This is a genomic window from Williamsia sp. 1135 (assembly GCF_002095395.1).
Classification (GTDB): domain Bacteria; phylum Actinomycetota; class Actinomycetes; order Mycobacteriales; family Mycobacteriaceae; genus Williamsia.
On sequence record NZ_MJEI01000100.1, the window covers coordinates 113,429 to 170,715 of the forward strand.

The 57,287-nt window shown below is 64.9% G+C and carries 58 protein-coding genes (2 of these 58 running past the window's edge); 37 read left to right on the forward strand and 21 right to left on the reverse strand.

Annotated features, from left to right (window positions below; genetic code table 11):
- Positions 1–460, reverse strand: partial view of an indolepyruvate ferredoxin oxidoreductase family protein gene (locus BFL43_RS19295; RefSeq protein WP_084894095.1) — the beginning only. The gene continues 3,092 nt to the left of window position 1, outside the view; only the first 460 of its 3,552 coding nucleotides appear in the window; its start codon is at positions 458–460; the stop codon falls past the left edge of the window.
- Between the two features lie 394 nt (positions 461–854).
- Here BFL43_RS19295 and BFL43_RS19300 point away from each other — a divergent pair, with 394 nt between their 5' ends.
- The 7 genes from BFL43_RS19300 to BFL43_RS19330 are packed head-to-tail and all read left to right on the forward strand — an operon-like array spanning position 855 to position 10,624.
- Positions 855–2,441 (forward strand): carboxyl transferase domain-containing protein, encoded by a 1,587-nt coding sequence (locus BFL43_RS19300; RefSeq protein WP_143695420.1) that lies wholly within the window; start codon positions 855–857, stop codon positions 2,439–2,441.
- Positions 2,442–2,446: 5 nt separating this feature from the next.
- Positions 2,447–4,477 (forward strand): acetyl/propionyl/methylcrotonyl-CoA carboxylase subunit alpha, encoded by a 2,031-nt coding sequence (locus tag BFL43_RS19305; RefSeq protein WP_084894156.1) that lies wholly within the window; start codon positions 2,447–2,449, stop codon positions 4,475–4,477.
- The gene (locus BFL43_RS19310; RefSeq protein WP_084894097.1) at positions 4,474–5,643 is read left to right on the forward strand and encodes an acyl-CoA dehydrogenase family protein; all 1,170 of its coding nucleotides are present in this window, start codon (positions 4,474–4,476) and stop codon (positions 5,641–5,643) included. The genes BFL43_RS19305 and BFL43_RS19310 overlap by 4 nt, the downstream gene beginning before the upstream one ends.
- The gene (locus BFL43_RS19315) at positions 5,643–6,143 is read left to right on the forward strand and encodes a MaoC family dehydratase (RefSeq protein ID WP_084894098.1); all 501 of its coding nucleotides are present in this window, start codon (positions 5,643–5,645) and stop codon (positions 6,141–6,143) included. The genes BFL43_RS19310 and BFL43_RS19315 overlap by 1 nt, the downstream gene beginning before the upstream one ends.
- A 22-nt stretch (positions 6,144–6,165) precedes the next feature.
- Positions 6,166–7,002, forward strand: coding sequence for a CoA ester lyase (locus BFL43_RS19320; RefSeq protein WP_168176682.1), 837 nt, complete (start codon positions 6,166–6,168; stop codon positions 7,000–7,002).
- Positions 7,003–7,022: 20 nt separating this feature from the next.
- On the forward strand, positions 7,023–8,642 hold the full coding sequence (locus tag BFL43_RS19325; protein ID WP_084894099.1) for an AMP-binding protein: 1,620 nt from the start codon (positions 7,023–7,025) through the stop codon (positions 8,640–8,642).
- Positions 8,639–10,624, forward strand: coding sequence for an acetoacetate--CoA ligase (locus BFL43_RS19330; protein ID WP_084894100.1), 1,986 nt, complete (start codon positions 8,639–8,641; stop codon positions 10,622–10,624). Before BFL43_RS19325 ends, BFL43_RS19330 begins: the two co-directional genes overlap by 4 nt.
- A 115-nt stretch (positions 10,625–10,739) precedes the next feature.
- Here the strand turns inward: BFL43_RS19330 and BFL43_RS19335 are convergent, their stop codons facing one another.
- Complete coding sequence (locus BFL43_RS19335; protein ID WP_206186712.1) at positions 10,740–11,165, reverse strand: MmcQ/YjbR family DNA-binding protein; 426 nt, start codon at positions 11,163–11,165, stop codon at positions 10,740–10,742.
- 163 nt (positions 11,166–11,328) lie between these two features.
- Between BFL43_RS19335 and BFL43_RS28690 the strand changes: the two genes are divergently transcribed.
- The 7 genes from BFL43_RS28690 to BFL43_RS19375 all read left to right on the forward strand — a co-directional run bounded on the left by BFL43_RS28690 (position 11,329) and on the right by BFL43_RS19375 (position 20,056).
- On the forward strand, positions 11,329–12,606 hold the full coding sequence (locus BFL43_RS28690; protein WP_143695421.1) for a DUF5336 domain-containing protein: 1,278 nt from the start codon (positions 11,329–11,331) through the stop codon (positions 12,604–12,606).
- Between the two features lie 167 nt (positions 12,607–12,773).
- Positions 12,774–14,330, forward strand: a complete 1,557-nt coding sequence (locus tag BFL43_RS19350) for a DUF6350 family protein (RefSeq protein WP_143695422.1) — start codon at positions 12,774–12,776, stop codon at positions 14,328–14,330.
- Positions 14,331–14,401: 71 nt separating this feature from the next.
- Entirely contained in the window at positions 14,402–15,019 is a 618-nt protein-coding gene (gene purN, locus BFL43_RS19355) for a phosphoribosylglycinamide formyltransferase (protein WP_240498366.1), read from the forward strand.
- Positions 15,016–16,593 (forward strand): bifunctional phosphoribosylaminoimidazolecarboxamide formyltransferase/IMP cyclohydrolase, encoded by a 1,578-nt coding sequence (gene purH, locus BFL43_RS19360; RefSeq protein ID WP_084894106.1) that lies wholly within the window; start codon positions 15,016–15,018, stop codon positions 16,591–16,593. The genes purN and purH overlap by 4 nt, the downstream gene beginning before the upstream one ends.
- Before the next feature lie 193 nt (positions 16,594–16,786).
- Entirely contained in the window at positions 16,787–17,350 is a 564-nt protein-coding gene (locus tag BFL43_RS19365) for a GNAT family N-acetyltransferase (protein ID WP_240498362.1), read from the forward strand.
- A gap of 55 nt (positions 17,351–17,405) precedes the next feature.
- Positions 17,406–19,235 (forward strand): long-chain-acyl-CoA synthetase, encoded by a 1,830-nt coding sequence (locus tag BFL43_RS19370; RefSeq protein WP_084894108.1) that lies wholly within the window; start codon positions 17,406–17,408, stop codon positions 19,233–19,235.
- A gap of 92 nt (positions 19,236–19,327) precedes the next feature.
- Positions 19,328–20,056, forward strand: coding sequence for a sulfite exporter TauE/SafE family protein (locus BFL43_RS19375; protein WP_084894109.1), 729 nt, complete (start codon positions 19,328–19,330; stop codon positions 20,054–20,056).
- A gap of 99 nt (positions 20,057–20,155) precedes the next feature.
- Here BFL43_RS19375 and BFL43_RS19380 read toward each other — a convergent pair whose 3' ends face one another.
- Positions 20,156–21,358 carry a CoA transferase gene (locus BFL43_RS19380; protein WP_084894158.1) on the reverse strand — a complete coding sequence of 401 codons (1,203 nt, stop codon included), beginning with the start codon at positions 21,356–21,358 and terminating at the stop codon, positions 20,156–20,158.
- Between the two features lie 139 nt (positions 21,359–21,497).
- Between BFL43_RS19380 and BFL43_RS19385 the strand changes: the two genes are divergently transcribed.
- The 3 genes from BFL43_RS19385 (at position 21,498) to BFL43_RS19395 (ending at position 26,105) form a co-directional block, all read left to right on the forward strand.
- Positions 21,498–22,922 carry a sigma 54-interacting transcriptional regulator gene (locus BFL43_RS19385; protein ID WP_084894110.1) on the forward strand — a complete coding sequence of 475 codons (1,425 nt, stop codon included), beginning with the start codon at positions 21,498–21,500 and terminating at the stop codon, positions 22,920–22,922.
- A gap of 30 nt (positions 22,923–22,952) precedes the next feature.
- Positions 22,953–24,956 carry a VWA domain-containing protein gene (locus tag BFL43_RS19390; protein ID WP_084894111.1) on the forward strand — a complete coding sequence of 668 codons (2,004 nt, stop codon included), beginning with the start codon at positions 22,953–22,955 and terminating at the stop codon, positions 24,954–24,956.
- Positions 24,957–25,058: 102 nt separating this feature from the next.
- Positions 25,059–26,105, forward strand: a complete 1,047-nt coding sequence (locus BFL43_RS19395) for an acyl-CoA desaturase (RefSeq protein ID WP_084894112.1) — start codon at positions 25,059–25,061, stop codon at positions 26,103–26,105.
- Positions 26,106–26,143: 38 nt separating this feature from the next.
- On the opposite strand, the gene BFL43_RS19400 is transcribed toward BFL43_RS19395, so the two are convergent.
- On the reverse strand, positions 26,144–26,785 hold the full coding sequence (locus tag BFL43_RS19400) for a DUF1707 domain-containing protein (protein ID WP_143695433.1): 642 nt from the start codon (positions 26,783–26,785) through the stop codon (positions 26,144–26,146).
- Between the two features lie 157 nt (positions 26,786–26,942).
- Here BFL43_RS19400 and BFL43_RS19405 point away from each other — a divergent pair, with 157 nt between their 5' ends.
- Positions 26,943–28,109, forward strand: a complete 1,167-nt coding sequence (locus tag BFL43_RS19405) for a serine hydrolase domain-containing protein (protein WP_084894114.1) — start codon at positions 26,943–26,945, stop codon at positions 28,107–28,109.
- 3 nt (positions 28,110–28,112) lie between these two features.
- On the opposite strand, the gene BFL43_RS19410 is transcribed toward BFL43_RS19405, so the two are convergent.
- The 7 genes from BFL43_RS19410 to rpmB form a co-directional block, all read right to left on the reverse strand.
- Positions 28,113–29,063, reverse strand: coding sequence for an AEC family transporter (locus BFL43_RS19410; RefSeq protein WP_084894115.1), 951 nt, complete (start codon positions 29,061–29,063; stop codon positions 28,113–28,115).
- A gap of 77 nt (positions 29,064–29,140) precedes the next feature.
- Positions 29,141–29,428, reverse strand: coding sequence for a transcriptional regulator (locus BFL43_RS19415; protein WP_084894116.1), 288 nt, complete (start codon positions 29,426–29,428; stop codon positions 29,141–29,143).
- The gene (locus tag BFL43_RS19420; protein ID WP_084894159.1) at positions 29,425–29,889 is read right to left on the reverse strand and encodes a hypothetical protein; all 465 of its coding nucleotides are present in this window, start codon (positions 29,887–29,889) and stop codon (positions 29,425–29,427) included. Before BFL43_RS19420 ends, BFL43_RS19415 begins: the two co-directional genes overlap by 4 nt.
- A 51-nt stretch (positions 29,890–29,940) precedes the next feature.
- Positions 29,941–30,186, reverse strand: a complete 246-nt coding sequence (gene rpsR, locus BFL43_RS19425; RefSeq protein WP_084894117.1) for a 30S ribosomal protein S18 — start codon at positions 30,184–30,186, stop codon at positions 29,941–29,943.
- Positions 30,187–30,237: 51 nt separating this feature from the next.
- A complete protein-coding gene (rpsN, locus tag BFL43_RS19430; RefSeq protein WP_084894118.1) occupies positions 30,238–30,543 on the reverse strand; it encodes a 30S ribosomal protein S14 in 306 nt (101 codons plus the stop codon).
- Positions 30,543–30,707 (reverse strand): 50S ribosomal protein L33, encoded by a 165-nt coding sequence (rpmG, locus tag BFL43_RS19435; RefSeq protein ID WP_084894119.1) that lies wholly within the window; start codon positions 30,705–30,707, stop codon positions 30,543–30,545. The genes rpsN and rpmG overlap by 1 nt, the downstream gene beginning before the upstream one ends.
- Positions 30,708–30,944 (reverse strand): 50S ribosomal protein L28, encoded by a 237-nt coding sequence (rpmB, locus tag BFL43_RS19440; protein ID WP_084894120.1) that lies wholly within the window; start codon positions 30,942–30,944, stop codon positions 30,708–30,710. It lies immediately after the preceding gene.
- A 107-nt stretch (positions 30,945–31,051) separates the two neighbouring features.
- Here rpmB and BFL43_RS19445 point away from each other — a divergent pair, with 107 nt between their 5' ends.
- From BFL43_RS19445 to bluB, 5 genes are all read left to right on the forward strand, one after another.
- Positions 31,052–32,416 carry a GTP-binding protein gene (locus tag BFL43_RS19445; RefSeq protein WP_240498363.1) on the forward strand — a complete coding sequence of 455 codons (1,365 nt, stop codon included), beginning with the start codon at positions 31,052–31,054 and terminating at the stop codon, positions 32,414–32,416.
- On the forward strand, positions 32,413–32,679 hold the full coding sequence (locus BFL43_RS19450; protein ID WP_084838961.1) for a type B 50S ribosomal protein L31: 267 nt from the start codon (positions 32,413–32,415) through the stop codon (positions 32,677–32,679). Before BFL43_RS19445 ends, BFL43_RS19450 begins: the two co-directional genes overlap by 4 nt.
- A 24-nt stretch (positions 32,680–32,703) precedes the next feature.
- Positions 32,704–32,877, forward strand: a complete 174-nt coding sequence (rpmF, locus tag BFL43_RS19455; RefSeq protein WP_023962752.1) for a 50S ribosomal protein L32 — start codon at positions 32,704–32,706, stop codon at positions 32,875–32,877.
- 101 nt (positions 32,878–32,978) lie between these two features.
- On the forward strand, positions 32,979–33,602 hold the full coding sequence (locus tag BFL43_RS19460) for a trimeric intracellular cation channel family protein (protein ID WP_084894161.1): 624 nt from the start codon (positions 32,979–32,981) through the stop codon (positions 33,600–33,602).
- Between the two features lie 20 nt (positions 33,603–33,622).
- A complete protein-coding gene (gene bluB, locus BFL43_RS19465) occupies positions 33,623–34,246 on the forward strand; it encodes a 5,6-dimethylbenzimidazole synthase (RefSeq protein WP_084894121.1) in 624 nt (207 codons plus the stop codon).
- 9 nt (positions 34,247–34,255) lie between these two features.
- On the opposite strand, the gene BFL43_RS19470 is transcribed toward bluB, so the two are convergent.
- Entirely contained in the window at positions 34,256–35,170 is a 915-nt protein-coding gene (locus tag BFL43_RS19470; RefSeq protein ID WP_346425983.1) for a mycofactocin-coupled SDR family oxidoreductase, read from the reverse strand.
- Between the two features lie 55 nt (positions 35,171–35,225).
- On the opposite strand from BFL43_RS19470, the gene BFL43_RS19475 reads away from it, so the two are divergent.
- The 9 genes from BFL43_RS19475 (at position 35,226) to BFL43_RS19515 (ending at position 45,864) form a co-directional block, all read left to right on the forward strand.
- Positions 35,226–35,912, forward strand: coding sequence for a response regulator transcription factor (locus BFL43_RS19475; RefSeq protein ID WP_084838963.1), 687 nt, complete (start codon positions 35,226–35,228; stop codon positions 35,910–35,912).
- 114 nt (positions 35,913–36,026) lie between these two features.
- On the forward strand, positions 36,027–37,430 hold the full coding sequence (locus BFL43_RS19480; protein ID WP_084894122.1) for a HAMP domain-containing sensor histidine kinase: 1,404 nt from the start codon (positions 36,027–36,029) through the stop codon (positions 37,428–37,430).
- Between the two features lie 205 nt (positions 37,431–37,635).
- Positions 37,636–39,276, forward strand: a complete 1,641-nt coding sequence (locus tag BFL43_RS19485; RefSeq protein WP_084894123.1) for a trypsin-like peptidase domain-containing protein — start codon at positions 37,636–37,638, stop codon at positions 39,274–39,276.
- A gap of 60 nt (positions 39,277–39,336) precedes the next feature.
- Positions 39,337–39,984 carry a MogA/MoaB family molybdenum cofactor biosynthesis protein gene (locus BFL43_RS19490; protein ID WP_240498368.1) on the forward strand — a complete coding sequence of 216 codons (648 nt, stop codon included), beginning with the start codon at positions 39,337–39,339 and terminating at the stop codon, positions 39,982–39,984.
- A gap of 7 nt (positions 39,985–39,991) precedes the next feature.
- The gene (locus BFL43_RS19495; protein ID WP_084894124.1) at positions 39,992–40,177 is read left to right on the forward strand and encodes a hypothetical protein; all 186 of its coding nucleotides are present in this window, start codon (positions 39,992–39,994) and stop codon (positions 40,175–40,177) included.
- Between the two features lie 383 nt (positions 40,178–40,560).
- Positions 40,561–41,166 (forward strand): MspA family porin, encoded by a 606-nt coding sequence (locus tag BFL43_RS19500; RefSeq protein ID WP_084894125.1) that lies wholly within the window; start codon positions 40,561–40,563, stop codon positions 41,164–41,166.
- A gap of 77 nt (positions 41,167–41,243) precedes the next feature.
- Positions 41,244–41,966 carry an MspA family porin gene (locus BFL43_RS19505; protein WP_084894126.1) on the forward strand — a complete coding sequence of 241 codons (723 nt, stop codon included), beginning with the start codon at positions 41,244–41,246 and terminating at the stop codon, positions 41,964–41,966.
- Positions 41,967–42,254: 288 nt separating this feature from the next.
- A complete protein-coding gene (locus BFL43_RS19510) occupies positions 42,255–44,000 on the forward strand; it encodes an HNH endonuclease signature motif containing protein (RefSeq protein ID WP_084894127.1) in 1,746 nt (581 codons plus the stop codon).
- Between the two features lie 37 nt (positions 44,001–44,037).
- Positions 44,038–45,864: a helix-turn-helix domain-containing protein gene (locus BFL43_RS19515; protein WP_143695425.1), complete on the forward strand. Its 1,827-nt coding sequence runs from the start codon at positions 44,038–44,040 to the stop codon at positions 45,862–45,864.
- A gap of 129 nt (positions 45,865–45,993) precedes the next feature.
- On the opposite strand, the gene BFL43_RS19520 is transcribed toward BFL43_RS19515, so the two are convergent.
- Positions 45,994–47,040 (reverse strand): zinc-dependent alcohol dehydrogenase family protein, encoded by a 1,047-nt coding sequence (locus BFL43_RS19520; protein ID WP_084894163.1) that lies wholly within the window; start codon positions 47,038–47,040, stop codon positions 45,994–45,996.
- Positions 47,041–47,305: 265 nt separating this feature from the next.
- Here BFL43_RS19520 and BFL43_RS19525 point away from each other — a divergent pair, with 265 nt between their 5' ends.
- On the forward strand, positions 47,306–47,551 hold the full coding sequence (locus BFL43_RS19525) for a hypothetical protein (protein WP_084894129.1): 246 nt from the start codon (positions 47,306–47,308) through the stop codon (positions 47,549–47,551).
- On the opposite strand, the gene BFL43_RS19530 is transcribed toward BFL43_RS19525, so the two are convergent.
- The 5 genes from BFL43_RS19530 to BFL43_RS19550 form a co-directional block, all read right to left on the reverse strand.
- The gene (locus BFL43_RS19530; protein ID WP_084894130.1) at positions 47,548–48,414 is read right to left on the reverse strand and encodes an alpha/beta hydrolase; all 867 of its coding nucleotides are present in this window, start codon (positions 48,412–48,414) and stop codon (positions 47,548–47,550) included. The genes BFL43_RS19525 and BFL43_RS19530 overlap by 4 nt on opposite strands.
- Positions 48,415–48,465: 51 nt before the next feature.
- Positions 48,466–49,425: a large-conductance mechanosensitive channel protein MscL gene (gene mscL / locus BFL43_RS19535; protein ID WP_084894131.1), complete on the reverse strand. Its 960-nt coding sequence runs from the start codon at positions 49,423–49,425 to the stop codon at positions 48,466–48,468.
- 99 nt (positions 49,426–49,524) lie between these two features.
- Complete coding sequence (locus BFL43_RS19540; protein WP_084894132.1) at positions 49,525–50,196, reverse strand: SAF domain-containing protein; 672 nt, start codon at positions 50,194–50,196, stop codon at positions 49,525–49,527.
- A 94-nt stretch (positions 50,197–50,290) separates the two neighbouring features.
- On the reverse strand, positions 50,291–50,653 hold the full coding sequence (locus tag BFL43_RS19545; protein ID WP_084894133.1) for an FmdB family zinc ribbon protein: 363 nt from the start codon (positions 50,651–50,653) through the stop codon (positions 50,291–50,293).
- An 80-nt stretch (positions 50,654–50,733) separates the two neighbouring features.
- Entirely contained in the window at positions 50,734–51,333 is a 600-nt protein-coding gene (locus BFL43_RS19550; RefSeq protein WP_084894164.1) for a 5-formyltetrahydrofolate cyclo-ligase, read from the reverse strand.
- Positions 51,334–51,410: 77 nt separating this feature from the next.
- On the opposite strand from BFL43_RS19550, the gene BFL43_RS19555 reads away from it, so the two are divergent.
- From BFL43_RS19555 to BFL43_RS19565, 3 genes are all read left to right on the forward strand, one after another.
- Positions 51,411–52,358: a UTP--glucose-1-phosphate uridylyltransferase gene (locus BFL43_RS19555; protein WP_084835563.1), complete on the forward strand. Its 948-nt coding sequence runs from the start codon at positions 51,411–51,413 to the stop codon at positions 52,356–52,358.
- 181 nt (positions 52,359–52,539) lie between these two features.
- Positions 52,540–53,805, forward strand: coding sequence for a gephyrin-like molybdotransferase Glp (gene glp / locus BFL43_RS19560; protein ID WP_084894134.1), 1,266 nt, complete (start codon positions 52,540–52,542; stop codon positions 53,803–53,805).
- A gap of 9 nt (positions 53,806–53,814) precedes the next feature.
- Positions 53,815–54,468 carry a GNAT family protein gene (locus BFL43_RS19565; protein ID WP_084835561.1) on the forward strand — a complete coding sequence of 218 codons (654 nt, stop codon included), beginning with the start codon at positions 53,815–53,817 and terminating at the stop codon, positions 54,466–54,468.
- 139 nt (positions 54,469–54,607) lie between these two features.
- On the opposite strand, the gene BFL43_RS19570 is transcribed toward BFL43_RS19565, so the two are convergent.
- The 3 genes from BFL43_RS19570 to BFL43_RS19580 are packed head-to-tail and all read right to left on the reverse strand — an operon-like array spanning position 54,608 to position 56,892.
- Positions 54,608–55,180 carry a dihydrofolate reductase gene (locus tag BFL43_RS19570; protein ID WP_084894165.1) on the reverse strand — a complete coding sequence of 191 codons (573 nt, stop codon included), beginning with the start codon at positions 55,178–55,180 and terminating at the stop codon, positions 54,608–54,610.
- Between the two features lie 45 nt (positions 55,181–55,225).
- On the reverse strand, positions 55,226–56,296 hold the full coding sequence (locus BFL43_RS19575; protein ID WP_084894135.1) for a serine hydrolase domain-containing protein: 1,071 nt from the start codon (positions 56,294–56,296) through the stop codon (positions 55,226–55,228).
- Positions 56,297–56,334: 38 nt separating this feature from the next.
- Positions 56,335–56,892: a hypothetical protein gene (locus BFL43_RS19580; RefSeq protein ID WP_084894136.1), complete on the reverse strand. Its 558-nt coding sequence runs from the start codon at positions 56,890–56,892 to the stop codon at positions 56,335–56,337.
- A gap of 209 nt (positions 56,893–57,101) precedes the next feature.
- Between BFL43_RS19580 and glpR the strand changes: the two genes are divergently transcribed.
- A protein-coding gene (glpR, locus tag BFL43_RS19585; protein WP_084894137.1) for a gephyrin-like molybdotransferase receptor GlpR crosses the window boundary here: on the forward strand, positions 57,102–57,287 show its beginning. Its footprint extends 990 nt past the window's final position; only the first 186 of its 1,176 coding nucleotides appear in the window; it begins with the start codon at positions 57,102–57,104; its stop codon lies off the right edge, out of view.

Below are 57,287 nucleotides of genomic sequence, written 5' to 3' on the forward strand. Positions count from 1 at the left end.
TGGCGTGCCGCAGGGCGTCGGTGGCGCGGTCGAGACCCGGAGCTTTTCCATACCAGTAGCCGACGATGCCCTGGGTGGTCCCGGCGAGCGTGCCGACCTGGGCAGCGACCTGTGAGCCCATCACCGACGTGGCGGCGATCTCCTCGTTGAGGCCGGGGCGGTGAACGATGTCGAAGGGAGCGAGGTACTGCGCTCGGCGGGCGATCTCGAGGTCATAGCCCGCCAACGGCGAACCCTCGTAGCCCGAGATGAACGAGGCGGTGTCGAGGTTCTGGCGGCGATCGAGTCTTGCGCGGTCACGGACCATACGGACCAGGGCCTGGATACCGGTGAGGTACACGGTTCCGGTCTCTCTGGTGTACCGGTCATCGAGCGAGAAGGACTCCACGGGCGAGGCGTTGCCGCCGAGTGGGTCGCGATCGTGATCGCCTTCGTTGTGGTGCTGCGTTGCGAGGGTCATGGGTGTTTCCCGGCTCTCTATGTTGTTGTTCCGTCCCGGGGGTGGTGGGACGAAGACGTGCATGTGGGTAGTGCCGATCGTACTGCACGGTTGTGACGGTGGTCACGGGAGTGGTGGTCGGGTCGTGAGTGGGTCGGGTTTGTTTCTTCGTCTCACCAGCTGTGTTTTTTCGCTCCGCTTCGCTACGCGGGGCGTGTGGCCCTTTATCGCGTGCTCTTCCTCAGTCGACTCAGTCGCTGCGCTCCCTCGCTCCCTCGTCCAGAGCACGCGGGCCACACGCGGGCGGGGCGAGTTCGCTCGTCCCGGCCAATCAATCTGGTGAACTGCGTGACAATTGTCAGGCCAGGACTTATGGTGATTTCAGTTAATCGCTCCTAACTGAAAGGGGTGGACATTGGTGTCCACGACGGCAGCCACGGCCCAGTGGCGGCAGGCGCACGAGAGCAATCTCGTCGAACTGCGGCGCCGACTCGATCGCGTTGCCCTGGGTGGGGGCGACAAGGCGCGTGACCGCCACCTCAGCCGCGGCAAGCTGCTCCCGCGGGACCGCGTCGACACGCTGCTCGATGCCGGTAGCCCATTCCTCGAGATCGCACCGCTCGCAGCCGAGGACATGTATGGCGGAAAGGCGCCTGCCGCCGGTGTGATCGCCGGGATCGGCCGCGTCGCAGGCCGCGAATGCCTGATCATCGCCAATGACGCCACCGTGTCCGGGGGCACCTACTACCCGGTGACGGTCAAGAAGCATCTGCGTGCACAGGAGATCGCTGCTGCCAACAGGTTGCCCTGCATCTACCTCGTCGATTCCGGCGGTGCGATGCTGCTCCAGCAAGACGAGGTGTTCCCGGACCGCGATCACTTCGGTCGGATCTTCTTCAACCAGGCCAACATGAGTGCCGCAGGTATCCCGCAGATCTCCGCTGTCCTCGGATCGTCGACCGCGGGCGGCGCATACGTGCCCGCGATGAGCGACGAGACGGTGATCGTCCGCGATCAGGGCACGATTTTCCTGGCGGGTCCACCGTTGGTGAAGGCAGCCACCGGTGAAGATGTCACCGCCGAGGACCTGGGTGGGGGACTGATGCATTCGACCGTCTCCGGCGTCACCGATCACCTCGCCGACAACGACGAGGACGCCCTCGAGCGGGTCCGGGGTATCGTCGCCACGCTCGGTCCGGTGGAACCGGCGCAGTGGGATGTCGAGCCGATCCGCGAGCCACGCGCGCCGCAGACCGACCTCTACGACGTGGTCCCCACGGACGCACGAACACCGTACGACGTGCGCGCGGTCATCCAGATCATCGCCGACGGAGGCGAATACAACGAGTTCAAGGCCGGGTACGGCACCTCGCTGGTGACCGCCTTCGCCCACATCCATGGTCACCCGGTTGGCATCATCGCCAACAACGGCGTCCTGTTCAGCGAGAGTGCGCTCAAGGGAGCGCATTTCATAGAACTGTGCGACAAACGCAAGATCCCGCTCGTGTTCCTGCAGAACATCACCGGATTCATGGTGGGCAAAGAGTACGAGCAGGGTGGTATCGCGAAGAACGGCGCCAAGATGGTGACCGCGGTGGCCTGCGCGCGGGTGCCCAAGTTCACCGTGATGATCGGCGGATCTTTCGGGGCGGGTAACTATTCGATGTGTGGCAGGTCGTACTCGCCGCGTTTCTTGTGGATGTGGCCGAACGCCCGCATCTCGGTGATGGGGGGCCCACAGGCCGCCGATACCTTGGCCACCGTGCGTCGCAATCAGATCGAGCGAGGCGGGGACGAATGGTCGAGCGAGGACGAAGAACAGTTCAAATCGCCGATTCGCGAACAGTTCGAACGCCAATCCGACGCCTACTATTCGACCGCACGACTCTGGGATGACGGCGTGATCGATCCCGCCGACACCCGGACCGTCCTCGGACTGGCACTCGCTGCAGCGCGTCACGCGCCGCTTGCGCCGGTCTCCTACGGCGTCTTCCGGATGTGAGTGAGATGACATCGATCAAGAAGGTCCTCATCGCCAACCGCGGCGAGATCGCGTGCCGGGTGATCCGCACGCTCAAGGCGTCCGGAATCCGCAGTGTCGCCGTCTATTCCGACGCCGATTCCGATGCGCTGCACGTCAGTCTCGCCGACGAAGCGGTACGGATCGGTCCTGCTGCCGCGACCGAGAGCTATCTGAGCGTCGACGCGGTGATCGGTGCGGCCCAGCGGGTGGGTGCCGACGCGGTCCATCCCGGCTACGGATTCCTCTCCGAGAACTCCGCTTTCGCCAAGGCGCTGGCGGAGGCGTCGATCATCTTCCTGGGGCCGCCTGCGACGGCCATCGAGGTGATGGGCGACAAGATCGCGGCGCGTGCCGCGGTGTCCGAGCGTGATGTTCCCGTGGTTCCCGGGATCTCACGGCCGGGGCTCACCGACGACGAATTGATCGGTGCCGCATCCGATATCGGTTTCCCCGTGCTGATCAAGCCCAGCGCCGGCGGTGGCGGCAAAGGTATGCACCGGGTCGCAGATCCGGCCGAACTGCCTGCCGCATTGCGCACCGCACGACGGGAGGCCGCTGCCGCGTTCGGCGACGACACGCTCTTCATGGAGCGGTTCGTCGACACCCCGCGGCACATCGAGGTCCAGGTCCTCGCGGACACCCACGGTAACGTGGTCCACCTGGGTGAACGCGAGTGTTCGCTGCAACGCCGCCATCAAAAGGTCATCGAAGAGGCGCCGTCGGTCTTGCTGGACGAGGTCACCCGGGCGCGGATAGGGGCCGCTGCGTGCGATGCCGCGCGATCGGTCGGTTACACCGGCGCCGGGACCGTGGAGTTCATCGTCTCCGCGCACAAACCCGACGAGTTCTTCTTCATGGAGATGAACACCCGTCTGCAGGTGGAACATCCGGTCACCGAGCTGGTCACGGGCATCGATCTGGTCGAGTGGCAATTGCGGGTTGCGGCCGGTGAGAAGCTCGACTTCGGGCAGGACGACGTCTCGATGACCGGGCACGCGATCGAAGCCAGGGTGTACGCGGAAGATCCGGCAGCAGGCTTTCTCCCCACGGGTGGACCGCTGCTGTTGGTCGACGAACCGTCCGGGCCCGGCATCCGTGTCGATTCGGGCATGGTCACCGGTGGTGTGGTCGGCAGCGACTACGACCCCATGCTCGCAAAGGTGATCGTCCACGGGACGGACCGGGACGATGCCATCGATCGACTCCGGGCCGCTCTTGCCGACACGCACGTGCTGGGCCTGCAGACGAACATCGACTTCTGTGATTTCGTCCTCGATCAGCCGAAGGTGCGCGCCGGCGACCTCGATACCGAGCTCCTCGACCGATTGATCGTGGACTACCGGCCTGCGCCGGTACCTCCGGAAGCGTTGGCACTCATCGGACTGCACCGTGTTAGGCAGGCCCGCCACGGTGATTCACCGTGGACCTCCCAGGTCGGCTGGCGGATCGGCGGGGCGGCACCGACTCGCACCCGACTGCAGGTGGGCAATGACGTGGTGACCGTGAACGTCACCGGACCCGAGACCGACGCCCACGTGAGCGTCGGGGGCTGGACCGCCAAGGCATCGCTGGTCGGGGAGCGACTGACGATCGACGGTGCGGGCGGGCGCTGGCTGATCGCCGAGACGAAGCCGACCTCGCAGCTCGAACATGTCACCGACACCGATCACACCTACTGGGTCAGCGGAACGGTCGCAGGGGTAACCGGCACGTGGGAAGTCGGCAAGGCGCGGATTCTCAAGACGTCCGACGCCACCGAAGCCCTGGGCGTGATCACCAGTCCGATGCCGGGAACCGTTGTCGCCGTGATCAATGCCGGTGGCGACGCGGTCGAGGCCGGCGAACCGGTGCTGGTGGTCGAGGCGATGAAGATGGAACACACCCTGACCGCCCCGCGCTCCGGTGATCTCACCGTGAACGTGGGCGTCGGCGACAAAGTCACGTCCGGCCACGTGCTGGCAACGGTCGTGGACAAGCCGGCGATCGTAGACAATTCGGAAGGAACCCCCGCATGAGCGTGACCGATGATCTGACAACGGAATACGACGAACTCCGCAAAACCGTTGCCGATTTCGCGAAGTCCGTGGTGGCGCCGGTGTCGGCGAAGCACGATGCAGAACACAGCTTCCCCTACGACGTGGTGCGCCAGATGGGTGAGATGGGCCTGTTCGGGCTGCCTTTCCCGGAAGAGTACGGCGGCATGGGCGGCGACTACTTCGCACTGTCCCTCGCTCTGGAGGAACTCGGGAAGGTCGATCAGTCGGTGGCCATCACCCTGGAGGCCGGGGTAGGGCTGGGCGCGATGCCCATCTACCGATTCGGCAGTGAAGAGCAGAAGCAGACCTGGCTTCCCGATCTGACCGCGGGCCGTGCGTTGGCCGGCTTCGGATTGACCGAGCCCGGGGCGGGTTCGGACGCCGGAGCGACGGCCACAACGGCGAAAGAAGACGGTGATCACTGGATCATCAACGGCGCCAAGCAGTTCATCACCAACTCCGGTACCGACATCACCTCGCTGGTGACGGTCACCGCAGTCACCGGCGACCGGGCACCCGGGCCGGACGGACGGCCGCGCAAGGAGCTCTCCACGATCATCGTGCCGAGCGGCACAACCGGATTCGTGGCGGAACCTGCCTACAACAAGGTCGGCTGGAACGCCTCCGACACGCACCCGCTGAGCTTCTCGGACGCCAGGGTTCCCATGGAGAATCTGCTCGGCGAGCGTGGCCGTGGGTACGCGAACTTCTTGTCGATCCTCGATGAGGGCCGGATCGCGATCGCGGCGTTGGCGACGGGCGTGGCACAGGGTTGCGTCGATGAAAGCGTGAAGTACGCCAAGGAGCGCCAATCGTTCGGTAAGGCGATCGGCGAATACCAGTCGGTGGCATTCACCATCGCCCGGATGGAGGCGAGGGCACACACCGCGCGGACCGCGTATTACCACGCTGCCTCGAAAATGCTGGCCGGCAAGCCCTTCAAGAAGGAAGCGGCCATCGCCAAAATGGTCTCCAGTGAGTCCGCGATGGACAATGCCCGTGCGGCCGCCCAGATTCACGGTGGTTACGGATTCATGAACGAGTACCCGGTTGCGCGCCACTACCGGGATTCGAAGATCCTCGAGATCGGTGAGGGAACCACCGAGGTGCAACTCATGCTGATCGCGCGGGAACTGGGGTTCTGATGAGCGAGCTCCATCAGACATCCGCGCAGCCCAGACGGGTGACCCAGCGTGGCTTGTGGTTCGACGAGTTCGAGATCGACACGGTGTACGAGCACCGACCCGGGCGCACGGTCACCGAGGCCGACAACGTACTGTTCACCACACTGACCATGAACTCCCAAGCGCTGCACCTCGATGCTGCTTTCGCCGGAACCCAACCGGGATTCGGCGGGGAGCGCCTTGTGAACTCGATGTTCACGCTCTCGACGATCGTCGGTCTGTCGGTGAGTCAGCTGACGCAGGGAACGCTGGTGGCGAACCTGGGTTTTTCGGAGATCGCCTTTCCCAAACCGATGTTCCACGGCGACACCTTGTACGCCGAAACGGTCTGCACGGGAAAACGGGAAAGCAAATCGCGGCCCGGCGAAGGCGTGGTGTCATTGCGACATATCGGAAAGAACCAGCACGGCGATGTTGTGGCCATCGCGCAGCGTTCGACTTTGATACGCAAGGAACCGTAACAACACCACAGGAGGAACCACGGTGACGAACTGGAGCCCACCCGGTCCGGCGATTTTGTTCTGCCCGGCCGATCGTCCGGAGCGATACGCCAAGGCCGCCGAGCGGGCGGATGCCGTCATCATCGATCTCGAGGACGCTGTTCGCGCCGAGGCCCGTGATGAGGCGCGCGAGGCGCTGATCAGCACGCCGATCGATCCGAACATCACCATCGTGCGGATCAACTCGGCAGGCACGGGCGATCATTTCAGAGACATCAAAGCGCTCGCTCAGACCGACTACCGCGTGGTGATGCTGGCCAAGGCGGAGAGTGCCGAGGAAGTCGCCGGCGTCGGGTATCAGGTGATCGCGCTGATCGAGACGCCGACCGGTGCCATGCACGCCGACGAGATCGCGGCGGCGCCCAATTGCATCGGACTCATGTGGGGCGCCGAAGACCTGGTCGCCTCCATGGGTGGTCGCTCGAGTCGTTTCACCGCCGCCGAGGACAACACCGGGCGCTATCGCGATGTGGTGCGTCAGGTCCGGGCGATGGTTCGGTTGGCGTGCGCGACGCATGGCCGCTTCGCCATCGACTCGGTGCACATCGAGATCGCCGACACCGCCGGTCTGCACGCCGAGGCGCTGGACGCGGTGAATCTGGGTTACGAGGCCACCGCGTGTATCCATCCGTCGCAGGTGGAGATCGTGCGCGCCGCGTATCGCCCGACCGAGGACGAGGTCAGTTGGGCCAGGGAAGTTCTCGAAGCCGCGGAGAACAACCCCGGGGGTGTTTTCAGGGTGGGGAATCAGATGATTGATTCGCCGTTGCTCGGTCAGGCAGAGGCGATCATGCGCCGAGCCGAGTCCATCGGCACCTAGAACAACCAGGAGCGTCGAAGATGAGCGAGTTGTCGTACACCCAGGGCGAGGCCACCCCGCCGCTGTTGACCGTCACCATCGGAGAATCGCTGCGGAAGACCGCGGAGACGTTCGCCGGCAACGACGCCGTCGTCGACGCGGCGACGGGACAGCGCTGGACATACCGAGAGTTCCGGGAGCGGGTACGCGCGCTCGCCGCCGGGTTCGCCCGCAGTGGACTCGTCCCGGGAGACCGGGTGGGGTTGTGGGCTCCCAACTGCGTCGAATGGGTGCTGACCCAGTACGCCACCGCCGAACTCGGATTGATCCTGGTCAATCTGAACCCGGCATACCGGCAGACCGAGATCGAGTTCGCCCTGAACCAGTCCGGCGCCCGCACCGTGATCGCTGCCCCCGAGTTCCGTGGCGCCGATTACGCCGGAATGCTCGCCGCCGCGCTCGAGAAGTGCCCGCAGTTCGAGGCCGCGGTGCTCCTCGGTTCGCCGGAATGGGCCGAACTGACCTCCGCACCAGACGAATCGGAGCTCTCGGAGCTCGATGCCGCGGGGGCTGCATTGTCGCCGGAGGATCCGATCAACATCCAGTACACCTCTGGCACGACCGGAAACCCCAAGGGCGCCACTCTGTCCCACCGAAACATCCTGAACAACGGCTACCTCGTCGGTGAACTCTGTAACTACACCGACGCCGACCGTATCTGCATCCCGGTGCCGTTCTACCACTGCTTCGGCATGGTGATGGGCAACCTCGCGGCCACCACCCACGGTGCCGCAATCGTGATCCCGGCGCCGGGATTCGATCCGGCACTCACACTCAAAGCTGTTGCGGCGGAAAAATGTACGAGTCTGTACGGCGTGCCGACGATGTTCATCGCCGAACTCGCGCTCAGTGATTTCGGTGACTACGACCTGAGCAGTCTGCGCACCGGGATCATGGCGGGCTCACCGTGTCCGGCCGAGGTCATGCGGCAGGTCATCAACAAGATGCACATGTCCGAGGTGTCGATCTGCTACGGCATGACCGAGACGTCGCCGGTCTCGACGCAGACCCGAGCCGACGACACGTTCGAGCGACGGGTGGGGACGGTCGGCCGGGTGGGTCCGCACCTGGAGATCAAGGTCGTCGATCCGATCACCGGCGAGACCGCACCACGGGGCGAGACGGGCGAGTTCTGCACCCGCGGTTACAGCGTGATGATCGGTTACTGGAACCAGCCGGACAAGACCGCGGAGGCACTCGACACCGACGGCTGGATGCACACCGGTGATCTCGCGGTGATGGACGCGGATGGGTACGTTCAGATCACCGGACGGATCAAGGACATGGTCATCCGGGGCGGGGAGAACATCTACCCCCGCGAGATCGAGGAGTTCCTCTACACGCACCCCGACATTCTCGACGCCCAGGTGATCGGAGTCCCCGATGAGAAGTACGGCGAAGAGCTGATGGCCTGGATCAGGCTCCGTGATGGCGTCACCGGCTTCACGGTCGAAGATCTCCGAGAGTTCGCCGACGGCAAGGTGGCCCGGCACAAGATCCCGAAATACGTGCACGTCGTCGACGAGTTCCCGATGACGGTCACCGGCAAGGTCCGGAAAGTGCAGATGCGAGAGCAGGCTATCGGCATACTCGAGGGGTGACGACAAGCGCAATCGAAGATTTTGCCGCCAGCGTCGGCGCCGAGCGTGGCCTCGACCTCGCCGGCTATGAGGCGTTGTGGCAGTGGTCGATCGAGCGCCCCGAGCAGTTCTGGCGTGACCTGTGGAACCGGTATGCGCTCACCCCGTCCGGTGGCACGGCGTTGGGGGAGTCCGACGAGCATGTCCTCGCTGACCCGGTCATGCCGGGTGCTCGCTGGTTCCCGGGAGTGTCGCTCAACTATGTGGACCAGATTCTGAGGCACACCGGCCTCCCGGGTGCTGCCATCATCGGGCTGACGGAGGACGGCGGTCGAACCGAGATCGCCTGGTCAGAACTCGCGTCGCAGGTGGCCGGGGTCGCGGCGACGTTGCGGGAGTTCGGGGTCGGGCGCGGTGACCGGGTCGTCGCCTATCTGCCGCACGTGCCGGAAGCCGTGATCGCGTTCCTCGCGACGGCGTCGCTCGGTGCTGTGTTCTCCGGTTGCGGGCAGGACTATGCGCCTGAGGGGGCCGCCGGCCGTCTCGCCCAGCTCAGGCCCAAGGTGCTGGTGTGGGCTGACGGCTACCGGTACGGCGGAAAGTGGATCGACAAGCGCAGTGACAGTGCCGAGTTGGCAGCGCTGCTCCCCACGCTCGCGGGTCAGTTGGTGGTGAGGATCGGCGATCAGCAGGCGCAGCCGAGCGGCGATCGACCCTCGGGCGGTGAACTCTCTGCCGCCGCAATCGAGTTCACCGCGGCGGCGGGCCGGCAGGCGGATCTGATCACCGAACCGGTGCCCTTCGACCATCCGCTGTGGGTCCTGTTCAGCTCCGGCACGACCGGTAAACCCAAGGGCATCATGCACGGCCACGGTGGAGTACTGCTCGAGCACCTCAAAGCCGTCGGCCTGCAAGGTGATATGGACTCCGGTGACGTGTTCTTCTGGCAGACCGCGTTGAGCTGGATGATGTGGAACTATCAGGTCGCGGGACTTCTCGTCGGGGCCCGGATCGTCTGTTACAGCGGACATCCCCTCTACCCCGATGCCGATCGGCTCTGGCAGGTCGTCGAGTCGGAGAAGGTCAGCTACTTCGGGACGAGCCCAGGGCAACTGCAGGCGTCTCGCAAAGCGAACCTGAATCCGGGTTCCGATCATGAGCTCGGTGCGCTCCGAACGATCGGCAGTACCGGTTCGACCTTGGCTGCCGACCTGTTCGTGTGGATCGACGAGCATGTGCGGCAGGGAATCCCGGTGTCGTCGATCAGTGGTGGTACCGATGTGGTCACCGCGTTCGCCGGCGGATCGCCGGGCATCGCGGTCGTTGCGGGAGAATTGTCGGTCCGCTACCTCGGGGTGGAGTTGGAGAGCTGGAGTCCGGATTGCACACCTCTGGTGGGAGAGGTGGGCGAGATGGTGATCACCACTGCGATGCCGTCGATGCCGGTGGGATTCTGGGACGACCCGGACGGCGAGCGCTACCGCGCGGCCTACTTCGACCATGAGTGGTCTGACGGACCGAGGCCTCATGTGTGGCGCCACGGGGATTGGGTGACGCTCACCGAGCGGGGTTCGATCGTCATCCACGGACGGAGCGACGCGACCTTGAATCGTAACGGGATCCGGATGGGGTCCGCGGACATCTATGAGGTCGTCGAGGGGATCGACCAGGTCTCGGAGGGCTTTGTGCTCGGTGTCGACGGCCCCGGCGGTGCCTACTGGATGCCGCTGTTCGTCACGCTGACACCGGGGTCGAACCTCGACGACGCGCTGATCGCCCAGATCCGGTCCGAGATCCGGGCCCGGCTGTCACCGCGCCATGTGCCCGACGAGGTGATCGTCGCGCCCGGCATCCCTCACACGCGAACCGGGAAGAAGCTGGAGGTGCCGGTGACAGCCATCCTCGCCGGACGATCTGATGTCGCGGTCGATCCACGCTCGGTCGACGACCCTGATCTGCTGGGGTGGTTCCGCGAGCGCGGTGCCGAACACAGCTGGATCTGAGTCCCGCGGGTGGTTGCGTTCAGTGCGCGTCAAATCGTTCACGTGGTGCCTGCGCACGTGATCCGATGGCTCGATGAGCATCGAGACCCGGCGCCGGGCCCCGGCGAGCGGGGGCCTACAGGCGGGCGCCCAGAGTCGGCGGCGCGAGCAACCGATAACTCTCCGTGACGAGTTCGGTGATCTCGGTCCAGTCGGTGTCCGATGCGATCAGCAGTCCGACCTCATCCCGTCGCCACGGCGTCGGGAAGTACGGGGCCCCGGCGTGACGCAGGGCCTCCAATTCATCGCCGGTGGAACGGAACATCAGAACGATCGCGGGCCCGGCGGTGCTCGCGGCCTTCGAGTAAGACGGGGGATGGGAGTCGATGATGTCGAGGACGTGCGCGAACGTGCGTCCGCGAACACGCCAGCGGACACCGACCCATGCCGCTTCGGAGTACGCCTCCGGGAGCGCGAGGGCGCGACCGTGGAGCAGCTCCACGACCTCGTCGAAGGCCGGTTGGCTGCGATCGTCAGTGCCGGTGTCACCTGCATCGTCCACGCCACCAACCGTAGTTCCGACAGATGACATGAGGACCTGGGACGGACGACGTCGCGGCGAAATCGGACCTTGTCGCCACCGGAGCATGTACTAGCGTGGTGCCCGACGAACAACAGGTCCGTGAATATCGAATGGGACTACACCCTCGAACGCAGGAGTGAACATGAGCTATCAACCCGGCGGGTCCGGCTACGGTTCGCAGCAGCCTTACCAGGGCGGCCAGTACCCCGGCGCAGGACAACCCGAAGCAGGCGGTCAGACGTACAACCAGGGATACGGCCAGCAGGGCTACGGCCAGCAACCGGCCGCGGGCCAGCAGGGCTACGGCCAGCAACCCGCAGGCGGCCAGCAGGGATATGGCGAGCAGCCGGCCCAGGGCTACGGACAGCAGGGCTATGGCCAGCAGGGCTACGGTCAGCAGCCCGCCGCCGGGCAGCAGGGGTACGGCCAGCAGCCGGCCCAGGGCTACGGACAGCAGGGCTACGGCCAGCAGCCCGCTCAGGGTTACGGACAGCAGGGCTACGGCCAGCCCGCCGCCCGCGCGCCTCAGGGTCTGCCCGCGGCGTTCGGGACCTACCTCATCTACGCACTCGGTGGGCTCGGGCTCATCAACTTCTTCCTCGGCTTCGCACCCGCTCTCGACGGTGACGACGCGCCGAACAACTTCGGCTGGTTCCCGGGAATCGGCCTGGTCGCACTGGCCATCGCCGGCCTGACCGCCGCGACGACATTGCTGCCGAACCAGACGGCAAAGGTCAGCGGAGCAGTAGCGGTGACCTCCGTGGTCGCGGCGCTGTTCCTGCTCTTCCACCTGATCACCGGTGTGGACATCTTCGGCGACTCCGCCATCGGGTTCATCCTGCTGCTCGTCTTCGGCTTCATCCAGGCCGCAGTCGCCGTGGTGTGGCTGCTGGTCGATTCCGGGATCATCAAGACCGGTCCGTCGGCCGCCGCGAATTCCGCGGTGAGCACCGACACGGGGGCGCTCAACACGGGAGCTCAGCAGACCGGGCACAGCCAGGGTGCGGAGCAGAGCACGAGCTACGGCCAGGCCGGCGGATACGGCGCCGCGTACGGTCAGTCCGCGACGGGCCAGTCCGCGCAGTCCGAACACAGCGGTGGCCACCAGGCTGCTGCACCCGGTCAGAGCAGCCCTGCCCAGAGCAACCCGTACGCGCAGGCGTCTTATGGCCAGAGCAACACCCCGGATTCACCTGCGGTGGGCCTGGGCAAGGCATCGGATTCAAATGCGTCCGATGCCACGACCGCGGTGCCTTCGAGCACTCCGAGCAGCCCCAGCACCCCGTCCACATCGAGCACCCCGGGCTACGGCGCGCAGCCGAGCACACCGAGTCCCTACAAGACCCCTGCCGCGGGCAGCAGTGCCGAGCAGAACCCGTACGGAGACCAGACGACGCAGTTCAAGTCGCCTGAGCACTGAGAACAGCTGATGCGGTTCTGACCCGCACACACGATCCGGGCATCGTCCCCGAGGAAACTCGGGCGACGGTGCCCGTTCTCGTGTGATTGCAGTTACGTTGCGGTGGATCGCGAATCGACCGGCGCGCCTGCAGTGCCGTTCGCCGGGCGAATGACACCCTGACAAGGGTGGCCAGCTCTACAGCGGAAAATCCTTCTGGGGACAATCTCGCTGCGCGTCTGAGGGAGATGCGCCGATCGCGGCGCGCTGCCGAAGCCGGCGCGGCGGATTCGGCCCGCGCCCTGGTCCGGCTGGCATTCGGGACCACCGCCGCCACGTTGCTGGTGCTGGTGATCGTGGTTTCCATCTTCTTGCTCGCCGTCGGAGACGGTCTCGGCAGCGTTCCCGCGACCGTCGCATCGATGTGGCTGGGCATCCATCAGGTCCCACTGACCGTCGGCGACGTGACACTCGGTGTGCTGCCACTTGCCCCCACCTTTGTGATCGTCGGGTTCACCGCCCGGGCGACCGCGCGCGCCACCGACATCGACCGCCCGCAATCGGAGGTCACGGCGGTGGTGCTGTCTGCTGTCGGTGGGCCACTGCTCGCCACAATTCTCTCGCTCGCCGTCCTGATGGATGCATCCACCGTGATGACCGTCCAGAGTCCTGATGCGCTCCTGGCGTTCGCTTGCACGTTCGTTGTCCAGCTGACCGGCGCGGTGATCGGCGTCGGATACAAGTGGTGGTCGACGATCGTGGTGCGGCTCGGGGTGCCGGCATGGGTGCTCAAGGGTGTGCGTTGCGGCGTCATCGCCGTGGTCGCGCTGCTGAGCATCGCAGCGATGCTCGTAGCCGTTCGGCTGGTGATCAACTGGTCTGTGGCCGGTGAATTGTTCGAGGCCGGTAACGGCTGGATCGGCGCAATCGGCCTGACCCTGCTCTCGGTGCTCTACCTGCCCAACGTCCTGATCGGCACGGCGGCCGCGCTGATCGGGGCGCCGGTGCAGGTGGGCGGCGCCCTGGTGGATCTCTTCGGCTCGCACGGCGGACAGGTGCCACCGCTTCCCGTGCTGGCGGTCTTGCCCGACGGTGGCGCCGGCCGTTGGAGTGCGCTGCTGCTGGTCTTCGTCGCGATGGTGTCCTTCGGCGTCGCGCGGCTGTGTCTCGACCTTTCCCTGCTGCGCAACATCCGGACGGTTGCCGTCGCCGCTGCGACATCGTCGCTGCTGGTCGTCGGGCTGGCGACGCTCGCCGGCGGGGATCTCGGTGTGCTGGGTGCGGTGGGAGTGAACCTTCCCGTGGTCGGCGTGTTCACCTTCGGCTGGGTCGCGGTGGTAGGTGCCGTCACGGCGCTCGGGTACAGCGCGTTGCCGGGGACCAGGCGTGCGAGGGCTGCCCTGGTCGGCAACCTCCATTTCGACGATGACCACGTCTCGGACGACGCATTCGAGGACGAGCCCGATCACGACGAGGTGGATCTGCCGCCGGCGGAACCCGAGATCGAATACCGGCACACCGCAGGCGACATCCGCGACGCCGCCGGTGAGGCGGATTCTGCTCCCGTCATCGACGGCTGGGACGCCGACGACTGGGTTGTCGATCTCGAGTGGGATGGGGCAGCTGAGGATTCGGTCGAGGACTTCGCCGACTGGAGCAGCGCCGGCAGCGCCCCGATCGCGCCTGCGGTCGACGGGGAGGAACTGGTGTCCACCGACGACTTCGGTACCCGGCGAACTCGCTGAAGTCGGGGCCATTAGGCTCGAATCTGCCTCACCGGCACTTCATCTCCGACCCGAGTTCGAGGAGCCCAGTCCTGGACGCCATCCCGTCTGCCGAATCGCTGACCGTCGTGATCCTCGCGTCGGGCACCGGGTCGTTGGCCTCTGCGCTGCTCGATGCCGTCGAAGACGACGAGTATCCGGCGACCGTGGCGGCCGTCGTATCCGATCGTGAATGCGCAGCGCTGAAATCGGCGGAGCGCCGCGGAGTGCCCACGACCGTCGTGCCCATGACCGACGACCGGGCAGAATGGGACCGCGCCCTGGCCGACACCGTCGCCGGTCATCAGCCTGATCTGGTGGTCTCCGCAGGTTTCATGAGAATTCTCGGTGCTGATTTCCTGGCCCGATTCGGTGGCCGCATCATCAACGCGCACCCGGCGCTGCTGCCGTCTTTTCCCGGTGCTCACGCGGTGCCGGCCGCTTTGGCGCACGGCGTCAAGGTCACCGGCTCCACCATCCATCTGGTGGACGAGGGCGTCGATACCGGACCGATACTTGCACAGGCGCCCGTCGCGGTGAATCCCGCCGACGACGAGATCACACTGCACGAGCGAATCAAGATGGTCGAACGGGTGCTGCTCGTCGCAGTGGTGCGTTCGATCGCCATCAAAGGTGTTGTCATCGAAGGACGAAAGGCTTACATCCCGTGAGTAATGACCTGCAGCGCAAGCCCTTTCGTCGTGCACTGGTGAGTGCGTACGACAAGACCGGGCTCGCCGAGCTGGCGAAGGGGCTGCACGCCGGTGGCGTCGAGATCGTGTCGACCGGGTCGACGGCGAAGAAGATCGCCGAAGCCGGGGTTCCCGTGATCGAGGTCTCCGACCTCACCGGATTCCCCGAGATCCTCGAGGGCCGGGTGAAGACACTGCACCCCACCGTCCACGCCGGAATCCTGGCCGACACCCGCAAGCCGGAGCATGTCGAAAAGCTCGCCGATCTCGGTGTCGCGGCCTTCGAGCTGGTCATCGTTAACCTCTACCCGTTCTCCGAGACCGTCGCGTCAGGCGCGACCCCGGACGAGTGCGTCGAGCAGATCGACATCGGTGGTCCGTCGATGGTCCGAGGCGCCGCGAAGAACCACCCCTCGGTGGGTGTGGTTGTCGACTCAGGCGACTACCAGGCTGTGCTCGCTGCCGTCGAGTCCGGCGGGTTCACGTTGGACGAACGCAAAGCATTGGCCGCGAAGGCTTTCCGCCACACCGCCGACTACGACACCGCCGTGGCGACGTGGATGGGTTCGGTGGCTGCACCCGAGGCCGACGGTGACACGATCTCGGCCTTCCCGGTCTGGATGGGCAAGACGTGGGAGCGGTCGTCGGTACTTCGGTACGGCGAGAACCCGCACCAGAGTGCGGCGCTGTATGTCAGCACCTCCGATGCACCCGGGCTCGCGCAGGCACAGCAGCTGCACGGCAAGGAGATGAGCTACAACAACTACACCGACGCCGACGCCGCATGGCGCGCCGCCTACGACTTCACAGATCCGGCCGTCGCGATCATCAAGCACGCCAACCCGTGCGGCATCGCAGTGGCTGACGATGTCGCCGCCGCGCACCGCAGCGCACACGCCTGCGACCCGGTGAGCGCCTACGGAGGAGTGATCGCCGCCAACCGTCCGGTCAGTACCGAGATGGCTGAGCAGGTGGCCGAGATCTTCACCGAGGTGATCGTGGCGCCGGGGTTCGAGGACGGCGCCCTGTCGGTACTCACTCGTAAGAAGAACGTCCGGGTGCTGCTCGCGCAGCCGCCGCAGCGCGCCGGGGTCGAGTTCAAGCCGGTGTCGGGCGGCCTGCTCGTGCAGCAACGCGACATCTTGGACGCGGCCGGCGACGACCCGGCGAACTGGCAACTCGTCGCCGGTGATCCGGCAGACGACGCCACCCTTGCCGACCTCGTATTCGCATGGCGGGCTTGTCGTTCGGTGAAGTCGAACGCGATTCTGCTGGCCTCCGACCGCGCCTCTGTCGGAGTGGGCATGGGCCAGGTCAACCGCGTCGACTCGGCCCATCTGGCCGTGACCCGGGCAGGGAAGCGGGCAATGAACAGTGTGGGCGCGTCCGATGCGTTCTTCCCGTTCCCCGACGGTCTGCAGGTCCTCATCGATGGTGGCGTGAAAGCCGTTGTGCAGCCTGGCGGTTCGATTCGCGACAACGAGGTCATCGGTGCCGCACATGACGCCGGCATCACCCTGTACCTCACCGGCGCGCGCCACTTCGCCCACTGACCCGAACCCGGAAGTGGTGGGTTCCGGCGAGTAAAACCCCAGGTGGGCCTCGCCACAAGCCACCACTTCCGGTGGTGCCCGCCGCCGCTTCGCCCAGCAACGTGGTCGGATCCTGCATTACCGACCCGACGTTGCGCGGTTCATCGGCTATCCGGCAGACCCAGATGCTCAGGACTGGCACGATCTGGCTGAATTGGTCGGTCCGGGCGTCGAGTTCACGCTGCGCAACTACACCGACGATCCGACGGATCCGGTCCACCTGGTGCGCAGGTTCGAGGTCGTGCAGATGACCGGCGAGGACATCAGGGCCGCCGCCGCCGACCCCGCCGCCGGTGTCGAGGTCCTGGGTGACGCTGACGTGCCGCAGATGCTGGACCTCGTCGAGCGGACTCGGCCCGGACCCTTCTTCGCGTGCACCATCGACATGGGCACCTATCTCGGAATCCGACAAGGCGGCAGACTCGTCGCGATGGCGGGTGAGCGGATGCATCCGGCGGGCTGGACGGAGATCAGCGCTGTGTGCGTCGATTCGGGCTATAGGAAACGCGGGCTCGCGACGACGCTTGTCGGTGCCGTGGCCGAAACCATCCGCGCTCGTAGGGATGTGCCGTTCCTCCATGCGTCATCGATCAACCACGACGCGATCGCGTTGTACGAGTCGATCGGCTTTCGCCACCGCGCGGCCGGTGCTGTCGGTCATGCGGTTCGGCGATCCCACCTGACTGAAGTGAACCCGACGTCATTTCTTCTGCGTTAGGGTTGCTCCACGGTGCGGATGGGCTCGGTAGTCGCCGGACACAGGGGAGCGCAGAGTGGTCAGCAAGGCAACGGGCGGGGTCGGCGAACACGGCGCCGAGAAATCGGTTCGCGAGGAATCCAGCCACACCATCGGACTGCGCGAACTGCTGGCCGGGATCGCGGAGATGCGACACGATCTTCCGTCGATCGCGCGAAGTCTGCCCGCTCTGGCCGATCACCGGCGATCGCGGAAGATGACCATCGGCAAGCGGTTTCAGCAGGTCGCGGCCACACACTCCGAACGGCCGTTCCTGCGGTTCGAAGGCGAATCCATCTCGTATGCGGAGGCCAACCGCACGGTCAACCGGTACGCGGCGTTGCTCACGGCCCGTGGGGTCGGGGCCGGCGATGTGGTCGCAATCTGCTCACAGAACAAGCCCGGCATCGTGCTTGCGATGCTTGCCACCGTCAAGCTGGGTGCGACGGCGGGCATGCTCAACTACAACCAGCGCGGCGAGGTGCTGACGCACAGTCTCGGGTTGCTGAAGGCGACGATCTTGCTCGTGGACTCCGACGTCTGCGATGCATTCGATGCGGTGCCCGAGGCTGCGTTGCCGGCGACGACCCTGAGTTTTCTCGACCTTCACGAGGAATCACTCGGTCTGTCCGATCGCAACCCGTCGATCACGGCGAAGCTGCCTGCCTCGACCACAGCGTTCTACATCTTCACCTCAGGTACCACCGGGATGCCGAAGGCGAGCGTGATGTCCCATTCACGGTGGCTTGCCGCGATGTCCGGAATCGGCGGTGTGGGAATACGTTTGAGAAAAGACGACACGATGTACGCATCGCTGCCGTTCTATCACAACAACGCGCTGACGGTGTCCCTCGCGTCGGTGCTGACCAGTGGCGCCTGTCTGGCCATCGGAAAACGCTTCTCTGCCTCCACCTTTTGGGACGACATCGCACTCAACAAGGCGACCGCATTCTGTTACATCGGTGAACTGTGCCGGTATCTGCTCGCGCAGCCGCCGTCGCCCGCGGACCGTGAGCACTCTGTCCGCCTGGTGGTGGGCAACGGTCTACGTCCGGGCATCTGGGATGAGTTCACGCAGCGGTTCGGGATCTCGCGGGTGGTGGAGTTCTACTCGGCCAGTGAGGCGAACATCGGGTTCATCAACCTGTTCAATGCGGCGAAGACGGTCGGATTCTGTCCGCTGCCCTACGAGATCGTCGACTACGACCCTGATACCGGTGAGCCGCTGCGAGGGGGCGACGGCCGGTTGATCAAGCTACCCAAAGATGCTGCGGGACTTCTGGTGTCGCAGATCAGCAAGCGGGTTCCGTTCGACGGGTACACCGACCCCGAGGCGTCGTCGAAGAAAGTCGTCACCAACGCGTTCAAAGACGGGGACCAGTGGTTCAACACCGGCGACCTCGTTCGTGGGCAGGGGTTTTCGCACATCCTCTTCGTCGACCGGCTCGGTGACACCTTCCGGTGGAAAGGTGAGAACGTCGCCACCACGGAGGTCGAGAGCGTGCTCGACGGATCCGGGCAGGTGGCGCAGTCGGTGGTGTTCGGTGTCGAGGTGCCCGGGACCGATGGAAGAGCGGGCATGGCGGCCATCATTCTCACCGGCGGCGAGGCGCTCGATACCCGGGCACTGGCCGACCACCTCAGCCGGCAGTTGCCCGCCTACGCCACGCCACTGTTCGTGCGAGTGGTCGACGAGCTGGCACACACCTCCACCTTCAAGAGCGTCAAGGTCGCGTTGCGGGACGAGGGCTATTCCGAGACCGGCGACGACGAGGTCTATGTGTTCGTCGGCGGTACAGACGGCTACGTGCCGTTCTACGACGGATACGCGGGTGAGGTCGCGGCCGGCACCCTGCCGCGCAAGTAGTCATTCGCCTGACCGTTTCGCCGAGGCGTGAGGCATTCGGTCCGCACCGCCGGTGCACGACCCATCCCACGGGTGGGGTAGGTTTCGGCGTTGTGGCAGAAGTGGCGTTCCTCGTTGTCGCCGGCTTCTTCTCCGGCGTGGTGGGTTACGTGACCGGTATCGCCTCACTCGTGAGCTATCCGGCTCTGTTGCTGGTGGGTCTGCCGCCCATCACGGCCAATGTCACCAACACGGTTGCGTTGATCCCGGTCGGCATCGGGAGTGCGACACAGGCTCGTGCGTCGATCACGTTCGACCGCAGACTCGGTCTCCTTCTCGGCGCGGCCGCAGCGGGTGGTCTCGTCGGCTCGGTGGTCCTGCTGCTCACCCCGGCGACCACGTTCGAGGCCCTCGTCCCGTATCTCGTTGCGTTCGCAGCGCTTGCGGTGTTGTGTCAACCGCTGATCAGGCGGCTTTCGGGCCACCGCGAGGCTCCGACGGTGTTCGGGATCGGTGTCTTCGTCATCGGGATATACGGCGGCTACTTCGGCGCCGGTGCCGGGATCATCTTCATGGCCCTGGCGTTACTGGCCACCGGACAGACGATGTTCCAGGCGACGCTGCTCAAGTCGCTATTGTTGTGCGCGTCGAATCTCGTTGCGTCGGTGGCGTTCGCGTTCTTCTTCTCGATCGATTGGGTGGCGGCGGCGAGCATGGGCATCGGCTGCCTCGCGGGTGGGTGGATCGGACCACCCGTCGTCGCCCGGTTACCGGTCTCCGTGCTGCGCACCGCCATCGCGTTCAGCGGCTTCGGGCTCGCGATCTGGCTGGCATTCCGTTAGTGGGCCGACTTTCGCCCTGAGATCGGCCCCGATTCGGACATGGGACGGCAATAAATACGCCATCCGCCCTCCCATACGGGGCAGATCCCAGGGCGCCGCTCAGATGACCCCGTCTTCGGCCAGCGCGCCGAGTTCGTCCTCACTCAAGTGCAGAAGTGAGCCATAGACTTCCGAATTGTGCTGGCCAGGGGTGGCCGACCCAGCGTTCCGGATCCGGCCAGGGGTACCCGTCAACTGCGGCACGATCCCGGGGCCGCGCACGTTCTCGCCGATCCGTTCGTCGAAGTGGTCGGCGATCATGCCCCGGGCGATCAGCTGGGGATCGTTGATCACCTCGGCAACGGTATTGATCGGCCCCACAACGACTCCGGCATCGCTGAGCCGTTCGATCAAATCGTCGTGCGGTTGTTCGGCGGTCCAGGCTGCGATGAGCTCGTCGAGTTCGTCCTGATTCTCGCCCCGCGCGCTGTGGGTGGCGAAGCGGGGATCGCTGCTCAACTCCGGCTGTCCCATCACCGCGCACAACCGCGCGAAGACGGTGTCCTGGTTGGCGCCGATCACCACCATCCGGCCCTCTGCGGTGGGGTAGATGTTCGATGGGGCGATGCCCGCGAGCCGGGTGCCGGAAGGGCCACGGACGATGCCGCCCTGGTCGTAATCGGGGATGGTGGATTCCTGGATCGCCAGGCAGGATTCGTTCAGCGCGGTGTCGACGATCTGACCTTCTCCGGTGATCGTGCGCCGGTAGAGGGCTGCCAGTGCCCCGTGCACTGCGAACATGCCCGCCAACGTGTCGCCGAGCGACAGCGCGAGTCGAGGCGGAGGCTGATCGGGATAGCCGTTGAGATGGCGCAGGCCACTGACGGCTTCGGCGACCGACGCGTAACCGGCTCGACCCGCGTCTGGTCCGGTCTGTCCATATCCCGACACCCGCACCAGGATGATGCCCCGATTGCGTTCGCGGAGCACGTCGTAACCGAGTTCGAGCTTTTCGAGCGTCCCTGGTCGGAAGTTCTCCACGATGATGTCCGACGAGTCGACGAGTTGGAGGAAGATCTCGCGGCCACGGTCGCTGCGCAGGTCCAGCGTGACCGCGCGTTTGTTGCGGGCGTAGACGGTCCACAGGAAACGATGTCCGTCGCGCTCGGCCTGACCCCAGCCCCGCAGTGGGTCGGGCTTGCCTGGTGCCTCGATCTTGATGACGTCGGCACCCAGGTCACCCATGAGGCGGGCGCCGAACGGGCCGGCGATCAGTGAGCCCAATTCCAGCACCCGAACTCCGTCGAGTGCGCCCGTCGGCAACTGTGTGTTCTGCACCGTGTTCTCCACCATCGATCCAGTCTCACCCATCGACTCGCCGGGTCCATCGACACCCCTGGAACGACGTCCGCGGTTCCTCTGCAGGCGTAAAGGAGTGCGTTTCTGCGGTAGTGCTCGTAGCGTGGAAGGGGTGAGCACACCCCACACCGCGAATATCACCACTGCCCACCCCTCGCCGCGCACCCTCGGGGAGCTGCGCGCGTCGGGTCATGTGCAGCGCAGCGTCAAGGACGAGATCCGCAACAACCTGCTGACGAAGCTCCGCGCGGGCGACGATCCGTGGCCCGGGATCCTCGGGTTCGAGGCCACCGTCATCCCGCAGCTCGAACGCGCCTTGCTGGCCGGGCACGACGTCGTCATGCTCGGTGAGCGCGGCCAGGGCAAGACCCGATTGCTGCGCACCATCTCCGGGCTCCTCGACGAGTGGACCCCCGTCATCGACGGCTCCGAACTCGCCGAGCATCCCTTCGAGCCCATCACCCCGGCATCGATCCGCAAGGCCGCGAACCTGCAGGAAGACCTGCCCATCAGCTGGTTGCACCGTAGTGAGCGGTACAGCGAGAAGCTTGCGACCCCGGATACCTCGGTGGGCGATCTCGTCGGCGACGTCGACCCGATGAAGGTGGCCGAGGGGCGCAGTCTCGGCGACCCCGAGACCATCCACTTCGGACTGATCCCTCGGGCACATCGCGGCATTGTCGCCATCAACGAGCTGCCCGATCTCGCCGAGCGGATCCAGGTCGCGATGCTCAACGTGATGGAGGAACGCGACATCCAGGTCCGCGGTTACAGCCTGCGGCTGCCGCTCGACGTGGTCCTGATGGCCAGCGCGAACCCCGAGGACTACACCAACCGCGGACGGATCATCACCCCGCTCAAGGACCGTTTCGGCGCCGAGATCCGCACTCACTACCCGATCGAACTGGACGACGAGATCGCGGTCATCGAGCAGGAAGCCGACCTGATGGCGACTGTGCCGACGTTCCTGATCGAGATCATCGCCCGGTTCACCCGGCACGTGCGCGATCATCCGGCGATCGATCAGCGCTCAGGTGTCTCGGCGCGTTTCGCCATCGCAGGTGCGGAGACCGTCGCGGCTGCGGCGCTGCACCGGTCGGCGGTCCTCGGCGAGGAGTTCCCGGTGGCGCGGATCGTCGACCTCTCCTCGGTCATCGAGGTGCTGCGTGGCAAGGTCGAGTTCGAATCCGGCGAAGAGGGTCGTGAACTCGAGATCCTCGAGCATCTCCTTCGAAAGTCGACGGCGGACACCGTTCGAGCACACCTCGGCGGGGTCGACCTGGCCACACTCGTCACCGCGCTCGAGGCCAGCGACCCGATCGTCACCGGTGATCGTGTCTCGGCGTCGCAGCTGCTCAGTTCGATGCCCGAGGGCACGGAGCCGGTGGTCAACAAGATCGCCGAACGCTTCGACATCACCGACGAAGGTGAGCGGGCCAGTGCGTTGGAGCTCGCCCTCGAAGGGCTGTTCCTGGCGCGGCGGATCGGCAAAGAGGCCGATGAAGAAGGCCAGACCATTTATGGCTAGACACCATTAAATCTTTCGACGGGAAACAACATGGCCCGCAGTAATTTTCATCGCGCACGGTATCTGCGCTACACCGGCGGACCCGACCCGCTCGCGCCGCCGGTCGATCTGCGTGAGGCACTCGACGCCATCGGCGACGACGTGATGGCCGGTGGGTCCCCGCAAGCGGCGATGCGGGAGTACCTGCGCCGCGGCAGTGACAACATGCGGGGGCTCGACGAGCTCCGGGAGATGGTGAACAAGCGGCGCGAGGAAATCCTCAAGTCGCGCAACCTGAACGGGACCTTCGAGGAGATCCGTCAGCTTCTCGACGACGCTGTTCTCGACGAGCGCAAGCAGTTGGCGCGCGACCTGGACGACGAGGCCAGGTTCGCCGAGATGCAGATCCAGAACCTCCCGACCTCGACCGCGCAGGCGGTACAGGATCTCGCGAACTACGACTGGCGCAGCCCCGAGGCCAAGGAGAAGTACGACAAGATCAAAGATCTCCTGGGTCGGGAACTGCTCGACCAGCGCTTCGCCGGGATGAAGGAAGCCCTCGAAGGGGCGACCGAGGAAGACAAGCAACGCATCACCGACATGCTCAGGGACCTCAACGAGCTGCTGGCCGCGCACAATCGCGGCGAGGACACCAGCGAGCAGTTCGGCGAGTTCATGGACAAGCACGGTGAGTTCTTTCCGGAGAACCCGAAGAACACCGACGAGTTGATCGATTCACTCGCCGCCCGTGCCGCTGCCGCGCAGCAGTTCTACAACTCGTTGTCCGATGAGCAGCGCGCCGAGCTGGATCAGTTGTCGCAGCAGGCCTTCGGCTCGCCGGATCTGATGAACCAGCTCGCGCAGATGGATTCGCAACTGCAGCAGGCCCGTCCGGGAATGGGCTGGGGTGAAGGCCAGGACTTCGAGGGCGGCCAGGGGATGGGTATGGGCGAAGGTGCCGGTGCCCTGCAAGATCTCGCCGAGTTGGAATCGCTGTCAGAGCAACTCTCGCAACAGTATTCGGGCGCCCATCTCGATGACGTCGACCTCGACGCGCTGGCCCGCCAGCTCGGTGCCGATGCAGCAGTGGACGCCAGGACCCTGTCCGAGCTGGAAAAGGCACTCAAAGAGCAGGGGCTGCTCGAAAAGGGCAGCGACGGCCAATTGCGGCTGTCGCCCAAGGCGATGCGGCAGCTGGGGCAGTCGATTTTCAAGGATGTGGCAGAGCAGCTCTCTGGTCGTGGCGGCGATCGTCAGACACGACGGTCGGGACAGGCGGGGGAGCCGACGGGCTCTTCTCGTGAGTGGGAGTTCGGCGACACCGAACCGTGGGATGTCACCCGAACGGTCTCGAATGCGGTGTTGCGCACCATTTCCGAAGATCCGGACAAGCTGCACGCCGGCAACGGGATGCTCCGCGACGGCGTGCGAATCAACGTTCGCGACGTGGAGGTCGGGGAGACCGAGGCCAGGAGCCAGGCGGCGGTCGCCCTGCTGGTGGACACCTCGTTCTCGATGTGGCTGGAGAATCGCTGGACGCCGATGAAGCGAACGGCGATGGCGCTCAACCACCTGATCTCCACCCGGTTCCGGTCCGATGAGCTCGAACTGATCTCGTTCGGGCACTACGCCCGCACCCTGGAGATGAGTGAGCTGATCGGCCTCGACGGCATGCGGCAACAGGGCACCAACCTGCATCACGCACTGCTGCTGGCGCAGCGGCATTTTCGGAAACACCCGAACGCCCAACCGGTGGTGCTGATCGTCACCGACGGCGAGCCAACCGCTCATTTGCTGCCGGGTGGTGAGCCGTTCTTCTACTACCCGCCGCATCCGGCGACGCTCGGAGCGACCGTCCGGGAGTTGGACAACGTGGCCAGGATGGGCGCTCAGGTCAGTATTTTCCGGCTCGGCGACGACCCGGGCCTGGTGCAGTTCGTCGACCAGATGGCCCGCAGGGTCTCGGGGCGCGTGGTGGCCCCTGATCTCGACGGTCTCGGTGCGGCGGTGGTCGGTGACTACCTCGGTGGCAAACGTCGTCGCGGCCGGCGCTGACCCGCGTGCGGATGGGGAGTCGGTCTCTAGTCCTGAAGTAGGGGGTCGGCACTCCGTCCGGAGTTGGATGCACAAACGGGCTGCACACCATACTGTTCAGGCATGGATGCGACCCGGAACGATCAGGTTCGACTGTATGCCGACCTTCTTTCCGAGGTAAAAGCCCTTGGCCTGCTGGAACGCAGGATCGGCTGGTACGCGGGCAGGCTCGCGTTGCTGCTCGGCGCGTTTCTCGCCACGTTCGGTGTGGTCTTCGCACTCGGTTCGAGTTGGTGGCAACTTGCAATTGCTCCAGTATTCGGAATCTTGTTCACCCAGACGGCATTTCTGTCGCACGACAGCGCCCACAAGCAGGTGTTCGCCTCGGGCAAGGCGAACGAGTGGGCCGCCCGACTCATCGGCAACCTGATCGTGGGTCTCGGATACGGCTGGTGGCAGGGCAAACATTCCAAGCATCACGCGAATCCGAACAAGATCGGCAAGGACGGCGACATCGCGACCGGCGCGCTGATGTTCGTGCCCGAAGATTTCGAGGACACCGGCGGCCTCAAGGGTTGGATTCGGGCCCACCAGGGCTGGCTGTTCTTCCCGATGCTCACCCTCGAAGGGGTGAACCTGCACTTCGAGTCCCTGAAAGTGCTTTTCGACGGCACCCGACCGAGTCGGCGCCGCCTCGAGCTTGCGCTGCTCTCGATCCGGTTGATCGGTTTCCCGGTGCTCGTGTTCAGCGCGATGGGCTGGGGCGTCGGCGCGGTGTTCCTCATCGTTCAGTCGGTGGTCTTTGGGCTCTACATGGGCGCCAGTTTCGCCCCCAATCACAAGGGCATGCCCATTGTGCCGAAAGACGTTCGGGTGAACTTTTTCGAGCGTCAGGTCCGTACCTCCCGCAACGTCCGCGGTGGTCGGGCGATGGACTGGGCGATGGGTGGACTGAATCTGCAGATCGAGCACCATCTGTTCCCGAGCATGCCGAGTGCGAGCCTGCGGCAGGCCCGGCCGCTCGTCCGCCGTTACTGCTTGGAGAACGACGTTCCTTACACCGAAGCGGGCTTGGTCGAGTCGTACGGCATCGTCATCAAGTACCTCAACCGGGTGGGCATGGGATTTGCCGATCCGTTCGAGTGCCCGTTTGTCGCGGCGTATCGCTGACACTGCTCTGACACCTCGGGTGGCGCCGTGGGGCGTCGTTATTTGTCGAGCGAAGTCTTCCCCTGACCATGCGGACTTCGGCGCACCACTTCGACCCCGCCCATGATTGCGAGCCCACTCACGGTGATCGTTGGAGCACCGGGGACACCTTTACCCTCGGCGTTGCGGCTGCCGCTGAAACCGCCCATGATGCCCATCCCGGTGATTCGCACCGTCGCATCGTGGGGCACGACGATCTCGATGCCGCCCATGATCGCGTTCGCGCGGATTGTCAGCTGATCGGACGTGAACTCGGCGTCGCGCAGATCGATCTCGACGCCGCCCATCAGAGCAAAGGCGTTGAGATGCTCGCCGACGGCGACCCGACCCTTCAGTTCTGAACCACTCATCACGGCCACGCGACTGGTGATCACCTCGACGCCGGCGGACGCTTGATTCACCCGCCGCGAAGTCGCGACCGCTGCTGTGGTCAGCTGATTGACGGGCAGATCGTCGGTGAGCGAATCGAGTTCGCCGAAAGTCTTGGCCGCGACGGCTTTACCGGCCCGTTCCTCGTACTCGACCGGACTCAGATGGCCTTGGCTCATCGCCGAGGACAGGATCTGGTGAACGAAGTCGCGGTCACTGTCGCTCGCACGCAGGCGGCTGCGGCCCTGGTCAGGGTCTTCAGAAGGAATCAGGTCACTCACCCTTGTGAGGTTAGCCGCTGACCGTCGGTCGCGACCATAAGCCAGGGCTTCCCTCGCACATCAGGGTCATGTCTGGGTTCGGTGACCATTCGCGCTGCCTGGGAGTCGGCGCCGGGATATCGTTTCTCATTCGAGACCGGAGGACCCGATGCCGTTGTTCCGCCTGCCCAGAGTTCTGTCAGCCGTCGCCATCTCGGCGGCGGTGGCGGTCGGTCTGTCGATCACCGCCGCCCCGGCTGCTGCCGAACTCAACCTTCCTGCCGCCGTCGACGACGTGATTCTGGATGCGGTCGGCGACGGCAATCTGCGTTCGGCGATCGTGCAGGTTCGGGTGGATGGCAAGGTCGTCGCCGATCTCGCGTTCGGCGGGGCTGCGCCGGGAGTGCCTGCGACCACCCGAGACCACTTCCGCAACGGGGCCATCGCGATCACGTACACGGGCGCGCTGCTGGTCGAACTGGAGAAGAGGGGCATCGTCGGCTTCGATGAGTCGATCTCGAAGTGGCGTCCCGATCTGCCGTACGCCGACAAGGTGACGCCCCGCCAGCTCGCATCGATGACCGCCGGCTACCCGGACTATGTGACCGATGAGTCGTTCACCGAGCAGAACCTCGCCGACGTCTACAAGAACTGGACGCCCGAGGAGCTGCTGTCGTTCTCGTTCGCACAGGAACGCACCTTCGAACCCGGGACGGAGTTCGGCTACTCGCACAGCAACTACGTGATCCTGGGTCTGGTGCTCGAAAAGGCCACCGGTACGCCGCTCGCCGAACTGCTGCGCACCTACATCTCGAACCCGCTCGGACTCACCGAGACTGTGTCGAATCAGGGACCCGCGATCCCGGCGCCGGCACTGCACGGGTTCAGCACCGATCGCGGTGCATATGAGGACACCATCGACTGGAGTCCTTCGTGGACCATCGCAAACGGCTCCGTGCAGACGACCACCATCGACGACGCCGCTTCGAGTTTCGATGCGCTGCTGGGCTCGTCACGGTTCCTTGGTGAGAACGGTTACCGCGAGCTCACCGATCAGGGGCTGGCCGGCCTACCGTTCGGCCCTGCCACTCTGACGACTGCGCGTTCGTACGGTCTCGGTGTGTTCATCAACAACGACTGGTTTTACGCCAATCCGTTTTTCAACGGGTACACCTCGACGGTCCTGACGTTGCCGGCCCACCGTTCGAAGATCGGCACCGTGACCATCGCCGTCGCCGCGACGCCCACCGATCAGGGGACGCAGGAGGGCAACATCGCGTACCCGCTTGCCACCGACATCGCGGCTTTGATCGCACCGGATCATCCGATCGCCTAGCGACTAGGCAAGCAGGAATGCGATCAGCGCGATCGCCGGTATCGCGATCAGCGTCGTGACCAGCGCCGAATCTCTCGCGAGGACAACACCGCGCTGGTAGCGCGTGGCGTAGACCAGGACGTTCTGGGCGGTCGGCAGTGCGGCGATCACAACGAGGGCGAACAGTTCGTGGCCGGTGGCACCGAAGGCGAATCGGGCGAGGAAGTACACCAGTACCGGCTGGACGACCATCTTCAGGAAGGCCGCGAGCGCGACGTCGCGGCGGGGGCTCTGTCCCTTCTGCAACACGCTGACGCCGGTCAGTGACAACCCGAACACCAGGAGTGCCCCTGGGACCGAGGCGTTGCCGAGCATGTCGAACGGCTCCATCACTGCCTCGGGCAGGGTGACCCCGATGATGGAGATCACCAGACCGGCCGCTCCGCCCAGCACGATGGGGTTGGTGAACGGGGTCACCACGGTGTCGCGGAACGATATTCGACGGGTGACGCCGTCGGAATCGGTACGTCCCACTGCGGTGAGGTCGAGGGCGGTCAGCGCCAGCGGCGAGTAGACCATGATTTGAAACAGCAGCAGCGGCGCCACGAACGAGGCGTCGTCGAGAACGAAGATCGCGATCGGGATTCCCAGGTTCGCGCTGTTCACGTACGACGCCGACAGCGCGCCGATGGTCGCCTCGGGGACCTGCCGTTTCAGCAGCCACCGGGCGATCACGAAGTAGATCGCGCCGATCAGCAACGCACTGCCACCGGCGACCACCAGCGTCGTCGAGAAGACATCGGCGAGGTCGGCCTTGGCCAGTGAGGAGAACAGCAGTGCGGGAGTGCAGACGAAAAACACCAAGCGGGACAACACTATTACCGCACCAGGGCCGAGAGCTTCGGTGCGGCCGAGGATGAATCCCACGAAGACCACGATGAAGATCACCGTGAAGCCCTGGATGACGCCTGACACCTGAGCAGTCTAGGTACACCCGATGATGGGTTGTTTTGGCGGGTCCCACCTGGGGTTTCGTTCGCCAGAACAACCCATCATCGGGGGTCGAGGAGGGCGCGTAGGGCAGCGCGATGGGTCTCATACGCTTTCGTGCCTGCGGTGGTGGGTTTGTAGGTGGTCGACGCACCCCGCCCCCGACCGTCTTTCGATGCGCGTACGTACCCCGCCGATTCCAGCGCCGACATCTGCTTCGACAGATCGGAATCAGCCAGTCCCAGGTGTTCCTTGAGGAAACGGAAGGACGTCGACGAGCTGTTGACGAGAATGGCCATGGCCGCCAACCGCTTCGGGGCGTGTATGACCGGGTCGAGGCCGTCGATCATGTCAGGCGGGCCCGGACCGCGTCTGCTGCGCGAGCGTATCTCTTCTCGTAGATCACCAGGCCGCAAGTGATCAGGACAAACGCGACGACGGCAGCTGTCAGGACGCCACCGAGCCACCACGCGACGGCGACCACCACCGTAACGATCGGCAGCGCCAGGAAGTAGTTCCGCCACTCGACCCCGATCTCCGCCGGAGGTGAGCCCCGCCCGGGCTGAGGCAGCGAGCCATGGCGACGCTGCATCCAGGTGACGAAGACGATCTCGGCGATGATCAACACGACGAGCGTTCCGACGAACAGCGGGATGCTCTCTCGCCACCAGCCGAAGTCACCGATCATTCCTGCGGCCCACGCACCGATGACGGGGTAGTACCACCAGGGCGTCGGCGGATAGTCGAGGTAGGGGGCGGCCTCGGCCCGTTCCGCCAACCTGAGTAGCTCTCGTGCCTCATCGCTTTCCATGATGGAAAGTTTAAGGATCACTTTCCACTTATGCAAGCAGAAAGTGATCGATCAGCGGGACGAGCCGGGGTAGGGCAGGAGTGCCATCTCGCGAGCGTTGCGGATCGCAGTCGCGACCTGACGTTGCTGCTGCGGGTCGAGTCCGGTGATCGATCGGCTGCGGATCTTGCCTCGATCGGACAGGAACTGGCGTAGCAGAGCCGTGTCCTTGTAATCGACGGTGGTGACGCCGGCCGTGAGCAGCATGTTCCGCTTGCGCTTGGCCGGGAGGTCGGGTTTGGCGGGGCGCCTGGCCATGATGAAAGTCCCTATCTGTTGATCGAAGCTGTTAGGTGGTGAATGCTTTTGTCACCAGCTGGATTTGGTGATTCCCGGAAGCTCACCATCGTGGGCCATCTGCCGCAGCCGGATGCGGGACAGTCCGACCTTGCCGACGTAGCCGCGCGGCCGCCCATCGACCGCGTCGCGGTTGCGGATGCGGGTGGCGCTCGAGTCGCGGGGGAGTCGCTGCAGGGCCAGTTGGGCCTCGGCGCGCTGTTCGTCGGACGACGTCGGGCTCCGGGCGGTCTCTTTGAGTGCCGCGCGGCGCTCCGCGTACCGCGCGACGATCACCTTGCGCTGCTCGTTCCTCTCGATCTTGGACTTCTTGGCCATCAGCGCTCCTCGCGGAAGTCGACGTGCCGTCGGGCGCGCGGGTCGAACTTGCGCAGCACCATCCGATCGGGATCGTTGCGACGATTCTTGCGGGTGACGTAGGTGAATCCCGTCCCTGCGGTCGACTTGAGTTTGACGATCGGGCGAATCTCGTTGCGTGCCATCTAGATCTTGTCTCCTTGTGCGCGGATCTTGGCGACCGCGGCCTCGATGCCGATGCGGTCGATCGTCTTGATGCCCTTCGCCGAGACCGTCAGGGTGATGGTCCGGTGCTCGCTGGGCAGGTAGTAGCGACGTCGCTGGATGTTGGGGTTCCAACGGCGACTGGTGCGCACATGCGAATGCGACACCTGTTTGCCGAAGCCGGGTTTGCGGCCGGTGACCTGGCAGTGCGCGGACATCGGGGCCCTCCTCGTTACTTAATGGGAATGGTTGTCGACAACCGACGAGTTGGACTGTACCTTCAACACTCAGTAAATGAAAACGATTCCCGATAGGAGTGTGTTCAGTGACCCGGCTGGTCAACAAGACCCCGCTGGTGATCGTCACCGGTTTCGATCGCGGGGCCACCATCCGCAGTGCCGAGGCCCTCGCGGTATCCGGTACCGCGGTGGTCCATCACGACCTGTCGCTCGTGGGGGTGGGAACGATCGTCCGAACCGTGTCGACCACCGACTTCAACGGCGAAACAGAGTCACGCACAACACAAAGCGCACTCGATCACGGTTGCCTGTCCTGCGCCATGCGTGAAGACGTGTTGCCGTTGCTCCGGGCCCTGCACCGCCGCGGCAACGTCGACCGCATCGTGCTCGCCCTCGACCCTGCGCTCGAACCCGAGCCGCTGTCCTGGGCGATCACCAACGTCGTCGTCGCGGACGTCCCGGGGCAGGTGGACGGACCCGCAGGTCTCGACGTACAGATCGAGGCGGTCATCGGATGTATCCACGAGGGCACGTGGCTCGAGGACGCCACCGGTGACCGGATCCTCGCCGAAGACGACCGCGGTTCCTCTGAAGACGAAAGGACGGTGGCCCAGCTCGCTGTGGGCCACGTCGACTTCGCAGACGCGTTGGTGGTCCACGGCCAAGCGGCGGATGGCTGGTCGGGCGCGAAGCTGTTTGCTGTCCTCAAACGCCTCAACCCGACTGCGCCGATGATCATGGAGCTACCGCAGCGCCCGCTCGGACCAACGATCATGCGCAACCTCATCGCCTCGATACCGGACGGGGCGCGCAGGGGTGAGATCACCGGCCCGCACGATCCGCTGTTACGCGGGCAGCCACCGCTGACCCCGGATTGCGGGGTTCAGGTGGTCGAGTTCGAGACCGACCGGCCATTCCATCCCGAGCGTCTTCACGACGCGATCGACGTCCTGCTCGACGGGGTTGTGGCGGCACGGGGTCGGCTCTGGCTGGCGACCCAGCCCGACGAGGCACTGTGGCTCGAGAGCGCGGGCGGCGGTCTGCGCATTGCCACCGGCGGCACCTGGCTCGCCGCGATGACCGGCGATGAGGTCGCCCAGGCCGACCCCGAGCGGCTCGCGATGGCGTCCCTGCGGTGGCATTCGCTCTACGGCGACCGCAGTACTTCTATCGTCGCGGTGTCGGTCGATGCCGACCCGGGACACATCCGGAGGACCCTGCAAGCCGCCGTGTTGACCGACGACGAGCTCGCCGCAGGCCAAGCAGGCTGGCACAGATTGTCCGACCCGTTCGGTGTCACCCACGCCGATCCGTGTGACGACATGCTCGATGAACGAGCGCTTCTCGAGGGAACAGAACCACCCGCTGAATGGTTCCTAGAAGTACAGGATTTGGCTGGTCCAAAGCCTGACAACCCCGGGCAGAACCCGGAAAGAGAGGACAAGTCATGAAGGCGAACATTCATCCCGACTACCAGCCGGTGATCTTCAAGGACGCGTCCACGGGCAAGGCATTCCTCACCCGGTCGACGCTCAGTTCCGAGGTCTTTTTGGATTGGGAGGACGGTAACCGGTACCCTCTAGTGGTTGTCGATGTCACGTCCGACTCGCACCCCTTCTGGACCGGTGCGCAGCGGGTACTGGACACCGCAGGACGAGTGCAGAAGTTCGAGCGCCGCTACGGCAAACGGACACGCACAACCCCCGGAACGTAAACGAAAGAAATGAAGGGCTGAATCATGGCTGTACCGAAGCGCCGGATGTCGCGGTCGAACACTCGTAGCCGCCGTTCGCAGTGGAAAGCGGACAACCCGGCTTTGCAAGAGGTCAAGGTCGGCGGTGTTGCACATCGAGTGCCGCGTCGCCTGGTCAAGGCCGTGAAGCTCGGCATCGTCGATCTCGACAAGCGCTGAGGGCTTCCAGCCCTTCACCAATTTCTAGACGACAGAGACTGACCGTCAGCTGACGGTCAGTCTTTTGTTGTGCCCGGACGAAGTGAGATGGGAGGCCCGTGGTGCTGCAAGACATCCTCAATTTCGCCGGCATCGCCGTCTTCGCCTGCTCAGGCGCCCTCGTCGGGGTTCGCAAGGACTTCGACCTCTGGGGCATCCTCTCGATGGGTGCCGCAACCGGCGTCGGTGGCGGGATCGTCCGCGACCTCCTGCTCGGCATCACCCCGCCGACATCGGTGCAACACTGGCCGAACCTGACCATCGCGGTCGTGGCCGGCCTGCTCACGTTCTTCCTCCACCCCGCGTTCAAGCGGCTCTACCCGGCGGTCCTCTTCCTCGATGCCATCGGCATGGGGGTCTTCGCGGTGTCCGGTGCGTTGCTCGCTCTCGACCACGCGTCGAGTGCGATCGCTGCCGTGTTGATCGGCATCACCACCGCGGTCGGCGGTGGCGTGATCCGTGATGTCCTTGCCGGTGAGGTGCCGCTGTTGCTCCGGCCGTCCGATCTCTACGCGGTTCCGGCGATGTGCGGCGCGGTCGCCGTGGTCGTCGTCGACGGAATCGGCTGGCCCGACTGGACCGGACTCGTCGTCGGCGCAACGGTCGCGACGGGGCTCCGGCTGGCGAGCCTGCAGTTCAAGTGGAAGTTGCCGACCGCACCGCAGCGGGCGCTCGGTCGGCGATAGATGTGGGTGGGGGATCCGAGATGAACGTCTACGAAGCAATCGCTGCACGCCGAGACGTGCGGAACGAGTTCACGGGGAACGTCCTCACCGAAGAGCAGCTACACCGCGTCCTTTCTGCCGCCCATGCGGCGCCCAGCGTCGGCAACACCCAGCCATGGGACTTCGTGGTCGTCCAGGATCGGGACATCCTGCGGCGCTTCGCCGCTCACGTGGCGGAACGACGCGAGGCATTCGCGAGGTCGCTGCCCTCTGATCGGGCCGATACCTTCAGGCCGATCGTCGTCGACGGCGTCGAGAGTTCGGGCACCGGCGTGGTGGTGACCTACGACCGGGCACGCGGCGGACAACACATCCTCGGCCGTCACACGATTGACGAGACCGGACGCTTGTCGGTCGGGCTGGCGATCCAGAATCTGTGGCTGGCGGCCACCGCCGAGGGCCTCGGGGTGGGGTGGGTGTCGTTCTACACCGAACCGTTTCTGCACGAGCTGATCGGCATCCCCGACGGGATCGAGGTGGTGGCCTGGCTGTGTCTGGGACCGGTCACCGAACTGCAGGCCGTTCCCGATCTGGAACGGTTCGGTTGGCGAGATCGACGTTCCCTCGACGACGTCGTGCACCGGGAGTCGTTCGGCGCTCCCTGAGCGACCGCGTCAGTTCATCCCGTTGTTGAGCGTGATGGATTCGCCTGATTGGCAACGCCCTTCATCGGAGACCAGGAACAGCACCGCATTGGCCACATCCTCTGGCTCCAGCAGCCCCGGCCGTGGCCGACCCTGCCGGAACATCTCTTCGACATCATCTCGGGTCGGGTTCTCCAGATCGGGCCGGATCATCCCGTAGGTCGTCGGGTTGTGGATCATCTGCGTGTTCACGCCGGCCGGCAGGACGGCGTTGACGGTGATCCCGTGCTCGGCCACCTCGAACGCCACCGACTTCACCAGCGCCAGGACCCCTGCCTTCGCCGCTGCGTAGTGCCCGGAGTTCGTGGCGCCGGTCGGGGCGACCGACGACGAGGTGGCGACGATCCGTCCCGACTCGCGCTCGATGAGGTGCGGCAGGACCGCCCGGAACGTGTTGAAGACGCCGGTCAGGTTCACGTCGATCATCGTCTGCCACCGCTCGGCGGACATCGTGGCGATCGGGGCGGCGCTCGCGATGCCGGCGTTGGCGACGACGATGTCGATCTGCCCGAACGTCGCCACCGCCTCTTCCACGACTCCTTGCATGGCCTCCAGCTCACGGACGTCGGCCCGCAGCGCGAGGCATCGCCTGTCCAGCGCTTCGACCTCGCGCACGGTCTGTTCGAGATCCGCCGGAGTCGGCAGGTCGTAGTCGACCTCATCGATCTGGGTCACGGCGTCGCACACGACGATGTCGGCGCCGGCGCGGGCGAGCGTCACCGCGTGCGCCCGGCCCTGTCCTCGCGCACCCCCGGTGATCAAGGCGACCTTGCCTTCGAGTCCAGCCATCCAAGCCTCCATTCGGCGCAGTTCTGCTCCCACGAAGTAGGACTCGAGTTCTGCGCAGAACTCATCGTCGCGCACCGGCCTACGCGTATCGGACACGCCGGGAACAGGGGTTCCTTAGCGCACTCTCAGTCGTGCACGTAAGACTGTTGGCATGCGCATTCTTGTTGTGGACGACGATCGTGCCGTTCGCGAGTCCCTGCGCCGGTCCCTGACATTCAACGGGTACACGGTGACCACCGCGGGTGACGGTGTCGAAGCACTCGAAAAGATCACATCGGATCGCCCCGAGGCGGTGGTTCTCGACGTGATGATGCCGCGGCTGGACGGGCTCGAAGTGTGCCGCCGGTTGCGCAGCACCGGCGACGACCTGCCGATCTTGGTGCTCACCGCTCGGGACTCGGTGTCCGAGCGGGTGGCCGGCCTCGACGCCGGAGCCGACGACTATCTCCCCAAGCCTTTTGCGCTCGAGGAGTTGCTCGCCCGACTGCGGGCGCTGATGCGTCGCGCGACCGCCGAGCCGTTGCCGGACTCGGAGGCGATGACGTTCGAGGATCTGACCATGGACCCGGTGACACGTGACGTCACCAGGGGAGAGCGGTCGATCAGCTTGACCCGCACCGAGTTCGCGCTGCTCGAGATGCTGATGGCCAACCCGCGGCGGGTGCTCACCCGCAGCCGCATCCTCGAGGAGGTGTGGGGTTACGACTTCCCGACGTCGGGCAACGCGCTCGAGGTGTACGTGGGGTACCTGCGCCGCAAGACCGAGGCCGAAGGTGAGATCCGGTTGATCCACACCGTGCGGGGCGTGGGCTACGTCCTGCGGGAGACCCCGCCGTAAATCGTGAGTTTCTATCATCGTCACGCCTCCGCGCCGGCCGATCAGTCGGCCGCGCCGGGCACCTTGACGCCTCAACGCCCTACGCAACTCGACGCCGCTCCGGTGCCGCGGGAGATGCGTGCGCCCACACCGGTTACGCGGGTCATCTCGTTGCGTTGGCGCATCACCATCCTCGCCGCGACTGTGGTCGGAATCGCCGTCGCGGTGATGGCTGCCGCGGCCTTCGCGGTCGTGTACCGCGCCATGTACGCCGATGTCGATTCCCAGCTCAACAACCGTGCGAACGGCCTGACCGCGATGGCCCAGATCGGCATCCTCGACGACTCACCGGAGTCCCTCGTCGCCGGAACGGTCTACTCGACCGACATCTCGGTGGCCCTGGTGATGCCCGGTGGGCGCGGATTCCAGCTCGGCAGTGTTCCCTTCGGGGCGTCCGAGCAGGAGGTGGTCGACGGGAAGTCCGAGTACTCACTGCGCACTGCCAAGAATCAGCGGGTGCTGGCGCGCAAGCTCGCCGACGGCAACACCATCATCATCTCGCAGAGCCTCGCCGACACCGACGACGTGCTCCATCGATTGGCGTGGGTGCTCGGCGTGATCGGGGGTTGTGGCGTCATCTTGGCCGCGGTGGCCGGAACTACCGTCGCCAGAGCTGGTCTGCGACCGGTGGCCCGGTTGACCCGAGCCGCCGAACGGGTGGCCAGAACCGACGACCTGACGCCGATCCCCGTCATCGGCAATGACGAACTGGCAAGGCTCACCGAGAGTTTCAACCTCATGCTGCGGGCGCTGGCCGAGTCGAGAGACAGGCAGAGCCGGCTCGTGGCGGACGCCGGGCACGAGTTGCGGACCCCGCTGACCTCGCTGCGTACCAACCTCGAGTTGCTGATCGCCTCCAGCGAACCCGGCGCGCGCCCGATCCCGGAGTCCGACATGGCCGAGCTGCGCACCGACGTGATGGCGCAGATCGGGGAGTTGTCGACGCTGGTGGGCGACCTGGTCGACCTCGCCCGCGAGGACGCCCCCGAGGTCGTGCACGAAGAGATCGATCTGGCAGAAGTGGTCGACCGCAGCCTCGAGCGGGTTCGCCGGCGTCGCAGCGACGTCGATTTCTCCGTGCACGTCAGTCCGTGGTTCGTGTTCGGTGAAAGCGCGGGACTCTCGCGGGCGGTCCTCAACGTCCTGGACAACGCCGCGAAATGGAGCCCACCAAACCAGCCCGTGGTGGTTCGGCTGACGCAGGTCGAACCCGGTAGGGCAGAACTGGCCATTGCCGACGCCGGTCCGGGTATCCCACCCGAGGATCGCCAACTCGTCTTCGAGCGCTTCTACCGGTCCACCGCGTCGCGGTCGATGCCCGGGTCGGGTCTCGGCCTGGCGATAGTGCGGCAGGTCGTGACCCGCCACGGCGGTTCGGTGTGGGCCGAACAGTCCGAGTTCGGCGGCGCTCTGGTGACCATCAGCCTGCCCGGATCGCCGACGGCAGCGGAGATCGCACCGCGCGTGGTGCAGCAGTAGACCCTTGCGTGAACAGGTCCGCGGTCATTCGTTGAGCCGACCTCCCTTCCACTCATAGTTACTGGTGGGAGAATTGAGGGGTAAACCAACAGCGCTATCTCAGCCCCATCTCAGGACGACACAGCAAGGTATTCATCAGTGCCGAGAATTGTTGCGGCAGCGGAGAGCGCGCAACGGTGCGCATGGCAGAAAGCAAGCGGAGGACATGGTCGGCAACAACGACAACGAGCGCGGAACCGGTGACGGCGAAGGGTTCAGTGGACAATCGGAACAAGCGGGACAGCAGGGACAGCAGGGACCGCAGAATCCCGCAGAGCAGTTCGGTAGGCATGAGGATGCTGCCGAATCTGCGCCCCAGGGCAATCCTTACGGCCGGACGTCGGCGTTCGACCCCCGTTCGGCCGGCCAGCAACCGCAGGCCGGGGAACCCACCACCAACCTGGGAACGCAGGGTTTCGGCCATTCGGCCCAGACCCCATATGGGCGCCCGTCCACCGGCCAGCAGCCCGCCCCGGGCCAGGGCGGCGCAGGACAGCCCGCATCCGGCCAGCAGCCCGGTTACGGGTACGGCTCGCAGGATCCCTACGCGGGCCGCTACGGCCAGTCCACTCCCTACTCCGGATACGCCCAGCCCTCGTCCGGACCGGGCACCAACTCGTTCCCCAGCCCCGGCGCCGGCGACAACAACCCCTACGGCGGCGGACCCCAGAGCTACGCACCGGCCCAGCCGAAGACCAAGTCGGGACGCTCCGGCGGAGCGAAAGCCGGATTGGCCGCTGCAGCAGTCGCATTGGTTCTCGTGGCCGGTGGTGTCGGCGGTGTCGTCGGCGCCAATGTGAGCGACAACGCGTCCAACTCGAGTTCCAACAGCGACAGCGTTCTCGGCGGCGATCGCAACAACACCCAGCCCGCAGCCGCTCCGGCCGGGTCGACCCAGGCCGTGGCAGACAAGGTCACGCCGTCGGTGGTCTCCATCGAGGTACAGGGCAGCCAGGCCTCCGGTTCCGGATCCGGCATCGTGCTCACTGCGGACGGCACCATCCTGACCAACAACCACGTCGTCGCCGGCGCGGGTGGCTCGCCGAAATTGACGGTCACCTTCAGTGACGGCAGCACCGCCGACGCGGAAGTTGTTGGTGCTGATCAGATCTCCGACATCGCGGTCATCAAGGTCGACAAGACCGGGTTGACGCCCATCGAGGTGGGTACTTCGAACAATCTGGAGGTCGGTCAGGAAGTGGTCGCCGTCGGTTCCCCGCTGGGTCTCAACGGCACCGTCACCACCGGAATCATCAGCGCACTCAACCGTCCGGTGTCGACGCGCGGTGAAGGCGACGGACAGGCCTCGGTCATCGACGCCATCCAGACCGACGCGGCCATCAACCCGGGTAACTCCGGCGGCGCACTGGTCAACGCCAACGGCGCGCTGATCGGTGTGAACTCCGCCATCGCCAGCCTCTCCGAAGGACAGACCGGCGGCAGCATCGGCCTGGGCTTCGCGATCCCGATCGACCAGGCCATGCGTATCGCCAACGAGCTCGAACAGACCGGCAAGGCCACGCAGGCGGGTCTCGGCGTCTCGGTGCGCTCAGGTGCGCCGTCTGCCGACGATCCGGGTGCCCTCATCAGTGAGGTCACCGGCGGGGGAGCTGCCTCCAAGGCAGGTATCCCGAACGGCGCGCTGGTCACCAAGCTCGACGATCGGGTCATCCCTTCCGGTGACGCTCTCATCGCTGCGGTGCGTTCGCACGCACCTGGTGACACTGTGGAGATCACCTATGAGGTGAACGGCCAAGAGAAGACCGCTCAAGTAACGCTCGACACCTTGGACACCGGAGGACGTTAGCCCGTGAAATCGCCAGACTCTGAAAAAGCCCCTGACAGCCTCGGTGCCCGTCTGAGGACCGTGACGATCACCCCGCCCGATACAGTTCCCTTCGGAGATGTCGATATCTCCGCGATGGTGATCGGGGAGGCGGATGTTGTGGCCGCAGATGCTGCGGCCGAACAGCTCGCCGTCCGCGCCGAAGAGATCGAAGCGGAAGGACTGCGGATGAGGTCATTGAACCTGGCTGAAGAGGACCTGGGCCGGGCCCTGGTCGTGATCGTCGACGATCGTGCGGCACACGGCGAGGATCAGAGTCTGATCGGGCCGCTCGTGGGTGAGTTGCTCGAGGAGGCCGGCTTCCACGTCGACGCCGTCGTCGCGGTGGAATCCGACGAGGTCGAGATCCGCAACGCCCTCAACACGGCGGTCATCGGTGGCGTCGATCTGGTGATCTCGGTCGGAGGTGTCGGCGTTGCTGGTCGTGACGTGACGCCGGAGGCAACTGCGGATCTTCTCGACCGCAAGCTGCCGGGCATCGAAGAAGCGTTGCGTAGTTCAGGTTTGGCAGCCGGCGCGATGGACGCGGGTCTTTCTCGTGGCCTCGCAGGTATTTCCGGGCAAACGATCGTGGTCAATCTGGCGAACTCCAGGGCTGCGGTCCGAGACGGGATGGCCACCATCACCCCGATGGCCAAGCACCTCATCACCTCGATCAGCAACTTCTGAGGCGATCATGCCGGACCCTTCCGTAGCCAAGCGAAGTAAAGAACGCGCGGAATTAGAGAAGATTTTCGGCGACGATCTGCCCACGACCACCCGCGATGAACAAACGCTCGGTTCCTGTGATGAAGGTCACAGAAGCGAGGATATGCAAAGTGATGAATGGTTTCTGGAGAATCGCCCGCCCCATCACGGCTGAATAGCATTTCGGTCACAGGCCGGTGCTGGGCTTTTCCTGATAATTCACTGAATTCCCTGCACTATCAAAGATCCGCTGTCCAGTACAGCGGATCTTTTGTATCAGAACACGCTCTCCTCCAACTGTTGCTTGCGGTGGGCAAGCACACTAACGTTCCGCTCGATACTTCCAGTACCAGCGCGGGGGCTGGACGTATCCCGTGACCCGTCCCCAATGGCGATCGCGGTGTGGCCGAATGTTCGGCCGGAATTAACAAATGGGAAACCTTGGGCATACCCGCCCGTTAACTCTTCCCATAGAAGATTTCGACGAACCAGTTGGTCACTTCAAGCTCACGATTTGGTTGAGCTTGGATTACACAGCAATCCTGTGAGAGGGAACGAATGAGCAAGATGAGCATGTTCGGCCTGCGCCGAGTCGTCGGTGTTGGCGCCATTACCGCGGTCGCGGCTCTTGGACTGGCGAGCATGGGCGCGGGCAATGCCGCTGCCGGCCCGCTGGCCAACAAGACGAAGACAACTGTCGGCGTCGACGGCACGTCTGTGAAAATCAGCAAGGTCGGCGAGAGCGCTTACCCGGTCCCGTCGGTCGCCAACAACGGCGCAGGACGTGCGGCTGAGGTGTCCGGCACCGTGATCGTCGAGCCCGGCTCCGCTTCGGGGACGCTGACGGTCGGCTACATCATCGGTTGCCAGATCGACATCACGGGGCTCACCGGTGGGCTGAGTGCAGGACTGGACATCATCGGCGGCGGCGCGAGCCTGTCCGGTTCGCTGAGTGTGCCGCTGAAGCCCGGCGAGGCTGCATTTGCCGTGGTCGGCGAAAAAGAGTTTGACGGCACGCCGTCAAGCGTTCAGTACAAGCAGTTCGGCATCGATGTGCAGCAGTGCGGCGGCTACGCGCAGGCGCGCAGCGCATCCATCGTCACCACCAGCGGTGATTACGTCATCAAGTCGACCCTCTACGGCGACCCGTTCAGCCTGAACTGATTGTCGGCAGAAACTTCAATCCGCAAAACTAAAGCTTTTCTGCCGCAAGCAGACTCAAAATTCCGTTAAGGGGAATCATGCAGAAGAAGACCACGCGTCGTTTGGCCGCGGCCGCCGGTATTGCCGGCGTGACCGCAGTCGCGCTGTCCACGATGGGAGCAGGCGCTGCCGCAGCCGGCCCGCTTCCCGGTGGCCAGGTCACGCAGACACTGCTCGACGGCACCAAGGTGACCGTCACGCTGAAGAACGAGTTCGCCAATATCAACCCGTCCACCGTCGCCCTGCCGACCAGCCGCAACGTGTGGCTGTCCGGCCAGGTCCTCGTCGACGTTCAGGGTGGTGCCGAAGGCGGCAACATCGAAGCTGGTTACATCGTGGGTTGCCAGCTTAACTTCGGTGCTGAAGCCGGCGGCAATGTCGGTATCGCTCCGTCCCCGGGATCTGACCCGAGTGGCGGCATCGCTCCCGGCGGAACCGATAGCGAAGGAAATGTCTACCCAGGTGGAGTGCCGGGATCGACAGGATCCGACCCGAGTCTCGGCCAGTCGGCAGACCTTGGCGGCGGGTTTACCCTGCAGCCGGGCGAAGCGAAGTATTGGGCCCTGTTCCGCGAGGACGACGAGAATGTTGGCATCGACTTCGAGGGTGCAAAGGGCGGCGTGGCTTACAGCCAGGAAACCTTTGCAGTTGACGGTTGCGCCGGTTTCGCCGAGGCCAAGGCATACGTCAAGGTCACCGTCGAGACCCCTTCGGTCACCGGCATCGTGACTCTGTACGGTAAGCCCTTCAGCATCGGCTGATAGCAGTTCTGCTGTTGTAATCACCGCATGTTTGTCGAAAGCCGGAACACCGCAAGGTGTTCCGGCTTTCGTCGTTTTTGGCTACTTAGGCCAGCCGGGACATTCCCGACTCCTACGTTGCCGCCGACACCGAGCTGAACGCGCCTAGCCATCAAGTGTCAGAGGGTTCGAACAAACATTCGACACATTCGGGTTTTTGCGGTACAGTCGAAGACAGAGAAACTTTCTGACGACGAATCCTGTCTGGTTGTTGTTGCCTGCGTGTGTTTCTGGGGCTGGGGGGCCTGCATGTCTGATGGTGTCGTCATCGATTCGGCGGTGGTGGGTGTGGTGTCGGAGCTGGATGCTGCGATCGCACGCTTGTCGACGTTGGATCTGACTGCTCTGTCTGACGTGGATTGTGTGCGTGTGGTGGAACGGTTGGAGGTCGCGTCTCGGCGGTTGTCGGCGGCTAGTTTGCCGGTGTTGCGGGAAGTTGCTGTGCGGCGGGCGTATTCGAAGGTGGGATGTTCCTCTCCGGCGGCGGTGTTGACGTCTATGACGCGGTTGCGTCCGGGGGCTGCGAAGGCGCGGGTAGAGGCGATGGATGCTTTGACGCCGTCGGTGACTCCGAGTGGTGAGGTGATCGAGCCTCGGTTTGCGGAGACCGCTGCTTTACTGGCCCTAGGTGTGATTGATCTCGATCATGTCGGTGCGGTGGTGAAGGTGATGGGGAAGATTCCGCACAAGATTGATCCGGAGCGACGGGCGAGTACTGAGGTGGCGTTGGCTGATCTGTGCCGTAGATACAACCCTGCTGCGGTGGAGACGATCGGTGAGCGGATCGTCGACTACTTGGATCCTGACGGCAGGCTGGCTGATGATGTCGATCGGGCGAAGAAGCGCGGTGTCAGCGTGGGTGATCAAGCGGTGGACATGATGGCGAAGGTGGCGGGTCATCTGGATCCGTCGACGACGGCGTTGATGAAGGTGATGTTGGGGGTGTGGGCGGCGCCGGGGATGAACAATCCCGATGATGAGCTGTCCCCGTCCGGTGCTGCCGATGACCCAACTCTGGATCCTGCGGTTCTGCAGGCTGCGGCCGACAACGACAACCGTACTCAGGCGCAGCGTAATCATGACGCTCTCAAGGCGATGCTGCTGTATCTGCTCGAATCGGGTCAGCTCGGCACGACCCACCGTGGGTTGCCGGTGCAGGTGATCATCACCATGACCAAAGACCAACTTGACGACGCACTTCGGGAGCAAGAAGCCACCAACGACGACGTACACGAGCCTGAACCAACGCCAGAGCCCGAGCCCGAACCCGAGCCCGAACCGGAGCGTGAATTAGAGGATACTGCGCCGGAGCCGGCATATCCGGATCCGCAGACGCAGTGGGAGGACCCGAGGTGGTTGCCCACGGTGACCGGTGGCCCAATGCGTCCTTACGGACGGGATCTGGTCTATACCGCGACCGGCACAGTGTTGCCGATCAGCGATGCCATCAAGCTGCTCGCGCGTAGTGACAAGACGTTGGCGGTATTCGCCAACCACAGCAACGAACCGTTGTTCCTCGGCCGAGCGAAACGGTTGGCCAGCGAGGCCCAACGGTTGGCGATGTTCGCCGCGCACCGGGGATGCTCGTTCGGTGGGTGCTCCAATCCAGCGATGTGGGCCGAAGCCCACCACACCACAGAGTGGGCCCTCGGTGGGCTCACCGACATCACACACCTGGCACCGGCATGCCCACAGCACCACAAATTGATCGGCCCGGGTGAGCATCAGTGGCAGACGATCATGATCACCGAAGGGCCCGACGCCGGACGCTGCGCCTGGATACCCCCGGCATTCCTCGACCCGGAACGACAACCCAGGGTCAACCGCGCCCACCATCCCGACGAAGCCTTGATCGAGGCCCGCCAAGCCATGCTCGCCCGCCGCAAAGCCCAAGTCGAACAACTCAACCGAGAACTCAGCGGGCCACCGCCGACCTCAGCGGACGGGTCGCCGCCAGGTACCTCGCCTCCGGACGCGGGTCCGGTCTCAAAATGAGACGGCCGGGGTGGACCACGCTGCATAGGCTGGCGTGGTGCACTCCGACGCCGCGATCACCGCTGCGCGGCTCAACGTTGTCGAAAACGGTGATCTCGGCCGATGGGCCGAGCAGGTGAGTCCGGACATCGCCAGCTCGTGGCTCCGGTGCGTCGACAAGGGGCAACTCGCCAATTCACTCGACAAACAGCTCGGTTTCATCGGAGACGTCCCAGGAGACCCACTGACCCGTGTCGCGCGTGCAGTGGTGGCACAGTGGTCCGACACCGTGGGCCCGGTGCCGGCGACGATTCTCGTCCTCGACGCACTTGCGGTGGTCCGCTGCCGCCACGACGTAACATCGGCAGTTGCGGCGGTCCTCGACACCTGGCCTGTGGCCGAGGGCTTTTCGATCACCGAACGTGAGTTCGGGACGTCAGCGGGCACCCTCGCCCTTGCCTTGGGCAGGCCGGCAATGGTCTCGGGCCCAGAGCATTTTCATCCTGACCTTGTGGGCCTCCACGAGTGCGCTGCCCCGGTCACCGATGATTCGGGAGCGGCGATCGGCGCGGTCGTACTGGTCTCCGAAACACCGGTCGCCGAGTTTGCCGCCGCACTCACCAGGACGCTGGCGGCGCAGATCGGGGTCGACCTGATGGCCGGGCCTTCCACCGCGTTGACTGCCACCTCAGCGCAATTGGCCGCCCGGGTCCACGGAAGCGGCACATTCGCCATCGGTGCCGCAGGCGATCACACGATCTTCGACCCACGCGCGAGTGCTCTCGACGGCTCCGACAGTGCAGTACTGATCGAGTCCGTGCGCGCCGCACTGGTCGACTGCCGCTTCCAAGCGGCCTCCCTCACATTGCCGTCGGGTTCACCGGTCGAGGTCGAGTTCGAGCCCGTCGAGGTGGCAGGTGACGTCGTCGGCTGCGTGCTGGTGGGAACCTGGACGAAAACGCCTGCCCCGCAGTACTCATCGGCCCTGGCCAGACAAGGTGCACACGTGGCACCGGTCGGTCCACGGGACTACACCGCCGGGATGCCCTTGGTAGGAGCCGCAGGCGGCGAACTCGGTCGCTCGCGCAACAAGGCGCTCCTGACACCGATGACGTCCACGAGAAGCGAACTGGCCCTGAGTATCAGCGAGCGTTCCAACCGGCTGCTGACCGGGGAGAAGGGCGTCGGCAAGCGCACATTGGCGGTCGCGGAGTTCAGAGCGCAGCACCCGGACGGTGTCATTCACCCCGTCGACTGCTCTGTGCTCGACATCGGTCGCGGAGACTCTCGATGGGGAGACACACAGCCGCTGGCCTCAGTGGTGCGATCACCCTCCGCTGCACCACAGTTGCTGTTGCTCGGCTCGCTGAACTCGCTCGATGCCATGGGTGCACGGCAGGTCGACGCTGTACTGCGCAAGCTGGCCACGCGTGAGTCGTCGCCATTGGTGATCGGATGTGTCGACGCGACCACGGTCGACCGAACCCGGCCCTACGCGATGCTCAGCAGACATTTTCACGGTGTGACCCGCATGCCGTCTTTGCGGTATCGCCCCGACGACGTCGCCGACCTCTCACGGTCCATCCTCAAGAACATCTCACCGCGGCATTCGCTTCGACTGAGTCTGTCGGTCATCAGGGTGCTGGAGGGGTACTCGTGGCCTGGGAACATCGATGAACTGGTCGACGTACTGGGCTACGTGGTGGCGCACAAGCCGTTCGGAGAGATCACCGTTCGAGATCTTCCCGCCACGTACTTTCGCAGCGCGCCGCGCAAACTCGCGCCGCTCGAAGTAGCGCAATGCGAGACCATCATCCACGCGCTGTACGAGGTCAACGGCAACCGCTACAAAGCCGCTGCGCTACTCGGTATCGGCCGGTCGTAGCTCTACCGCAAGATCGACTCGTTCGGTATCAGCTATATCGGCTGAACCGTCGGGTGACGCTCCCGAGCCCATACCGCGGATCGACCGGGAACAACATCGCTCCCGGTCGATCTGCCGAAAACCTCAGCGTCAGCTCGGGCTGATGACCACCTTCAACGCCTGGTTGTCGGCGGCATGGGAGAACACGTCATACGCTTCGTCGATCTGATCGAACGTGAAGTGGTGAGTTCCCATCTTCTCGGCAGGTAGTCGGCCGGAGGCCACCATCTTCAGCAGCGTCGGGATGGAGACGGTGTCCACCAGACCCATGGTCAGGGTGAGGTTCTGAATCCACATGTCCTGCATGGGCAATTCGACCGGGGTGCCATGCACGCCGACGTTGGCGATGGTGCCGCCCGGGCGAACCAACGACGCTGCCGTGAGCAAGGTCTCGGGGTAGCCGACCGCCTCGATCGCGACGTCGACGCCAAGTCCATCGGTCAGGGCCAAGACATCGGCCACGGTGTTGGGGCCGACCTCGACAACGTCCGTGGCGCCGAACTCGTAGGCCTTCTCCAACCGGAACTTGTTCGAGTCGATCGCGATGGTGCGCGAGGCGCCCCACAGGCTTGTGGTCAGAATCGCCGACAGTCCGACCGCGCCCGATCCGACCACCGCCACCGTGCTCCCCGGACGGACCCCACCGGCCAGGACTCCGACCTCGTATCCGGTGGGGAGTGAATCAGCGAGAAAGATGGCCTGATCGTTGGTGACGCCGTCGGGTACCAGATAGAGCGAGGTGTCGGCGAACGGAACTCGGACGAACTCGGCCTGCGTGCCATCGATCAGATGGCCGAAGATCCAGCCGATCCCGCCGACGGTCTGACAGTGCGACGGCATCTGGGCCTGGCAGTAGTCGCACCTTCCACACTTCGTCACCGCCGGCACCAGCACTCGGTCGCCTGATTTGAAACCGGTGACGGCCGAACCGATTTCGGTGACGACACCGACGGCCTCATGACCCAGGATTCGTCCCTCGGTCACCGCCGGGACGTCGCCGGACAGGATGTGGAGGTCGGTTCCGCAGATGGTGGTGGTGTCGACTCGGACGATGACATCAGTGGGGTCTTGGATCTGAGGATCGGGAACCTCTTCCCATTCCTTCTTTCCGGGTCCGTGGTAGACAAGTGCTTTCATGAATGCCAACTCCTCGATCGGTACACGCGGCGGGTGATGCACCCACGACGCTAGGTCGGTCGCGGTGTCATTCGTGCATATGTCCGGAATCGGGACAGACCTCTGGTGGTGCCCGGCGAGACCGTGAGGTTTGTGTCCCAGTAGTGGGAACGGCCAAGGCTCGGAGCAGGCCGATCGTTCGCTATGTGAACGATCGGCCAACAGGCGGCAAACAGCGTATGAACTAACTGGAGCCTGCCACTAGTTTCTGGCTACGTTGGTCTACATGACAACACAGATCGATAAGCAGCAGCAAGAAGAGCAGCAGCATATCGCGATGATCGCTGATGTCCTGCGGACGAAACACGACAGCATTCCTGCCGACACGGTCAACCGGGCCGTCGACGAGGCATACCGGCGATTCGACGGCCAGCCGATCCGCGACTTCGTACCCCTACTGGTGGAGCGGCGAGCGCAGGAAGAACTCGGTGGCACCCCGACCGCCGCACCGGCGTCGCTCGACGACAACTAGCCCATCACCGTCCGCAGCTTTGCGGCGAACTCGGCAGGCTGGCCGGTCTGACCGAACTCGCCGCCGAGAAAGCCTGCGTGATGGCTCGGGAACACCACTGCCTCGGTACCCAGCGCTGCGGCGACTGCATACGCAGCGCGCCCGGCCATCTCTCCGTCTGTGGGGCCACCCGACTCTTCACCCACCGCGACAACCACTTTCGTTGACGCGGCGCGTAGTGCGTCCACGTCCGGCGTGAAAGCGGCGACTCCGCCCTGCATGTTCGTCATCATCGAGTCGGTACGATCACCGTCGTCCTCGGTCGGCAAACCGAATGCAGCGGGGTCAGGTGCTGGCTGCGCCAGGTAGTCGGCCGGGATCTCTCCTCGTTGCATCACGAAATTGATGAACTTCGCCGTCGACGGACCCTGACCAGAGCTCTGATAGGTCGCCACCATGTGGTCGCACGCGGCGCGCACCGCATCTCGATCGGGAAGCACTCCGCCGGCGGGTGGTTCGTGCGCGACGAGGAGACGGATGTCGTCCGGGTAGCGCGCAACGAGCGCAAGCGAATTGATCGCACCGCCACTGGACGCGAACACGTCGACCGCCTCGGCGCCGACCGCGCCGATGACGGCATGCAGATCATCTGCGTGCTGGTCCGGGGTGACCGGCGATGTGGGATCGTCGCGGACGCTGCGGCCGCTGTTGCGCGGGTCGTAGGTCACGATCGTGCGGTCGGGGAAGTATGTCGACAACGTCGCAAACCCGGTTGCATCCATCGGTGACGCTACGAAGACGAGCGGAACGCCGCCCGGGGAGGAGCCGTCCCGGACGTCATAGGTCAATGTGGCGCCTGGAACGGAGACTGTGTGAGTTTTCATGATGTTCTGACTCGCGCCGCGCGAAAAAATCGTCGGCGCGAGCCGGAAGATCTACGGGCTGCTGTGCCTGCCGCCACCGTTGGGATCCTCAGGGCGTCCCGGTGGGGGACCGTAGCCCGGCGGGGGACCGGTCAACGGCTCGTAATTCGGCGGCGGGCCGTTGAGGGGGTCGTAGTTCGGCGGCGGACCGGTGAGTGGGTCCGGACGGTGGCCGGGACCCTGATCCGGCCCTCCGTATTGCGGCGGGTTCGGCCGCTGCGGCGGAGTCGGGTTGTAGCCGGGAGGCGGACCTGACGGTTGCTGGTATCCGGGGGGTGGACCGCCGAGCGGGGACTGGCCCTGGGGCGAACCACCTTGGGGCGGCTGTCCCTGCGGGGGCGCTCCGATCGGGCCCGAGCCGCCAGTGGGCGGTCCCTGCGGCGGATAGGACTGGGGGCCACCGGCCGGTCCGGACGGCTGGGACGAGAACTGCTGGGTACCCGCGGCGGATGCACCGACCGCGCCACCTCCGGTCGGACCCGAGTAAAGCGGTCCGGACGGCGGACCCTCACTTCGTCGACGGTCGATCTCGGCCTGGTCCTTCTCACTCTTTGCTGCGGCGATCTTGGCTTTCTCCTCGACCGGATCCTTGCCCTGCAAGATGTCGCGAATCTCGGTGAGCAGCTCCGATTCCGACAAAGCGGTCGCATCGTCGCCGTCTTTCGCCGCCAGCGCCTTCAGTTTCTCGTACGGCATGACGATGACGAAGTAGACGATGGCCGCGATGATCAGGAAGTTGATGATGGCGGTGATCAACGCCCCGATGTTGACGAAAGTCTCGGGGTTGCCGGAGCGGATCGTGAAGCCGAGCCCCTCTGCCTGATCGGTGCCGCCGATCGAATTGATGAGCGGCTCAATGATGTTCGTGGTGAATGCGGTGACGATCGCAGTGAATGCCGCGCCGACCACAACCGCGGTCGCTAGATCGATGACGTTTCCTCGCATGAGGAAGTCCTTGAAACCCTTTAACATGAAGCGTCCCTTTCGACCTGGGAATACGTGCCTTTGCTCGACCACGGATTCGTCGATCCTAACCAGGCGGGGATCACATTGGTGGATCCAACATGCAATTCAGTGGAAAACAACGGTGATGGGTGAGGCCAGCGTGGCGCTCGCGACCGTGTGCGCATCGCGCTCGGGCATGGCGAGCAGCGCCAGCCGAGACCCGTCGGTCCGGCGAACCGGGGTTGGTGCCGACACCAGGGCAACCACTGCGTTCTTCACCAAAACGGTTGCTGCTCGGGCGCTCTGATCGCCGCCCGATTCGTCGATACTCAGTACGTCCACCACGTCGCCTTCTCGCAGCAACTCGACGATCGCGGTGTCGGACAATTTGACCGGCACCAGGCGCGCATCCGGCCGGCCCAGCAGGTCCATCGGCAGGCGACTCGAGAGCACCCGACTGTCCGTGAAGATCTCACCCGTTCGCACAGGCCCGGTGACTGTCGAATCGGTGAGGGCCGACGGTTCGGTGATCGCGCCGGCGGGAATCATGTCTGGGGTGACCTGGCGGGTGGTGACGTCCGCAGAGGTCAACCGGCTACCTGGCGTCAGATCTTGGTTGGCAACAACCACCGTCGACAGGTCGTTCTGCCTCCCGCCTGACGCGGCCGCCACCACCGCGACCACCAGCAAAAAGCCGGCGCACAGTCTGCGCAACAGCAGAGACCGGGTCCACCCCGGGCGTAGCGCTCGGCGGACGCGATCGACGAAGGTCGGGGTCAGTGGATTGCGGGCAGGCATGCGGAGAACGCTAGGAGCAGCGAGTGTCCGGTTGCCGGCTCAGAGCACAAGAAACCGGGCGCCTGGGGATGGCGCCCGGAACTGTGGAGAACTGTCAGGAAGCTGCTTTGGCAGTCGAAGTGCTGCTCGAAGACGAGCTGCTGCTCGAGTCACTCGACTTCGAGGTGCTCGCGGCCTTGTCCTTGCTACCCGAGTCCTTGCTGCCGGAATCCTTGCTGCCCGAATCCGACTTCGACGACGAATCGCTGGAGCTGCTGCCGGCTTCGCTGCTCGAGGACGCCGAGCGGCTGTCGTTGCGATAGAAGCCGCTGCCCTTGAAGACAATGCCGACGCTATTGAAGAGTTTGCGCAGCTTACCGGCACACTGCGGGCATTCCGTCAGCGAATCATCAGTGAACGACTGCACGATGTCGAAGCGGTTGTCGCACTGTGTGCAGGCATACGAATAAGTTGGCACCGAGGACCTCCGGGGGTGTTAGCCGAGAACGTTGTGGATTCTACCGTCGAACTGGCACTCTACGTAAACGAGTGCCAGGGTCACGTTGTTCCCAGCCGGGTGTAGCCCAGTTTCGGGGTCAGCGCCCACCCCATCGGGACATCGAACGGCCCCGCCGGCAGCTGGTCGACCAGCTCCTCGTCGTAGACGACCGCAACCAGCCGTTCCCGGGGAACGGCGGCGATACTGCGGTCGTAATACCCGGCGCCGCGCCCGAGTCGGACTCCGTGTCGGTCGACGGCGAGCGCCGGCACCAGGACGAGGTCACTGCGCTCGACAGCCGACGGCGGCTGCGTCGGCTGGGTGGGTTCGAGAAGGCCGAACCGGCCGGTGCGCAGCGATGCGGGCCCGGAGTACCGGGCCCACCGCAGTGGCGCCGGCGGACCAGGGACGACGACCGGCAGCAGCACTTCGCATCCGCCATCGTTCAATGCGTCGAGAGCCGCGATCGAGCCCGGCTCCTTGCCGACCGGGACATACGCCGCGATGAGGGAGCCCGGCGACGCGCTAAAGTGACCGTGAAGATCAGTATTGGCGAGCGAGATCACAAGATGTTCGTCGGCATCGGCCTTCACCTGGGGAGACAGAACGTCTCTTCGGGCACGAAAACGTTGGCGCAACGTGTTCTTGGCGGTATCGATGGGTACATCTTCCTCGTAAGTGGCGTTGTGCCGATAGGTTATCCACAAACGTCAAAATGCAACTGAGGGTGGGATAGATGACTGAAGCGCAGATCAGCCCGGCTGTTGAGGTCGAGTACGAATCGGTACCGGGCACGCCTCCCATTCCGCGCACAGCGATCGTTCCCGCTGCCGGTTTGGGTACGCGATTTCTGCCGGCCACGAAGACCGTTCCGAAAGAGTTGCTACCGGTCGTGGATACCCCCGGGATCGAGCTCGTCGCCGAGGAGGCCAAGTCCGCAGGCGCCGAACGGCTGTTGATCATCACTTCGCCGGGCAAGGACGGCGTGGTCGCCCACTTCGTGGAGGACTTGGTTCTCGAGCACACGCTGGAGTCGCGCGGCAAGGACACCATGCTCGCGAAGGTTCGCAACGCGCCGTCGTTGCTTGAGGTCGCCTCTGTCATCCAAGAGAAGCCCCTGGGACTGGGCCACGCGGTCGGTTGTGTGGAAGCAAAGCTCGATGACGACGAAGATGCCGTCGCTGTGCTGCTGCCCGACGACCTGGTGATGCCGTCGGGAGTACTCGAGGTGATGGCCCGGACCCGTGCGAAGCGCGGGGGAACCGTCCTGTGCGCCATCGAGGTCCCGAAGGACAAGATCAGTGCCTACGGCGTGTTCGACGTCGAGGAGCTCCCCGACGCCAACAATCCGAACGTCATGAAGCTCAAAGGCATGGTCGAGAAGCCGAAGGCCGAAGATGCGCCGTCGAACTACGCCGCCGCCGGTCGCTACATCCTCGACCGAGCCATCTTCGACGCATTGCGCCGGATCAAGCCCGGTGCCGGTGGCGAACTGCAGTTGACCGACGCGATCGCCCTGTTGATCGAGGAGGGCCATCCGGTGCATGTCGTCGTCCATCACGGAACCCGTCACGACCTCGGTAACCCCGGCGGATACCTCAAGGCATCGGTCGACATCGCGCTGGACCGGGAAGACTACGGCCCTGAATTGCGTGAGTGGCTCGTCGGGCGCCTGGGTCTGTAGCGCGGCTCAGTAGTGAGCCGGGGCACTTGTGTCGGCGTGTGAGGACCCCAATGCCGCGAACTGCCGACGAGGTGTCACCGATGCGCTCGACAAAACCGCTAACGTCAGTCATCGAGGAAGCGCGGGTCGCCGCAGGGTGTGCTCCCGCGGCCTGAGCAATGGTGATTGAAGGAGGCGATCAGTGCGTTCGGTGGAAGATCAGCTGAGCCGGGTGACCGCCGCAGCGGTGGCGCCCCGGCCGGTACGGGTTGCGATCTCCGAATCGCAGGGTTTGCTGTGTGCCGAGGACGTGACGGCCGAGCGGCCGCTGCCCGGATTCGATCAATCGGCGATAGACGGATACGCAGTTCGCAGTGTGGACGTTGCGGAGGCTGGCACGATCGCCGACGAGGAGTCGGAGTCGCCTGGTGATCAGGTGATCGTGGTGCTGCCGGTGGTCGGGGAGTTGAAGGCGGGGTCGCGGACCCCGACCCGGCTGCAGCCGCGCCAGGCCGTACGAGTGGAGACCGGTGCGCCCCTGCCGACGTTGGCCGACGCGGTGGTGCCCAAACGGTGGACTGACGGCGGTCTGCCGAAGGTTCGGGTGGGCCATGCCGTGCACAGTGGGCAGTACGTCCGCCACGTCGGCGACGACGTCCAGCCCGGTGACGTTGCTGTGCGCACCGGAACCATCGTCGGGCCCGCCCAGGTGGGCTTGCTCGCCGCGGTCGGCAGGGAGCGGGTGCTGGTACATCCGCGACCACGCTTGTCGGTCATCTCCATCGGTGGCGAGCTCGTCGACATCGACAGGACCGCCGGCGGCGGACAGGTCTACGACGTCAACAGCTACGCCTTGGCCGCGGCCGCACGCGACGCCGGCGCCGACGTCAACAGGGTCGGAATCGCCGACAGTGAACCGACACAGCTACGCGAACTCGTTGAGGGGCAACTGATCCGGTCGGAGATCGTGGTCATCACCGGTCCGGTCGGTGGGGCGGCGTCGGAGACGATTCGGGAAGCGCTTGCCGAATTGGGAGACCTCGAGATCACTCGCATCGCGATGTATCCGGCGTCGGTGCAGGGCTTCGGACAGTTGGGCCGCGACGAGGTACCGACGTTTCTGCTCCCCGCCAACCCGGTCAGCGCCCTGGTGGCATTCGAGGTGATGGTGCGACCGCTGATCCGCATCGCAATGGGCAAACGGCAGCCGATGCGCCGGATCGTGCGCGCCCGCACGGTCGGACCGATCACGTCGGTCGAAGGCCGGCGCGGATACCTGCGTGGTCAGCTGATGCGCGACGAGCAGACCGGCGAGTACCTGGCCCAGGTGATCGGCGCTGCCGACGGCGGCTCCCACCTGCTGGCCGGCCTGGCCGAAGCGAACTGTCTGGTGATCATCGAACCCGAAGATGTCGAGTTGCGGGCCGGCGATGAGGTCGACGTGGCGTTCCTGGCGCAGCGGGGGTGATACTGCACTGTGCGTGCCTGGAACAGGGGTGATGCCGGTCGGCGTGGCTGGCCCGCGAAACTGGGACCGATCACGGTCGCCGGCGGGACGCTCACGGTCCGGCCGGTCCGGCTGCGCGATGCGCGCGCCTGGAGTCGGCTGCGTATAGAGAACCAGAACAACCTGCTTCCATGGGAACCCACCGGCGCTGGGATGTGGTCGGCGCGGCACAATCCGGCAGCCTGGCCGGGTCTGCATTCGGTACTGCGGGCCGAGGCCAAAGCAGGCAACATGCTGCCGATGGTCATCGAGCTCAACGGCGACTACTGCGGGCAGCTCACCGTCGGGAACATCCAGCGGGGCGCGTTGCGCAACGCGTGGATCGGGTACTGGGTAGACGTCGCGGTCACTGGTCGCGGCGTCGCAACAGGTGCGCTGGCCCTCGGTGTCGACCACTGTTTCGGCACTGTGGGCCTGCACCGGCTCGAAGCGACCGTGCAACCCGACAACGGGGCATCGCTGTCTGTGCTCCACAAAGTCGGTTTCCGCGACGAGGGGTTACTCAAGCGCTATATGGACGTCAACGGTGCTTGGCGGGATCACATCCTGCTGGCGCTGACCGTCGAAGAAATGACCGGTACCGCGGTCGACACCCTGGTGCGGGCCGGGCGCGCGTCGTATTAGTTTCTGCCGGTGAAAGTTTCGCTCGGGGGTGCTGCCCCTGAATCGCTCGCTGAAGTCGGAGTATGTGGCAGATCCTCCGGTTGTGGCGAGGTCCTCCGGTTGCAGTCGGAGGACCTGAACGGAGTCGGAGGAAGTGTGGTCACTTCCTGCTGTACGTCGACACGACGTTCCCGCCGCTGAAGGTCTTGACGTCGGAGAGGTCGAACTGGGTCGGGTTGAAACCGCTGACGAACGCCGGTCGACCCGCGCCTGCCACCACCGGATAGGTCTTGATCACCAGCTCGTCGATCAGCGGTAGCAGTTGTCCGGCCAGCGCGCCGCCACCGGCGAGATAGATGCCGAGGCCCGAGTTCTCGGCCTTCAGTTGCTCCACTGCGACGTCGGGTTCGTCGCGGATCACGGTGATCGCCGGATCGTCCGACCTGTGTGAGCGCGACACCACGTATTGGGTGAGGTGCGGATACGGGCTGGTGATGTCTTCTGACAACGCAGGATCGTAGGTGCGACGGCCCATCACGATGGTGTCGAACTTGGTGAGAGGCGCATCCGCGATACCGAATTGGGTGCGCACGTGTCCCGGCAACGCGTCGCCGTACTCCGACCCCATCCATTGCAGGTAATCATCGGACATGGGGAAGAAGTCGACCTCGTCGTCGGGGCCCGCGATGAACCCGTCGATCGAGATCCCGATGTAGTAGACGAGCTTTCGCATGGTGTTCACCTTTCCCCGCGGCCCACTGCCGCAATTCCTCGATGGTCAGTGGTCGGCTACTGCTTGTGCAAGCAGTTTTTCACCCAGTGGCACCACGGAGTCGCCGGTCGCTGTCAAAAGTACTGTGGCAACGCCATTGTGACGGTCGATGCCGATGTACGACGCGAATCCGCTGGTCTGGCCGTCGTGCCAGGTGATCTCGCGTCCGTCATCGGTGGTCGTGGTGATCCAGGCCCAGCCGATGCGGGAAGCCCCGAGGTCGGCCCGAGGGACAAGGGCATCCATCCCCGGCGCGGTCCCGGACAACATCTTGCTCGCGTACGTGGCCATGTCGGTGATATCGGCACGCACTCCGGAGGCCGGAGCCATCGATTCCCCGATCCATGGTTCGACGGTGCGGCCGGTCGTGTCCTTGCCTCGCAGGTCTTTCGCTGTCAATTGGGTGGGGTCGACCAGGACGTCCGCAGTCTGCAGTCCAAGCGGGGCCAGGATGCGTTCGCGAGCCAGGTCGTCGAACTCGATGTGTGCGGCCCTGGCCAGAGCCGCTCCCAGTACTTCGTATCCGACATTGGAGTACGTCCCTGGAGGGGAGTCGAGCGGGTAGTCGCGCACCTGAGCCAACCGGTTCGCGGTGCTCTCGCGGTACGGGAACGAGCCGGTCAGCTGGGCCAACTGGTTTCTGACGTATTGGTCGGCGGTGGGAGGTTGAACGGGAAGTCCGGAGCGGTGGGTCGCCAAGTCGGACAGCGTGATCCGTTCGGCGGGGGAGCCCCGGAGTGCCGGGAGCAGACTGCCCGCGGTGGTCTCGGGCTGGACCTCGCCACGGGAAATGGCTTCTGCGAACAGCATTCCGGTGACGGTCTTGCTGATCGATCCTATCTCGAACCGGTCGTCCAGTTCGGCGCCCACTGTCGTCACGCGCACGTTATCGCCATCGATGACTGCAGCGGCGACGACCGGATGTTCTGGACCGGTGAGCTCGGCGACCTCCTGGGCGAGTGCGGTGTCGCCGCTCACGTGCGGTGAGGTGGGAGCCGCGATCGCAGGATGTTCACCGATGGCGAGCGCGCATGTTGTTGCGAGCGCGAGGGTGATCAGTCGAATGGACGGATGCATGGTTCTGATTCCCTTCGGGTTGGGGACTTCGTGCGTTGTCAGAGCGCGGCGGCGAGGGCGAGCATCGCCGGGACCACGCGGTCGGGTGGAACCTGCACGGCCCCACGGCCCGCCGGCCGTAGCCAACCGGCAGCGGTGAGGATGCGTACGTGGTGGTAGACCTGCCCGGTGGTGCCCATGGATTCGAGGGTCGAGAGATCCGCAACGCTGGTCGTGCCGCCCAGCACTGCCAGCATCAGCTGCAGCCGGATGGGTGAACCGAGCGCGGCGAGCCGGTCGGCGACGATCGCTGCGTGATCGTCGTCCAGTTCCAGGATCTCCTCGGCGGTGTGGCCGTACTGCCACTCCACAGGTCCTGAGGCGGTGGGCGCGATACCGGAGTAGATGAGCCCACCCGAGGTGCCGCCGAGTTGCTCGCGAAGTCCTTCGAGAACCCAGAAGCGGTTGTGCTTAGTGTCTTTTCGGTCGTTCGACTCCATCTTGCCGGTGCCTGTCGAGGGCGTTCTCTCCTCCAGGGCGGTCAGCCGGGCTTCCACTTCGCGCAGGCGTTCTGCCAGCTCCGCAGGGGGCGGATCGAGGGGTCGCTTACCGGGCATTGTTCGATAATTACGTAATTTCGAACATGTTGCAAGGGTTTTCCATGATTCACCCCTGAAAGCTTGCTGATATTTGCCTCCGCGTCGGCGCGTCTCCGCTGGTTGGACCTGCGCGGGCCATAGCCTGGGTTCACCGTCTGTTACGCGTGTGACGAACGGCCACTCGGCTGACCGGTCGAGCTGAGATTGCCGACAGAAAGGAGCTGCCCATGCCGAACTCGTTGCTGTGGGTGTGTCTGGTGGCGATCTGGCTCTTTGTCCTGGTGCCGATGGTCGTGAAATCGCGTCCGACCGTGCGCAAGACGTCTGATACCGCCTTGTCGACCCGCGTGCTGCACCGCGGCGGGCTGACCATGGCGAGGACCAAACGTCGCATCGCGTCCGGTCGTCATCCG

Excerpts from the sequence above, each read along its gene's own strand:
- BFL43_RS19305 (WP_084894156.1), top strand. The coding sequence starts at position 2,447 with ATGACATCGATCAAGAAGGTCCTCATCGCCAACCGCGGCGAGATCGCG.
- BFL43_RS19310 (WP_084894097.1), top strand. The coding sequence starts at position 4,474 with ATGAGCGTGACCGATGATCTGACAACGGAATACGACGAACTCCGCAAA.
- BFL43_RS19315 (WP_084894098.1), top strand. The coding sequence starts at position 5,643 with ATGAGCGAGCTCCATCAGACATCCGCGCAGCCCAGACGGGTGACCCAG.
- BFL43_RS19325 (WP_084894099.1), top strand. The coding sequence starts at position 7,023 with ATGAGCGAGTTGTCGTACACCCAGGGCGAGGCCACCCCGCCGCTGTTG.
- BFL43_RS28690 (WP_143695421.1), top strand. The coding sequence starts at position 11,329 with ATGAGCTATCAACCCGGCGGGTCCGGCTACGGTTCGCAGCAGCCTTAC.
- BFL43_RS19390 (WP_084894111.1), top strand. The coding sequence starts at position 22,953 with ATGGCCCGCAGTAATTTTCATCGCGCACGGTATCTGCGCTACACCGGC.
- BFL43_RS19395 (WP_084894112.1), top strand. The coding sequence starts at position 25,059 with ATGGATGCGACCCGGAACGATCAGGTTCGACTGTATGCCGACCTTCTT.
- BFL43_RS19405 (WP_084894114.1), top strand. The coding sequence starts at position 26,943 with ATGCCGTTGTTCCGCCTGCCCAGAGTTCTGTCAGCCGTCGCCATCTCG.
- BFL43_RS19415 (WP_084894116.1), bottom strand. The coding sequence starts at position 29,428 with ATGATCGACGGCCTCGACCCGGTCATACACGCCCCGAAGCGGTTGGCG.
- BFL43_RS19420 (WP_084894159.1), bottom strand. The coding sequence starts at position 29,889 with ATGGAAAGCGATGAGGCACGAGAGCTACTCAGGTTGGCGGAACGGGCC.
- rpsR (WP_084894117.1), bottom strand. The coding sequence starts at position 30,186 with ATGGCCAGGCGCCCCGCCAAACCCGACCTCCCGGCCAAGCGCAAGCGG.
- rpsN (WP_084894118.1), bottom strand. The coding sequence starts at position 30,543 with ATGGCCAAGAAGTCCAAGATCGAGAGGAACGAGCAGCGCAAGGTGATC.
- rpmG (WP_084894119.1), bottom strand. The coding sequence starts at position 30,707 with ATGGCACGCAACGAGATTCGCCCGATCGTCAAACTCAAGTCGACCGCA.
- rpmB (WP_084894120.1), bottom strand. The coding sequence starts at position 30,944 with ATGTCCGCGCACTGCCAGGTCACCGGCCGCAAACCCGGCTTCGGCAAA.
- BFL43_RS19450 (WP_084838961.1), top strand. The coding sequence starts at position 32,413 with ATGAAGGCGAACATTCATCCCGACTACCAGCCGGTGATCTTCAAGGAC.
- rpmF (WP_023962752.1), top strand. The coding sequence starts at position 32,704 with ATGGCTGTACCGAAGCGCCGGATGTCGCGGTCGAACACTCGTAGCCGC.
- bluB (WP_084894121.1), top strand. The coding sequence starts at position 33,623 with ATGAACGTCTACGAAGCAATCGCTGCACGCCGAGACGTGCGGAACGAG.
- BFL43_RS19475 (WP_084838963.1), top strand. The coding sequence starts at position 35,226 with ATGCGCATTCTTGTTGTGGACGACGATCGTGCCGTTCGCGAGTCCCTG.
- BFL43_RS19480 (WP_084894122.1), top strand. The coding sequence starts at position 36,027 with ATGCGTGCGCCCACACCGGTTACGCGGGTCATCTCGTTGCGTTGGCGC.
- BFL43_RS19485 (WP_084894123.1), top strand. The coding sequence starts at position 37,636 with ATGGTCGGCAACAACGACAACGAGCGCGGAACCGGTGACGGCGAAGGG.
- BFL43_RS19495 (WP_084894124.1), top strand. The coding sequence starts at position 39,992 with ATGCCGGACCCTTCCGTAGCCAAGCGAAGTAAAGAACGCGCGGAATTA.
- BFL43_RS19500 (WP_084894125.1), top strand. The coding sequence starts at position 40,561 with ATGAGCAAGATGAGCATGTTCGGCCTGCGCCGAGTCGTCGGTGTTGGC.
- BFL43_RS19505 (WP_084894126.1), top strand. The coding sequence starts at position 41,244 with ATGCAGAAGAAGACCACGCGTCGTTTGGCCGCGGCCGCCGGTATTGCC.
- BFL43_RS19510 (WP_084894127.1), top strand. The coding sequence starts at position 42,255 with ATGTCTGATGGTGTCGTCATCGATTCGGCGGTGGTGGGTGTGGTGTCG.
- BFL43_RS19520 (WP_084894163.1), bottom strand. The coding sequence starts at position 47,040 with ATGAAAGCACTTGTCTACCACGGACCCGGAAAGAAGGAATGGGAAGAG.
- BFL43_RS19525 (WP_084894129.1), top strand. The coding sequence starts at position 47,306 with ATGACAACACAGATCGATAAGCAGCAGCAAGAAGAGCAGCAGCATATC.
- BFL43_RS19530 (WP_084894130.1), bottom strand. The coding sequence starts at position 48,414 with ATGAAAACTCACACAGTCTCCGTTCCAGGCGCCACATTGACCTATGAC.
- mscL (WP_084894131.1), bottom strand. The coding sequence starts at position 49,425 with ATGTTAAAGGGTTTCAAGGACTTCCTCATGCGAGGAAACGTCATCGAT.
- BFL43_RS19540 (WP_084894132.1), bottom strand. The coding sequence starts at position 50,196 with ATGCCTGCCCGCAATCCACTGACCCCGACCTTCGTCGATCGCGTCCGC.
- BFL43_RS19555 (WP_084835563.1), top strand. The coding sequence starts at position 51,411 with ATGACTGAAGCGCAGATCAGCCCGGCTGTTGAGGTCGAGTACGAATCG.
- BFL43_RS19570 (WP_084894165.1), bottom strand. The coding sequence starts at position 55,180 with ATGCGAAAGCTCGTCTACTACATCGGGATCTCGATCGACGGGTTCATC.
- BFL43_RS19575 (WP_084894135.1), bottom strand. The coding sequence starts at position 56,296 with ATGCATCCGTCCATTCGACTGATCACCCTCGCGCTCGCAACAACATGC.
- BFL43_RS19580 (WP_084894136.1), bottom strand. The coding sequence starts at position 56,892 with ATGCCCGGTAAGCGACCCCTCGATCCGCCCCCTGCGGAGCTGGCAGAA.